Below are 57671 nucleotides of genomic sequence, written 5' to 3'. Positions count from 1 at the left end.
TGTCAGGATAACTGTCGCGGCCTTTTCTTCGTCCAATTCTGCAGGCATATCAGAAACGATACTTTTCGCATTCAACCCTTGCAGTATTTCTGTAACGACTGCTTTTAAATTGACATTTTCAATATGCAACACAAAAGTCACGTGAGAGAAGTGAAATCTCCCAAAGACTGAGCCTTCTCTGCAAGCCTCCACTGGAATATCAAAAGCAAACTGACTTCCGACCCCATGTTCACTCTCAACATCCAGAGAGCCATCCATTAACTCAATGAACGACTTAGTAATACAAAGCCCTAGTCCAGTTCCACCATACTTTCTGGTCGTTGAACTGTCAGCTTGGGTGAAAGGTCTAAACAACCTGCTCTGCTGTTCATCTGTCATCCCCACGCCATTATCTTCAACTGCAATCCGTAGTGACTGCTGAATAGAATCGTAAGCTACCGTTACCTTAACCATACCTAGTTTGTTGTCATTTTGACTGAACTTGACTGCGTTACCGAGTAAATTAAGAAGAATTTGTCGGGTACGAACAGGATCAATAAGAAGAAACTCCGGTGTTTTTGTGTCATACACCAAATATAAGCCTACGCCTTTTTGGTTGGCACTAAGCCATAAAGCTTCAAGGGTTTTTTCAATCAAATCGAGTGGATTTGTCTCGGTCAAGTCCAACTCTACCTGACCAGATTCAATTTTAGAGAAATCAAGGATATCGTTGATTATGCCAAGTAATGAAAACGATGACTCCCTAATTGTGCTAATCATTTTACGTTGTTCATGATCCAATGGCGTTTCTTTTAGCAAGTCAACCATACCAATCACACCATTCATTGGTGTTCGTATTTCATGGCTCATTGTTGCAAGAAAACGCGATTTGGCTTCGTTGGCTTGCCTTGCTGCTACACTTTCGCTTTCTAGTGCATCTCGGATTGTTCGCTCTTCTGTAATGTCTAAGTTAATGCCGAATACAAAATGTCTACCCGTCTCCTTATCTGTCACTACATCACCAGCAACTTTTATCCAGTGAACAGCCTGTGTCGTTTTATTTATAATGCGGTACTCGGCATTGAATGGGCTACTCGTTTCTATTGCTTTGTGTAGCACGGCGATAGCACCATCCATATCTTCAGAGTGAAGACTGGATTTCCAGTCTTCGTAATTCAAGTCGGTATCCTGAGCAATACCATATAACTGATACATTGCTTCATCCCAATGCATGGATTGAGACTCTATATCAAGAGACCAATTACATATTCCCCCAGCATCGGAGGCCAAGCGCATTCCTCTTAGTAGCTCATCTCTCGCCGCTTTCGCTGAACGCAATTCCTTCTCAATTGCTTTTCGAGATGAGATATCTTCAATCACTGCCACTAAGTGCTTAGGTACAGAGTCGTTTCCAAACACGATTGAAACCGATAATGTCGCCCAAAACTCAGCGTAGTATTGGTTGATATACAAAGTATCGATGGTAAAAGATCTTTGATCGCCTTCTGTTAACGTACTTACGAGTTGCTGGCATTGTTCTCGATAAGTAGGATGAGTAACGTCGAGATAGTTAAGTTCAAGCAATTGAGCCTCACTATAACTAAAGATCTCACACATCTTATCGTTAACTTCAATAAATTTACCATCAAGCGAAATCCGGCATATCCCCACCGCCGCTTGATTGAATGCCGCACGGTAAATAAGTTCCCGCTCTCGTAACTCGGTTTGCAGTTGCTTTTCTCTTTGTTTCGTTTCTTCTTGAACGGTTATGTCTTTAACCACGCCAACAAACACTTGTGAATCCCCCAACCAAGTTTCACCCACTGAAACTTCAATTGGAAAAATTCTCCCCGTCTTATGCAGACCTTCGACTTGGCGAGGCGTACCAATCAGCTTTTTATTACCCGTTAAAAGATAAGTAGAGATAAACCCATCATGGATGTTTGCGTAATGAGGTGGCATCAAAATACTGACATTTTCACCCACTAACTCTTCTCTGATACGTCCAAATATAAGTTCTAGCGAGCGATTCACATCAATAATGATGCCACTATTATCAATAACCACCGTACCATCTAAAGCGGTATCAAAAACGGTCCTCAGGCGGCTTTCAGAATCACGAGCCTCTTGGGTTCTACGTGCCACCTCTTCTTCAAGTTTAACTTTGGCTTGATCTTCAATACGCTTAATTTCAGTAATATCGGTCTGAACACCAATATAATGCGTTAGCTCGCTATCATCGTTAAAAACAGGATCTAGTCTTAAATTGTTGTAAAATAGTGTTCCATCCTTTTTATAATTCTTAAGAACAACAGAGCATGATTGTCGATTTTCAATCGTATATCTTATCTTATCAATTTCTGGCTGTTTTTTATCCTCTGCCTGCAAAAAGCGGCAATTACGACCAATCACTTCATTGCGTGTATATCCCGTCAACTCTTCAAAGGCTTTGTTGGTAAAAATTATCGGTGAGTCAGGTAGGCGTACATCTGCTACCGTTATGCCTGTAGTCGTTGAGTCGATTGCACGGCGTTGAATGTCTAATTGCAAGCGCTGCTCATCGGTTTCTTTTGTCAACTTCTCTCGATCAACGACTATATCTTTCAGGTTTCTGAGTTCAGACACCATTTTCGCAATTTCATCTTTACCTGATATTTCTGGTAGCGTTATATCTTTTTCACCATTGGCCAAAGCATTAATAGATATTGCCAATTCATTCAGAGGTTTAGCGACCCTTTTGCCCAAATAGAAGGCCACTAAAATAATCAATGAGAGTAATAGAGCGGCAATAAATAGCGTTTTTTGATAGATCAAGTTCGACGGAGCAAACGCCTCATCCACTTCGACACGAACTAACGCTGACCATCCCAACCCGCGATAATCATATGCTCCGCTGGTATATGAATATCCAGTGACTTGATCGACTTGTTTCCTAAAATGGCGTGATATATTTGATCCACTTAGCCCTGCAACAGCAAGCCTTGCACCTTCTACGCCGTTAGTTGCCAGATTTAAGTTGCCGAGTACATTAAAGTCTCTCTCATACACAGCTTCATTTTGCCCTACAGGATCGTAATCCACGATAATCCGGCCTTTGTTATCTAATATCGTCAACTCGGAGCTGACAAAGCCACGCTTTGAGAGCAACTCATAGGTTTCGGCGACAATATTTTCAACCACTTCAAAATCAACCACATTTACCCACAGCCCAACGGCATTTCCAGAGCTATCTTGGATCACAGAGGCAAAAATCATGTCGTAAGATGTCGATAAATCGTCAATCAAACGCTGATCTGGACCATAAACATAACTGCTACGAGGTTTATCCTGATCCAACGTCATTCCTGAAATGGCCTCAGTAAACCATTTGGTACTCCTCACTTCTGAAGCACTAATCATGGGGGTTGGTAATGTTTTTCCTTGTGCATTTTGTGTATTGCTTGCCAGAATGTTGCCTTGGTTGTCCAAAATTAAGATGCGTCGATAAACCTTGTAGTTTTGGACAAATCGATTTAGGTTGTCAGAAATATGAGGATCAGTTGCCACATAATTGAGTTTTTCTTTATTTATAACGCCTAAAGACATGGGGAAAGCTTGAGCATCGTGATAACGCTCAAAAAGATTACGCTCAATAAGCCGCATCAGGAGTACCGCTTCTCGTTCTATATTAGTGAGCGTCGTATTCTCAAGGATGTCTTTGCCTTTCCATGATACCAAGGTCACTGTACCTAACATCAACACACCAAAGACAAAGAAAAGTAGAGGCAGCTTTGACGATAACTTCATTAGCCGCTCTCAAGCATATTTTGAGTCCACCGAATGTATTTAACGATGGGTTCTATGGTATCTGGCCGAGAATATAAAAAGCCTTGGGCTATATGGCAACCGATGGATATTAAGAAGTTCTCAATGTCTCTGTTTTCTACTCCTTCGGCGACAACACTGATCCCCATCGCTTTCGCCATGCAAATACTCTGCTCCAGAATAGCTCTAGATTTGAGGTTACTGATACAATCCAGAACGAAACGCTTATCAACTTTTATTTCATCAAATGGGATTGAATGCAGCTGTGCAATCGACGAATAGCCTGTGCCAAAATCATCAATTGAAATCTTAAATCTAAGAATCTTGAGCCTGAGTAACTGCGTATCAACGGTTGTTTGTTCGTGAGTTAGGGCCGTCTCGGTTAGCTCACAAATAATGTTTTCTTGAGGAATCTTATAGTCGACAACAACTTCATTGAGCCAATAGGGAAACTGCGGATCTTCCAATACTTTTGCAGAAATATTGAGCGCAAAAGTTATTCCTTGCAAAAATTGATAGTTCTGAGAAATTTCAGACAAGGCTTCTTTGATAATTACCTTTGTCAACGATTGGATTAAATCCAAACTTTTTTCCGCAGCAGGGATAAAACTGTCGGGATAAATAACTTCTGAGTCTGAGACGACGATTCTAGCTAAAACCTCTAGTCCACTGACTCTTCGAGTTGCCAGATCCATCTGGGGTTGAAAAAAGGCTTTAACATTACCCACATCCATATGATGAAGAATATCGTTGGCACTTAATACTGGGACAGGTGGTGCGTTCAACCTCGTTAGCCTTGAGGTTTCAATTTGAGCAATGAGTTTTTTTACCACGCCAGCGGATACTGGCTTTTGCACACTACCTAAAATGTCAAGCTGATACAGGCGGGCCAAATTGGAAGAGGAAGATAACAATTCTTCCTCTTCTCCACTAATCAGGATAACGCTGCCCTTAAAGCCAATCTCCCCCAGATAGCGTAAAACTTCAAACCCATCTTCTACAGGCATGTTGAGATCACAAAATATGATATCCACATCATTTTCAGCAATGACTTTTTTCGCTTCTCTTCCGTCGCGGGCCTCCACGACATTTTCATACTCGATATTTTTGAGGCAGAGTTTGAGTGTATGTCGTACGACATCTTGATCATCAACTATGAGCAATAACCGGTTGCCATCAGCCATTTCCAAACGGGCCCCCTTGTCGAAGTTTGATCCATTAACAGCATTGATTGCTTGTCGACAGAGCTAAAAATTCTAAGTCCGTATTAGTAGGGTAGACTATATGTGCAACAATTCTAGTATAATCTACAGCCGGTGACGCTCCTTCAACTTATTAACGATGTCATTGATTGACAGTCCTTGATCTTGCAGCAATACCATGAGGTGATAGATCAAATCTGCAGACTCACACACTAATTCCGCCTTGTCGCCCGACGTCGCCGCCAAGGCAACTTCAACCCCTTCTTCCCCCACTTTTTGGGAGATACGCTTGGTACCACGAGCATAAAGACTTGCCGTGTAAGAAGACTCTGGATCTGCATTTTTTCGATCAGCAATCAACTTTTCTAGTTGGCTAAGCCATACCATTTGTGACTCATCTTGAGAGTCAAGATCCCAACAGGTGGCATTTCCTAAATGGCAAGTGGGGCCAACAGGGTTAACGTTAACAAGTAGCGTATCATTGTCACAATCCAGCGACATATTGACTAGCTGCAATATATTGCCCGACGTTTCACCTTTCGTCCAAAGGCGCTGTTTTGTGCGAGAGAAAAAGGTCACGTTGTTTGTTTCAAATGTTTTATTCAGTGCGTCTTGGTTCATGTATCCCATCATCAAGACTTGGCTCGATTGAAAATCTTGTACAATGGCGGGTACCAATCCATCTACTTTTTCCCAGTTGATTCGCTCTATTAATGCGTTGGCTTTTTCGATGTTAAAACTCATAGACGCACCTCAATACCTTGTTGTTTCAAATACTGTTTTAATTCACCAATATTGATTATTTGTTTGTGGAAGACGGACGCAGCCAGTGCTCCATCAACCTTCGCAATTTGATAAGCCTGTGCAAAGTGCTCCATTTCTCCGGCACCTCCTGAGGCAATAAGCGGTAGCCGACAGACATCACGTACCCTATTGAGCTGCTCGATATCATACCCATTTCGTACGCCATCTTGGTTCATCATATTGAGCACAATCTCTCCCGCGCCTCGCCGCTGTACTTCTTCAACCCAATCACAGGTTTCCCATTGCGTTGCCTTGGTCCGTTTTTCATCGCCTGTAAACTGATAAACCTGATATTTACCCGTTACTTCATCAAAGTACGAATCAATGCCGACAACAATACATTGCACACCAAATCTGTCGGCAAGCTCAGTAATCAACTCAGGTTGTGCTAACGCCGGTGAATTGATAGAGACTTTATCCGCCCCAAACTCAAGCACCCGTGCCGCGTCTTGAGCTGATTTAATACCACCTGCAACACAAAAGGGAATATCAATGACTTCAGCAACTCTCGCCACCCATGTCTTGTCCACTACACGGCCATCACTTGAAGCGGTAATATCGTAAAATACCAGTTCGTCTGCCCCTTCTTCGGCATATCGCTGTGCTAAAGGTACGATGTCACCAATTATCTCATGATTACGAAACTGAACACCTTTGACAACTTGCCCATCACGAACATCAAGACAAGGAATTATTCGCTTTGCCAACATGCTAAGGCCTCCTGTGCTGTAAACTTACCATCCAGTAACGCCCGACCAACGATAACACCCGCAACACCACTGCCTTTCAAAGCTTGGATATCCGCTAATGAACCAATGCCTCCTGAAGACTGGAATTGTACCTGTGGATACCGCTTGCATAGGTCGACATACAGCTCAACATTTGAACCTTCCAAGGTCCCGTCACGGGAGATATCAGTACACAATACATGCTTTAAACCAACCGTTAAGAAGTCGTTGATTAGCTCTTCAATAGTGGTACCTGAGTCTTCTTGCCAGCCCGAAATTGCAACGTTACGCGTTCCATTGTGATCAATGTTGATATCGAGCGCTAAAACGATCTTTTCTGCGCCGTAGTTTTCCATCCAACTTTTTACCATTTCAGGCTGTTTGACGGCGGTTGAACCAACCACAACACGCTGAGCCCCAGCCTTGAGCAAATCTATTACATCTTGCTCAGTTCGAACGCCACCACCAATTTGGATATTGGCTGGAGTGCTCGAAAGCAGTTTCGCAATCAAATCAAGTTGACGTGCTGTGGTGTCTTTTGCGCCAGTGAGATCCACTAAGTGAAGCCAGTTGGCACCAGCTTGGTGGTACAAATTAAATTGCTCCACTGGGTCAACTTTGTATTCAGTTACTTGGCCATAATTGCCTTGGTATAGGCGCACGACTTGGCCTTCAATTAAATCAAGAGCGGGAATAATCACAATCAATGCCTTTATAATTCTAAGAAGTTTTGAATAAGCTTGGCGCCTGCTTTCGAAGAGCGCTCAGGATGAAACTGGACACCATAATAGTTACCGCTTTGAACTGCAGCAGTAAACGAGTGACCATAATCACATTGGGCAATAGTGTCACCGCCAACAGGCATTGCAAAGCTATGCACAAAATAGAAATACTCGCCTGCTTCAATATCTTTAAACAGCGGATTATCCGCTTTAGCTGATACCGTATTCCAGCCCATGTGCGGCAACGGTAAATCTCCGGATTCAAGCTTTATTACTTCAGCGTCACAGAGGCCTAGGCATTCAACGACATCATCTGCTTTTTGACCTTTTTCTTGCGATATTTTGCCCAATAACTGCATACCCAAACAAATACCAAGCAGTGGCTTATCGACTTGTTTTATTAAGCGTATTAGATCACGCTCTTTAAGGTTTTTCATCGCCTCGCTCGCAGTGCCGACTCCGGGAAGAAACAGCTTATCCGCCGACAACACCACCTGAGGATCACTTGAAATAGTCACTTTGTAACCCAAACGCTCAATAGCGAATTTCACTGAAGATACATTGGCGCAGCCTGTATCAATAATGACAACTTTCTGTTCTGTCACTGCATAATTCTCCCTTAAAGAACGCCTTTACTGCTTGGCAATTCCGTCCCTTCAACTTTAATGGCTTGACGTAGTGTACGGCCAAAGGCCTTAAAGAGACTTTCAATAATGTGATGATCATTGTCACCGCAAGAAGACAGGTGTAACGTACAAGCAAGCGTATCCGTTAACGATCTAAAAAAGTGCCCGACCATTTCCGTCGATAAATCGCCGACTTGATCGCGGCTAAACTTTGCATCGAACTTTAAGTAAGGGCGGCCAGATAAATCTAGAGCACATTGCGCTAGACACTCATCCATAGGCAAACTAAAACCAAAACGGCCAATCCCACGTTTAGAGCCCAACGCTTCTTTCAATGCCTGCCCTAATGCTAACGCTGTATCTTCTATGGTGTGGTGATCATCAATGTGCAGGTCGCCCTGTACTTTACACACCATTTTAAAGCCACCGTGCGTGGCGATTTGATCCAGCATGTGATCGAAAAATCCTAAACCGGTTGAGATATCATTACCGCCTTGCTCATCAAGATTGACCGTAACATTAATATCCGTTTCTTTGGTGGTGCGAATCACTTCAGCAACACGCGCTTTTACCGTCAAATCTTTTAAAATCTGCTTCCAACCCATTGTTTCAGGATGATATTGGATTCCTCGAATGGCCATGTTTTGCGCCAACTGCAAATCCGTTTGTCGGTCCCCAATAACAACTGAGTGTTGAAAATCCACTTTTCCCGCTTGAAGGTATTCTTTAACCAGCCCCAGTTTAGGCTTGCGACATGAACAGTTATCGCGTTCAAAATGGGGACAAATCAGCACATCATCAAATGTCACTCCCTGAGATTCGAAAATATCCATCATCATATTATGGGGAGCATCAAAGTCTTCTTGTGGGTAACTCTCGGTACCCAAACCGTCTTGATTAGTGACCATAACAAGTCGATAGCCCGCCTCCTGCAAAGCTAGTAGGCTGGGAATAACAAATGGCTCTAGCGTCAATTTGTCCAATCGATCGACTTGAAAATCGATGGGTGGCTCGACGATTAAGGTGCCATCACGGTCAATGAAAAGGATTTTTTGTTGTTTGCTCACTCGAACTTCCTTATTGTAATTTCTCGCACTCACATTTGGTCAGCGCTACGCATTCTTTCTCTGGTTACGAATAATAGTTTCTGATAAAACCAAGTGTTTTCTCACATTCATCACGATTTCCAACGCTGATACGTACACAGTTCTCTATCGGTGAATTACGCAAGATAATGCCTGAGTCCCAAGCGGCTTTAAACAAGGCATCACCGTCAGGAAATTTCACTAATAAATAGTTACCCCACCCTTCAAAAACGTCGACACCTGAAATCATAGAAAGACCGACTTGTAGGTAAGCTCGATTCGCGTTTAGATCGAGAAGTTGAAACTTCGTTCGCGCTAAACCCGCTTGAGATAACGCTTGGATCGCAATGTCTGCAACAGGGACTGGCACTGGATACGGCGCAATAACCTTCAGCAGCACCTTAATAAGCTCCTCGTTAGCTAACGTAAATCCACAGCGCAAGCCAGCAAGAGAAAAAGCTTTCGACAAGGTACGTAAAATGGCCAAGTTTGAATACTGCTCTAGTAAATCGACCGTTGAAGCCTCAGGGCAAAAATCAATGTATGCTTCATCCATCACCACAATTGCTCTCTCTTTCGTCATTTCAAGTAGAGAAACAATATCCTCACGCTTAACGAGGTTTCCTGTTGGATTGTTAGGTGAACAAACAAACACTAACTTCACTTTATCAAGATTCGATTCAATACTGGCAAGATCCAATTGCCAATCAGAGGTTAGAGGTACGGTTTTGCGCTCAATACCGAAAGTTTCTGCGCTAATAGCGTACATACCGTAAGTCGGAGGGCAGTACAAAATGGCATCTTCATTTGGCTCACAGAAAGCACGTATCAGCAGTTCAATACCTTCATCAGCACCACGAGAAGTTAAAGTTTGCTCTGGTTTAACACCGGCATAAGCTGCATATGCCGAAAGAAGCTCGTTTGGTTGACACTCACTATATCGGTTAAGGCGTGCAAAGTCGGTTTTATACTCATTGTCAAATGGGGACTCATTGGCATTCAACCAAACATCGCCACTTCCTCCAATTCTGCGAGCAGACATATATGGCGTAAGAGTTTGGACTTGTTTTCTTGCTAACTTTTCCATTTTCATCATCTCTCGGATTTCAATTTGTCGATTCGAATAGTCACTGCACGTTTATGTGCATCTAAACCTTCTGCTTCTGCCATTGTCACGACTGTTGGTGCTAGATTTTTTAACCCTTCAGCTGATAGCTCCTGTATTGTCATACGTTTAGAGAAATCTGATAAGCCGAGGCTTGAGTGTGTGCGAGTGTAGCCATAAGTTGGAAGAACGTGGTTGGTTCCCGAGGCATAATCACCGGCTGATTCGGGGGACCAAGGACCAAGGAAAATCGATCCCGCATTATCAAGCAGAGGAAGGAGCTCTCGGGGAGCCTTAGTCTGAACAATTAAGTGTTCAGGACCATAGTAATTGGAAATAGACACCGCTTGAGTCAGCGACTCGGAAACAATCACTAAACTCGAGGCCAGCGCTTGCTCTGCGATGTCGGCTCGAGAAAGTGCTTTGAGCTGACGTTTCACAGCATCGGCTACTTGATCAGCAATAATTGGTGACGGCGTCACGAGTACCACTTGAGAATCCGGTCCATGTTCGGCCTGACTTAGTAAGTCTGCCGCGATAAAGTCTGCATCTGCCGTTTCATCTGCAATGACAAGAACTTCAGAAGGTCCAGCTGGCATATCAATCGCAGCCCCAGCAAAGTCATTACTCACCTGACGTTTTGCTTCCGTAACGTAGGCATTCCCAGGGCCAAAAATTTTATCCACTTTAGAGACGGTCTCTGTTCCATAAGCCATAGCCGCTATCGCTTGACCACCACCAATATTGTATACCTCATCTATTTCACACAATTTGGCGACATAAAGAATCTCATCTGCAATTGGGGGCGGTGAGCAAAGCACAACTTTGCGACAACCCGCAATTTTTGCCGGAACTCCCAACATTAAGACCGTAGAAGGCAATGGAGCACTGCCACCTGGAATGTACAGGCCTACTTTCTGTATTGGGCGTGTCACTTGTTCACACACAACACCTTGTTGAGTTTCGACTTTAATTGGCTGCGGCTTTTGCGCAGTGTGAAACTTAGAAATGTTAGAATATGCCTGCTCAAGTGCCGTCTTCATTTCAGGAGAGAGACGCTGTGACGCTTGCTCTATCTCTTGGTCAGACACCTTTATGGCATCAGGTCTAATACCATCGAATTGCTCCGTAAGAGCGAGCAAGGCAGCATCACCTTGTGACTTGACCATCCCTATAACCTCAGATACTGAGGCAGCAATTGTTTCTCCGTCGCGCATTGCAGGGCGCTTCAATATGGCGCTTTTCTGGCATTCACTCAAAGATTCCCAAACCACTGTTTTCATTATTACTACCCCATCATTTTTTCGATTGGTAAAACAAGGATTGAGCTTGCCCCTAACTCTTTTAGCTGCTCCATCGTCTCCCAGAACAGGTTTTCAGTACTCACAAGATGAATAGCCACTTTTTCTTTATCTGATGAAAGAGGAAGCACCGTCGGGTCTTCAGCACCGGGAAGCAACGCTTTTACTTGCTCTAACTGACAAACTGGGGCATGTAACATGATGTACTTTGACTCTTTGGCTTGCTGAACGCCTTGCATTCGAGTGAGAAGTTTCTCAATTAATGCCACTTTGTCTGAATCAAACTCACCGGTACGTTGAATCAATGTCGCTTTGGACTCAAAAATCACTGCGGCTTCTTTGAGTCCATTAGCCTCTAATGTCGCACCAGTGGATACAAGATCTGCAATCGCATCGGCTAAGCCAGCGCGAGGGGCCACTTCCACTGATCCTGTCAACATACAGGTAGAAAATGGAACGCCCTGTTTATCCATATAGGCCTTGAGAAGCTGAGGATACGTCGTCGCAATGCGCTTGCCTGCCAGATCTTGCGGGCCTTGGTACTGCGCATCTTTATCGACTGCAATAGATAAGCGACAACCGCCAAAATCAAGTCGGCGAAGTGAAATAAAATCACACGGTTCGCCAAGTGCCAGTCGGTCTAAACGCACCTCTTCCAGTTCGTTCTCACCGATAAAACCAAGATCGACAACACCATCCATAATCAACCCCGGGATATCATCATCGCGAACGAGGAGGAGGTCTATCGGCATATTCAACGAGTGAACAACCAAACGCTCTCCCATAATATTAAATTTGACACCGCACTTTTTAAGTAGATCTTGGCATTCTTTACTTAAACGGCCTTTTTTCTGGATCGCTATTCTCAAACGTTGTGTTGTCATTACTTGTGTCCCTGTATAAAACTAATTTCAATACGTAAAAATTAAAAAACCCTCGGAAGAGTGTTCTCCCGAGGGTTGAAATCTTGTGTTATTGATTTTTCCTCCGGGAGCTTTTGTTGCCTCCCGGGTATGCGTACATCTCCCGAAAGACTAGTCTGGGTGATGATGGTGATGAATGTTCATTAAAGAATTACGCATACTTATATAATGTTCAGTTGGCTTGCTTGGTAACCACACTAACTAAGGATTAATTTTTTTTCAACCAAAAATTAAAGATTTTTTAAATTTGTCTTATACAAATAAAAAAGGGAGCACTCGCTCCCTGTTATTCTTGCTCAAATTTATGTATCGGGGCAACTTGCCATCTTAGCTTTAGAAAGCGATGACAACACCACACACACTGCAACAAAGGCTACCGAAGAAGCCACAAATGAGAGACCAATCGATTCTGTCATCCCAAGGGCAATAAAACCAATGCATGATACACCCGCCACAGATAATGCATAAGGCAATTGCGTAGAGACATGATCGATATGGTCACAACGAGCCCCTGTCGATGACAAAATGGTGGTATCCGATATCGGCGAACAATGGTCACCAAATACTGAACCAGCAAGAACAGCGGCCAACATAGGTAACATCAGGCTAATTTCTGTCGCTGCGGCCATATCTCCTGCAATAGGTAGCATGATACCGAAGGTTCCCCATGATGTACCTGTCGAAAAGGCCATAAGCCCCGCAAGAAGGAATAGAATAACGGGTAACCAGTGAGTCCCTATATTTCCTTGGGCAAGGGTAGACAGGTATTTCCCTGTATTCATATCACCAATAATGGAGCCGATAGTCCAAGCGAAGATTAAAATAAGAATTGCACCAAACATAGATTTAGCGCCAATCCAAAGTGTACGGGAGACTTCGCCTAGCTTTATACCTTGCTTTAAAACCGTGATAAGAGCAGACACCAAACCAACAAGCCCACCGTATACGAGCGACGTGCCAACATCTGTGTTTTCAAAGGCTCCAAGAATTGTGAATGCTTTATTATCAGCGCTTAAAGACTGCCCACCAGTGTAGAGCATCGATGCAACAGTGGCGACTATCAGCAAAATGATGGGCAAGACTAAATCCGAAACCTTACCTTGTTCACTTTGTCTTATGTCTAATTCTTCATTGATATCGTGAGCCTGCTTGGAGTCTTCTGCTTCTTGGGGATCAAAACCAAGTCCCTGCGATGCCGCAATTTCATGCTTACGCATCTTGCCAACATCCAAACCAAACCATGCAACGGCAAAGACCATCAGCAAAGCAAAGACTGCATAAAAATTCATTGGTATGAGGCGAACATATGCCCCCAATGCAGAATACTCAGTAATACCATGTGACACTAAAATACCACCAATAATTGTGATTATGTACGCCCCCCAACTGGATGCGGGCATAACCACACACATAGGTGCCGCTGTAGAATCGAGAATATAAGCTAGCTTTGCTCGGGATACATAAAATCTATCGGTAACGGGACGAGAAATTGCGCCTACGGCGAGACTGTTGAAATAGTCATCGACAAAAATGAACACGCCCAAAAACGCGGCAAGCAACTTAGAACCACGCTTGCTTTTGACCCTTGACTGAGCCCACTCAGCAAAAGCAAGTGTCCCCCCAGACAAAGTAAGTAGTGCTGTCATCATGCCCAACAAAACCAAAAAAGCAAGAATACTCATATTCCAAGTATTAATGCCTCCATCCTCTATAAAAACACCCGAAACGGTCGTGCCGATGTAGCTCATTGCATTACTTATCGAGTAGTCGTTTAAAAGAGTCGCTCCCAACAGGATGCCCACTCCCAATGATAGGAGTACACGTCGAGAGATGATAGCCAAGCTTAAAGCCACCAAAGGAGGCAATAGCGATATAGGAGATGATGCAAAATCAATTAAATTCATGATCTTCAAAAACCAGTAATTAATGGTTAGAGATCTACTGCAGACAAATTGGAGGAATAATTCCAAAACAATAAGTGGTAAATAAAGCAAAAGGTATGTATATACAACACCTTAGCCCTACAGTAGCGCTCCATAGTGTTAAAAAATATAGACTATGGCAGTGTTACCCCTTTCGGGCGTAACCCCAGCAAGCTTCTTTTGATCTAAAAGCCCACTTCGGCAAAATAACCTTTCACACCCGTTCATTGGCATCACCCCAACAAGTGCTACTGATTTATTTTGCGCCTCTACCGCGATGATTCATGGCCTGATCTAAAGTTAACACCAGCTAACAATAATTTGACCAAAACATCGCATTAGGTGTCGGCTATTGTACTTATCTTAACCTTGATTTCAACATATTCAGTCAACGAATACTCGAGACAAACAATAAGACAAGAGTAAATTTGCGATATACCTTGCACTTCAAAAATAGCTGCTATAATAACTAGTTTGCGTAATTGATTAGGAAAACATCTTTGTTAATTATGCAATTCGTCCCTATTTCATATTTTTTCAGAGAAAAATATGAATAATAAGGTGATAAAAAGCAATTTACTGAAGAACTCTTAGTACGACGATTATGTTTGACAAGCTGGTAGCACTAATAAAGTGATTGTATAAATGAATATCACTTTATTATGAAACTTATTGGCAATAAGTATTGTCATAATCACAAAAGCTTCGATATTTTATGTAACAAATTTTAATCAGTTAATAAGAAAGGTCTCATTATTCTAATGTTAAGACATCAAATAATAACTTTTTATAAGAATTTAACTAGAAAATATTGTATTGCAGATAATACGGGTTTAATATTTATTCCATCGACTCCTTAATTAAGTGAGAAACTATATGTCGGAACTAACAAAAACTTTATTAAACATTCGCAGCCTACGTGCATTTGCTCGTGAGCTAACACTGGAACAACTAGAGGAAGCACTAGACAAATTATCAACGGTTGTCTCAGAGCGCAAAGAAGTTGAAGAAGCTGAACTAGCAGCAAAAGCAGCGCAAGAAGCCAAACTCGCGGATATCGCAGAGCAAATTAAACAGCTTGGACTAGATAAGAATATGGTTATATCCGCTCTAGCTGGTGAATCTGTAGGTAAACAAAAATCTAAGCGCGCACCTCGCCCAGCAAAATATAAGTATGTCGATAACAATGGCGATAAAAAGACTTGGACAGGTCAAGGCCGTACACCATCTGCAATTCAAGAGCAATTGGATGCTGGTAAATCTTTAGATGATTTCCTAATCTAGTTATATGTATATATGTTTTTTAAACATATAACGTTATAATATTAAAAGCCTCATAATATTGAGGCTTTTTTATTTGCATCAATAAGTTAACGCTCCCAGTAAGCTTCCTCTAAGCTATCTTCACGCTCTGGTAATCCTCTAGATAGGCGTGGCGAATGTTGCACTAACACTTCATAGCTCGCACGGTTAGAATATTTACATACCTGTGAAAATGACGAGTAAGTCAGAAAAGCATGTGCGTGTTTGCTAGAATTAGGCACATTTTTTTTATGGTGTTTATTTGCAGCCATATCATGTAATAAAGCAGAAAGTGCAGCATCCCCTGCACCATTAGTATTTTTAATTTTTTCTGGGCCTCCCATATAAGGAGATATATGAGAATAAACCTTAATTGGATTATCACAGGCGGCTTTTTCCGCTGGGCGGCTAAACTCAAAACGATTAAATTCCGCTATGCTGCCCGGAAGTAAAGGAAGGGAGGTTTCACGTTTCGCAGCATCTTCGGTATAACCGGCCATAAACAACCCTAATGGTCCCGCTGTACACAAAACTAAATCAACCCATTCTAATGTTTTATCTGAAGCCATTAAAGGGTCCGACTCTCCCGTCAGTGCTTCTGCTTCATCTTCATTCATGGCAACAACACTAACATGGTCATTCAAGAATTCCTGCCAAAATATGGGGTCACTTTGAATAACGAATTTTGTTCCTAAGGTTAATACGACTGGTACATTGTATTTTTTGGCGTACTCAATGGCTTGCATCGTTGCACTAGGCATAGGATCACCCTCTTTACAACGAACCAAATAAGCCGTGAGCACCAGTGCCGAAGCATTTTTAAAAATAGACTCAGGAATGCTGCTTGCGTGGAGCTGGTTCATTTGACCTTCACTGATTGCAAATGTCCGTTCGCCATCATCGGAAATTAATGCAAAACATCTTCCTATAGCACCATCAACACCTTGCAAATAGTTCAGATCCATACGACTGGAGGTATTGCATAAATAGCGATATCCATAGCTACCAATTTTGATATCTTGACTCATCACTCCCAAAAGTGTTGAACGATCGTCAGCAAGAACTGAATAGTTGTGCAAGGTATTACCTATGGTCCCACCGGCATGCTCATTAGTAATTAAATTCTTTTCTTTCAATTCGTTATATAAGCGTTCTGCTGCTTCATCATCAATTACCAGCGAGTGTCCTTTACTTAGATTATATCTATCAATCAGTTCGGAACTCACCTTAGCTTCAATATCAACTAAAGTCTGGTCAATACCTATAATATGAGTGCTCGACACCTTCTTGTTTTGTTGAGACTGACTCACCAGAGGGTCACGTGCATGGACAGGAAAATAGTGTTTAGATTTTCGTTGACCTGGGAACTTCATAGCAATTATTTCTGCGTAAGGGATGAAAAGGGTCTGGATTCTACCGTGCACACACAGATGCAGCAACTATTCAATTATAGCAAACGTTTGCATTGCTAATAAAATCAATAGCAACCCAAAATAAAGATCCTCTTATTACAATTTATATACTTTAAAGCCTCATCCTGCTTATAAATAATTCGTGATTTTTTCCTAGAAACTGTCACCTTCAAACGCTTTCTGTTAATATTTTGCCTCCGGTTAATTTGTGTGGTGTTTGAAATGTCTCAGAACTTTACTGATAACAGTAAAAAGAAAGTCATCGTTGGCATGTCTGGTGGTGTCGACTCATCGGTATCTGCTTACCTTCTTAAACAACAAGGCTTTCAAGTTGAAGGTTTGTTTATGAAAAACTGGGAAGAAGATGATAACGAAGAATATTGCACGGCAGCCGAAGATTTAGCCGATGCACAGGCAGTTTGTGACAAACTGGGCATCCATCTGCACAAAATTAACTTTGCCGCTGAGTATTGGGATAATGTGTTTGAGTACTTTCTGGAAGAATATAAAGCAGGAAGAACACCTAACCCTGATATTCTCTGCAATAAAGAGATAAAATTCAAAGCTTTTCTTGAATTTGCTGATGAAGTTCTCGATGCAGACTATATTGCCATGGGCCACTATGTACGTAGGACTTTCTCAGAGAACTTAGACGAAGTGAAAATGCTTCGCGGGTTAGATACAAATAAAGATCAAAGCTATTTCTTGTATACATTGAGTAACGAGCAGATTTCTCGTAGCCTTTTCCCTGTCGGTGACTTAGAAAAGCCAGAGGTTCGAAAAATTGCTGAAGAACAAGGCCTTATCACTGCTAAGAAGAAAGACTCGACTGGTATATGCTTTATTGGTGAGCGTAAATTTACGGATTTTCTCTCACGCTATCTCCCCGCACAACCCGGTAAAATTGAAACGCCTGAAGGTCAGGTTATTGGCGAACATCAGGGCCTTATGTACCATACACTTGGTCAAAGAAAAGGGCTGCATATAGGTGGCCAAAAAGGCGGTGGTGGGAACGAAGAGCCATGGTACGTAGCCGATAAAGATCTTAAGCGAAACGTTCTTATTGCAGTACAAGGTGCCGATCACCCCTTACTAAAATCTCAAGGATTAATTGCGTCTCAACTTCATTGGGTGAATCGCCAGGCTATTACTGCACCTTTTCAATGTACCGTGAAAACACGTTACCGTCAGGCGGATATCCCCTGCACCGTAATTCCAGTAGACGATAACACCATCAAGGTGGTTTTTGACGAACCTCAAGTGGCCGTTACACCGGGCCAATCAGCGGTTTTCTATCAAGATGATGTATGCTTAGGCGGCGGCATTATTAAAGAACGTATTTAACGCATTTGGGGAGTAACACCTGTGACTAATGCACTTTATAACCAAACTATCGCGTTTGCTGGCATTTGCCAATCGGTAGCACTCGTTCAGCAAGTGGCGAAAAATGGTTACTGCGACTCTGACGCGTTTGAAACATCACTGAAAGCCATCTTAAATACCAATCCGGCGAATACTCTAGATGTGTATGGCAACGAATTGAATTTGAAAGTAGGTTTAGAATGCCTTGTAAAAAGAATTGATAGCACCCCCTCTGGAAGCGAAGTAACCCGGTATATTATCAGTCTATTGGCCCTTGAAAGAAAACTAAGTGCCCGCAAAGATGCGATGTCCCAACTGGGAGATCGCATACAAATGATTGAAAGACAGTTGGATCACTTTGAGCTACTCGACGAGCAGATGTTGAGTAACTTAGCGAGCGTATACTTAGATGTCATCAGCCCTATAGGACCAAGGATACAAGTCACGGGGACGCCATCGGTATTACAACAAACCAGCAATCAATACAAAGTAAGAGCTCTGCTACTTTCCGGTATTCGAAGCGCTGTTTTATGGCGGCAAGTTGGGGGGAAAAGGCGGCACCTTATCTTTGGAAGAAAGAAAATGGTTGAGCAGGCCCAAATCCTACTAGCAAGAATATGAAAATCACGGCCTTTTTACGACAAGTTAAGTAGGCCAGCACACCCAAAGCCCATAAAAAGCAAACGTTTGCGCAATGTGCGTGACAATTGCATTGGTTATTGGTATAAAGCTCACGACATTTAGACACTCAATTCAGGAGAACATCATGGAACTGTCAGCACTGACTGCTGTTTCACCAGTAGACGGCCGTTACGGAAGCAAGACTACAGCATTACGCGAAATATTTAGTGAATATGGTCTACTTAAATACCGTACAATCGTCGAAATTCGTTGGCTACAGAAGCTTGCAGCAACGACTGATATTGCAGAGGTCCCAGCTTTCAGCGTAGAAGCAAATAATTTTTTGAACGACCTCGCTGACAACTTCTCTGAGCAAGATGCTCGTAGAATAAAAGAAATCGAGCGCACAACCAACCATGATGTTAAAGCTGTTGAGTACTTCCTAAAAGAAAAAGTGGCTGATATTCCTGAATTGAATGCAGTTAATGAATTTCTTCATTTCGCATGTACCTCTGAAGATATCAATAACACCTCTCATGCACTGATGCTAAAGGAAGCTCGTGAAAGCGTTATTTTGCCAGAAATTCGTAACATCATAGATGCAATCAAAGCATTAGCCATTGAATATCGAGATATCCCTCTATTGTCGCGCACCCATGGTCAACCGGCATCTCCGTCGACTATGGGTAAAGAAATGGCCAATGTGGCTTACCGTATGGAACGTCAGTTCAAACAGATCGCTAATATTGAGATTCTGGCAAAAATCAACGGTGCCGTAGGCAACTACAACGCACATTTGTCAGCGTACCCTGAACTGGATTGGCATCAATTTTCTGAAGAGTTTGTTATTGAATCACTGGGGGTCACTTGGAATCCGTATACCACTCAAATTGAGCCACATGACTATATCGCAGAACTGTTTGATGCCATTGCGAGATTCAACACGATATTGATAGATTTTGATCGCGATATTTGGGGTTACATTGCGCTTGGTCACTTCAAACAAAAAACAATTGCTGGTGAAATAGGCTCATCTACTATGCCTCACAAAGTCAATCCAATTGATTTTGAAAACTCTGAAGGTAACTTAGGCCTCGCTAACGCTATGTTTGCTCACCTAGCACAAAAACTTCCTATTTCTCGTTGGCAACGTGATCTGACTGACTCGACTGTATTGCGTAACCTAGGTGTTGGTGTTGGCTATTCCATCATAGCTTACACATCAACTTTGAAGGGTATCAGCAAACTTGAAGTCAATCGAGAGGCACTGCTTTCTGAGCTTGATAACAATTGGGAAGTGCTTGCAGAACCAGTACAAACGGTAATGCGCCGCTATGGGATAGAGAAACCCTATGAAAAGCTTAAAGAGTTGACTCGTGGTAAACGTGTTGATGGCAATGCAATGCGACAGTTTATCGATGGATTAGCCTTACCAGATAGCGAGAAAGATCGTCTAAAACAAATGACGCCTGCTAACTATATCGGGCAAGCCATTGAGTTAACCGATAAGCTATAATAGTAAGCTATTGAACCCAAAGGGCCACTTTTAAAAGCGGCCCTTTTTGTTGATCAATGACCCCGCTTTTTATTGAGAGATTTTTTGAAAAAATAACGTTATCTGCCCTACTTCAAGACCAAATTTCTTAATTTTGGTTAAATTAAACACACGACGTTTATCTTGGCGATATAACCAGTCATCAAATGACACCACCACCGCAGAGTCCTCTCGTTGAAGCTCAAAATCGTATTGCCAACGCAAAGCGTTTCCGACCTGCGTTCCTTTAGCGACTCCAATAATATCCTCTGCCTTGCCTTGATATTGCCCCTGTCCGATACGATCGATAGTCCATACTCGACTAGACCTCTCTCCATCATCAAACACAAAGTTCTCAACAAGCGTTAATGTATTGCCATCAACCGAGCCAGTAATCGCCACTTCAAAACGGCGTGTTTGAAGCTGACTATAGTCTTGCACCATACCCCATGCCGTTGATGTCCCCTCAAAGTATTCAAACAAGTCAAATTCTGGTTTAGTGTCTCTATAATCTTCTATATCCCCGCTACAGGCAATCACAGCAAAACAGAGAGCAGCGACGACTAGGCATTTTATCCACTTAAACATTATTTGTTACCAATAAGGCTTTGTCTTAAAAGAGGAAATTCTGTCTTAGGAGAAAGCCAGATGGCAAGAAATGCGTCATTGAAATCTTCTTCCTCAATATACCCAATCAGCTCTGTACCAGTCTCAGGGCGAGAATGATAAAATTTCCCCTGAACCCCGTCAGTGACATAAGTAAGCTGATGTCCCTTTTCAATGTCCGGAAATATCGCTTCCAAGCTTTGAGCCCATTTGGTGGTGGTATTATGCTGATAACCTAGCTTGTTCCACTGTGTGACCGTTGCCTTTACTAGCTGATTGTGGGATATATCTCTTTGATATGTTATCGACAAAGCCAAAGGATGTGGGGTGATGTCATCACCAACAATATAGTGTCCAGTTGGGGTAAGCAGCTGTGATTTATAGATATCGAAGAAAAACATCGTAAGTTGAGCCTGACCCACACTCGACCATTCGCCCCAGTTGCTTGTTACTTTTTCCGACACCACCGATGCATTAGTGCTCACTGTTAGAGTGAGGCAAGCTACCATCATTACTGCGTATCTCATAGCCTATAAACCCTCACTATCACCGATACAATAAGGAACCACTCAACCAGTAATATTCCCATCGTGGGGAAGAGCGGCACACCAAATGCGACTGCTCCAAGCTTCTCTCCCGCCAAATAGCTTAATGCTCCAGTGATCCCGCCTACAATTGATACGACCGACTGAGGGTATCGGGTCAAAAATGGGAGCAAAAAATGTGCATACCACGCAAATAACATCCAGAGCGCAGTAAGCCACAGAGGGAAAGTGTGTTTTTCGAATTGAAACAGGCCTAAAGATAGGTTGGCGAAATCAACTATGACACCCATGACTAAAATACAGGTCCAGAGTCGCCAGTGCACCCACCCTTTAAAAGCTGATATAACCAAAGTAGCGATCACCAAGCCTAGAGTGCCACTCTGCCAATCATAGTTACCGACAACGGCACATAGCCATATCACTTGAAACCATGTTGACGCTATCAATAACTGTTTCACCTACTTTTCTCCGACTACTAAGGTTTACGGACGCTGCAATGTCATGTGCACTGTACTAATTGACCTTGCTTTAAATCCTCCTTCACAATAGCAAAAGTAGTAATTCCACATCCGAATAAACCGTTCATCAAACCCTAGCTTCAGCACCTGCTTTTCTGCATGATTAAAACGCGTTTGCCAGTCTTTAAGAGTGCGAGCATAATCTTGCCCGAGGTCGAATAGATCTCTTAACACAAAATCCGTATGCTTAGTGGTTGATTGAGTAAGTGCGGTGATAGAGGGTAAAAAGCCACCGGGAAAAATGTACTTTTGGATAAAATCGACGCTATTGCTGTAACTTACGTAACGCTGATCCGCAATCGTAATAGCCTGAATCGCCATTAAGCCACCGGATTTAAGCAATGATTGACACTTTGCCAAATACGACTGCAAAAATTGCTTACCAACCGCCTCTATCATTTCAATTGAGACTAGCTTGTCATACTTGCCTTCAAGTAATCGATAATCTTTCTGAAGCAGAGTGATCTTATCTTCGAGTCCTTTTTGCTCAATCTGCTGCTTGGCATATTGATACTGCTGGTTTGAAATGGTCGTAGTGGTCACATGACAACCATAGTGCTCTGCAATATATATGGCCATCGCCCCCCAGCCCGTTCCTATTTCAATGACAGAGTCAGTTTCACTAAGTTTAAGCTGCTGACATAAACGCTCCATTTTATTGATTTGCGCTTGTTCTAAAGTGTCGGAATCTGTGTGGTAATACCCCGATGAATAAAGCATTCTCTTGTCTAAAAACGTCTGGTATAACTCGTTGCTTAGGTCATAATGAGCTTGTATGTTTTTGGCGGAGTTAAGTACAGTGTTACGATTTAACCAGTGTCCAAACTTATAGGCGAGCTTCGACAATATACTGCTTTTGTTTTCAATCACATCTATGGTCGATAAGTTCAGTGCCATCAGCTGCATCAAGGCCGTCAGATCTGGGCTATCCCACCATCCATCCATATACGCCTCACCTGCTGAGATACTGCCACCTTTCAAGAGTCGAGAGTAAAAATCTGGATGCTTAATCTTAATAACAGCACTACCCTTTTTATCAATCGCATTTCCAAATTGCATATGTGTCTCTTTTGACACTTGGGAATCAAACGACTCAACAATAGTTAAAGATCCATGCTGAAGTTTACTTAGACAACTAAACGCGATACTACGTGCTGCTTTCTGCATCGAGGTCAGTGGGTTTGGCATAGGTAGCGTCTGTGAATGAATCATTGCTTCAGCTCCTTGTTATTTTTCGATATTTGCACTGCGAGTAGGTTGTTTTTCATCTTGCTGCTCGTACTTTGGATGAGAGTAGAAAGGTGCACCTTTAAGCCAAAGTTTTAAAGCGTGCCAGTAAATCCCAGCAAGCATTTTGACCGCTAGAGCTGGGGTTAACACTAAGAGCTTAAGTAATGTGTGTGAATTAAAGGCTTTCTGTTTCATTTTCATCGTCGCGTCAAATTGTTTGTTGCCCTGATGACATTCAAGGTGGATAGATAAATGCGAGGATAAAGGTTTAATTTTCCAATGATATTCTTGGTCTATCGGGTTAAATGGTGAGACATGAAATGCCTTTGGATGCACCCAAGATTTGGAGTTTCGTGCGTCGAGTAAATAGTAGTGTCGTTCATTCCAAGGTGTGTTGCTCACTTCTGCCAGCAAGTAACGCCAACAACCTTCTCGATCATAGATGTAGTAAAAATTTACAGGGCTGAAATAAATACCAAAATATCTGAGATGAATAACCGCTTTGACACTCCCCTCAAGTCGCTCTCCTCCAAGCTCATATACTTTATCACATACCGACTGTTTCAAGTCTCCAGAGCCTAGATAATCACTACGCTTAAACCTTGCCCAATGCCACCATCTACGGCCAAAGCCCCACACTTGGTTTTCTAACGCTTCAAGTTCATCAAGATCTAAACACGGCATAAAAAGTGTATAGTTCAATGAATGCTCGATAGGGCTAAAGCGTCTATGCCTAACATCACCAACAAATAAACAACTTTTTTTCTGCAACAGCATATTATGCAGCCCCTTTAGCACCAAGGTTTGAGCTGTAAGCCCTAATACCTGTCACTACATCTAACGCACTTTTTACTCCATCTTCATGAAAACCGTTGTACCAATATGCTCCGCAAAACCAAGTATTATTGACACCGTTAATTTCCCCTTTTCTCGACTGTGCATTGATGGACTGGCGACTAAATACAGGATGATGATAGACAAAACGGCGCAATACTTTCTCTTGGCTTATTTTTTCGCTGCTATTTAGTGATACACAAAATGTTTCTCGCGCCTTGATATGTTGCAATATGTTCATGTTATAGGTCAGCATTGGGGCCCGATCATGCTCCTTAGTACCACCAGTTAATCGATAGTTCCAAGAAGCCCATGCAGCCTTTCGCTTGGGCAGTAAACTCTCATCGGTATGTAAAACCACCTCATTTGCTTGATACGTTAATTTTGACAGTATTGACTGTTCACTTGTGCTTGAATCTTTAATTAAACTCAATGCTTGATCACTATGGCAGGCAAAAATAACATGATCAAAACGCTCACTTTTCCCGTTAGAGTGAATCGTAACGCCAGCCTGATCTCTGCTTACCGCATCGACTGGAGTATTGAGCCTTATTCGGTCGACGAACCCTTGCGTCAAAGGCTTGATATATTCTTTCGAACCGCCCTTTATCACATACCATTGAGGTCTATCGACGATATCAAGAAGCCCATGATTTAAGAAAAACCTTGCAAAAAATCCCAGAGGGAAAGCTCTCATATCTGCCAATGTCGAAGACCATATCGCCGCTCCCATAGGCAATATGTAGTTGTCACAAAAGAAAAGACTAAATTTTCGAGATGCCAGAAACTCTCCCAGAGTCACCTCAAGGCCAATATCTTGTTGCGCAATCTCTTTGACTTTTTTGTTAAAGCGCAGTATTTCAAAAATAAACGAGTAAAACTTAGGATTCAGCCAGTTGCGTTTTTGCGCAAATAAACTCAACAAGGTGTGCCCATTATATTCAAGTCCGTTAGCATCATTTCTTACACTGAAGCTCATTTGACTCGGAACTCGTTCAACCCCAATCTCTCGCAAAAGTTCAATGAAATTGGGATAGGTTCTATCGTTAAAAACAATAAAACCTGTATCGATGGCATAATGTCGTCCATCAAGATCGATATCCACCGTAGCTGTATGCCCTCCAACATAATTGTTGGCTTCAAATACAGTCACATCATGATCACGATGTAAATAATAACCACATGTTAAGCCTGAAATCCCTGAACCTATAATTGCTATATTCATGGCATTGTTCCTATTATTGGGCAAGCAACTTCGAGGTAAGAACATTTTGCCAACGATATGGCAGTGCTCCTATCAAACGCAGCATTGATGTAAATGTCTTGGGAAAATAGATGTGACTATGGCCCTTAGCCAAACCTCGCCGAATTTCCTTTGAAGCCTGTTCACAAGAGATGACCATAGGCATGTCGAAGGTATTTTTATCCGTAAGGGGCGTTTTCACAAAGCCTGGGTAAATTATCGATACTTCAACACCTTGAGGCTTTAAATCCAGCTGCAGTGCTCTTGCTAAATAACTCACTGCCGCCTTAGAAGCACCATAAGCTTCGGCGCGAGGCAAAGCGACTTCGCTCGCTATAGAGCCGACAATCGCAATTCTTTGACCCTTTCGAAAATAAGGCTGACAAGCCTCAATGGCATTCGTTAACCCAAGGACATTGATGTCAAAAATACGCTTTACTAGCTTAGAATCAAGATGTCCATTATTGATGTACTCACAATCACCAGCATTCAAAATCCATAAATCAGGGATGTATTCTAAGTTGTTCAACGCAACCTTGGTGGCTTCAAGATCGGTGAGATCAAAGGCTAAACTGTGAAGATTACCAAACTGTCGTTTCAGATCACACAAACGTTCTTGGTTACGACCACATGCATAAACAATTGCGCCACTGTTGGCATAATCCATAGCGAGTTGTAAGCCAATTCCGGAGGTAGCACCGGTAATTAATACGGTATTCATTTCCCCAGCCTCACTTTGATAGCCTTTATGACGGCCCCAAGCAATGGCAGATTTTCATATAGCATCTCTCCCAAATCGAAATAATCTCTATGGTATATCACTTTACCTTGAGAAAATTTCAAGTGACTTACCCCATTGACATAGACGGTAGCCCCCCCTGATAACTTTGGATGTACCAGCGCCATCTTCCAAGTCAAAAATCCACTGTCACCGGATTGCTGATGTTCGATAATATCGAAGTCACAGCGGTGTACGTTGCTGTATAGGGTTTGGAAGTAACTTTCTAATTTACACCAGCCTTCTAACTTATGGGCTGCATCTTCAAACACTACTTCTTCATGATAAATATCTGATAGTAGATGAAGGTTTGACTTATTGAGCTGCTGATAAACCTCACCAACTGTTTGCACATCCATTCAAGTACCTCGCAAATTGTTATACATAAAATTTTGTTGTACAACACAGAAACTCTAGGTGACTTCGAAAACTTGTACAACTTTTAATTTGTATAACTTATACGGCTCACAAACTAAAGAGATCAAAAAAGGCTTGGTTATAAGCCAAGCCTTTTCAATTTATTAGGACATCTGGTGGTCGGTAATTTCACTATAAGTTACGTAATGCTGAAATACGCTTGTCTAGTGGAGGGTGACTCATTAGCAGCTCGGTCATTGAGCGCTTACCATTAATTCCAAATGCCATCATTGAACCTTCTAACTGAGATTCATGACTCAGTTTCAAACGTTCCAAAGCCGCAATCATTTTATGTTTACCAACAAGATTGGCCGCACCAGCATCAGCATGAAATTCTCTATGCCGGCTGTACCACATAGTAATAAAACTGGCAAGGAAGCCAAACACGAGTTCTAGTACCATAGACACACCAAAGTAAACCAGCATGTTACTGCCTCCCTCTTCTTCATCGCTATTAGAAGAGACAATATTTGCGATAAAGCGCGACAGGAAAATAACAAATGTATTTACAACGCCTTGCATAAGTGTCATGGTCACCATATCGCCATTCGCAATATGGCTAACTTCATGAGCGAGTACCGCTTCTGCTTCATCTCGCGTCATATTGTGAAGCAGCCCCGTTGATACGGCCACTAAGGAATCATCGCGCTTTGCACCAGTCGCAAACGCATTGATGTCTGCTGAGTCATAAATGGCTACCGTTGGCATCCCTATTCCTACTTGCTGTGACTGGCGACGAACGGTTTCAAGTAACCAATGTTCCGTCTCATTGCGTGGACTCTCAATCACCCTTCCACCCACAGAACGAAGTGCCATCCCCTTGGACATCATTAAAGAAATAAACGCACCACCAAAACCAAATACCGCGGCCATAACGAGCAAACCAGATAGGCTACCCGGTTGCATACCCGTCACAGAGTAGACAATATTTAACACCACACTCAAGACCAATACTACGGCCAAGTTGGTTGCCAAAAATAACATTACACGTTTCATTACTTTTCTCCGACACTGAACTCTTTCTGATGTCCCAATACTTAGCCGCATTGACCTATGCTAAGTAACCCTATCAGGGATGGACAAGGCGGCTTGGGAACTGATTATCTCTCTATTAGATATAGTCTATTGCTTTTAATTACAAGTGGTAGGAACAAATTGAAACATTTGGTTTCAGCAAAAATTTGTTACTGAAATACGTTCATTGAAATGTATAAGTGAGTATTTACGAGATTAGACTTTTGTCTTATTGCTCCGAATTACACACATGTTAGATTGTGCCTGAATAAAATATCCATGTGAAAAAGGACAACATCATGGCTGAAACACATAACTACCAGATGGCAATTGATTTACTGTGTTGCCATCTTGGTATTTCAGAGGAAGAGGCAAAGCAACAACTTGGTATATGCGCTCAGCAACAAGTAAAAAAGCATGTTGCTGAGGCCCATCAAACTATAGCCAGTGCCAATCAGGACAACTAAAAACCTCTGTTTAGAATTAGAAAAGGCTGCATCACAAAGCAGCCTTTTTTATTTCTAGAGCAAAAATCATGACAAGCTTAAAAGCGAAGAAATATCTATATATTTGGCGAGATTTTTCTGCTTAATACTTGGCACATAAGGAATTTCTCCCAGTTTAGGTGCACCAATTTTGTTCTCTAGCATCGCTATAATATCAGCATAGTGTTCCGTACCTGGATTTATTCTGTTGGCAATCCAACCGACAATTTTCAAACCATCAGCTTCGATCGCATCGACCGTCAACATGGCATGACTTAAGCAGCCAAGCTTTATACCGACAACTAAAATCACCGGAAGCTTCTCTTGCTGAACCCAGCTAGAAAGACATTGCTTATCATTAACCGGTACTCGCCACCCACCAGCACCTTCAACTAAGACAATGTCTGCTTTCTTTTTGTGGTTGAGAAGCTTATCGCTAAGCACCGAGTATTCAATATTCACCCCTTCACGTTGAGCGGCAATATGCGGTGACGTAGGAAGTTCAAGTGGATACGGGTTAATGTCCTCATAACTCACTTCGAGCGTCGCAGCCTTTTGCAGATATAACGCATCAGAGTTGCGATATCCCTCTTCTGTTTTTTCACTGCCCGCTGCAACTGGTTTATAACCAATCGTTTTAATTTCCTTTAGCGCAAGTGCATTGAGAATTGCAGTAGAAGCCACTGTTTTGCCGACATCAGTATCCGTGCCCGCAACAAAAAATGCGTTAGTCATATATGAATCACTCCCAAACAAACCTGATACGTGGCAGGCACCAGTCCTTGATGATTTCTAAAACCTCGATAAGCCTGCTCGACTTTTAGCAACATACTACGGTTAGTAAGTCCATTGGAGCGTCCACTAACATAATTCGCACCAATCCCTTTTAGGTCCCTCATTAATGAAAATGCGGAGTCATACCAGACCGTAATAGTAGGCAAGTCTAACTGATGGCAGTGACAACCAGCTTGCGCTAACGCAATTTTTATCTGATCTAAAGTATGAAAATCATTAACATGTTGATATTTATCTGCCACATTCCATGATTGTTTGAGTTCATGCAGTGAGCCATCAAGTAAAGTAGAGAAATAAATCGTTCCGTCAGGCTTTAGTACTCTGCGCATTTCACGTAGGGGTCCTGAAAGGTCATTACACCATTGCAGTGCCAGACTTGAAAACACCACATCAATGCTTCGATCGCCAAAAGGCAAAGATTCAGCATCGCCTTGGTGGTATTGCATGTTTGTTAGTCCGCACCTTTGCCTAGCCTTGTCCAGCATTTTTTCAGACAAATCACAACAAACAACACGGGCCCCGCGATCCCGTAGCAGCGCCGCGAAATACCCTGTACCGCAACCTAAATCCAGAACTGTTTTGCCGCGCATGTCCTCAGGCAATAGTTTAAGTAGCCTAGCCCCAACTTCTCTTTGGAAAGCAGCATGGGAATCATAAGTGTCTGCTGCTTTACCAAATGCTACAGCAATGGCTGATTTGTCCACCAGTAATGAGGGATAATCCAAAATCATTTGTTCCATTAAACCACCTTATCCATTGCTATTTCGATTGATTTGGCTAGTTTCCTGACCTGCTCAATCGTGTGATTGGCTGTCAATGTGACTCTCAGGCGAGCACTCCCCTTCGCTACCGTCGGCGGTCTGATGGCTGTCAACCAGAATCCACGTTCAGCGAGCTCCTTCGAAATATGTAAAATATCAATATTATCGCCAAATAGTAGAGGTTTAATTGGTGTTCTGGTATCAACATACCCATTAAGAAAGGAAAAACACTGGTGATATTCGCATTGCAACTCATTGAGCTTATCACGCCGCCACTCTTGGATTCGTACTCTCTCTATACTTTGGGTAATGGCGTAAGCAAGTGATGGAGGCATAGCCGTCGAATACATATGATGTTTGGCAAATTGGGCTAAATAATCGCCCAAATTTTCACAGCACATAATGGCTGCGCCCGATAAACCAAGTGCTTTACCAAAAGTCACCACGAGTATATCGGGTTTAACCTCGGCAAAATCACAACTTCCCCGACCTTCACTGCCCAAAACGCCAAGGCCATGTGCATCATCAACCATCAGCCAAGAATGCAAGGTGGTTAACTTCTGGATATCCGCCAATGGTGATATGTCACCATCCATGCTAAACACGCCTTCAGTAACAACCAGTGCGCTTTTCGTGAGGATACGTTTAAGATGTTCAACATCGTTATGACGAAAGCGTTTCATTGTTGCCGGACAAAACATACCCGCTTCCATCAAAGAAGCGTGATTGAGCTTATCTTGCACCAACAAATCACCTTCTTTAAGCAGGCTGAATAGTAAAGCCTGATTGGCCGAAAAACCTGAACCAAACAAAATGGCGCGCTCAAACCCCAGCCAATCGCATAGAGATGACTCTAGATTCGCATGAGCCTTCGAAAAACCAGTCACTAAAGGCGAGGCACCACTGCCATTACCGTATAGGTCAATACCACGCTGCCATTCCAGTGAAAGCTGCTTGTCTGCTGCAAGCCCCAAGTAGTCGTTACTCGAGAAATTCGTCAATGTCTTTGCTTGATACGACAAACTTGGGGTATTGCCCGCTTCTATCGTGCGTATTGATCTTGTCAGTCCTTGGCGCTCACGTTTGGCAACCGCGTCTAAAATTCGAGAGTCAAATGGCAGCGTCATAAAATAAGTCGCCTTTTGCTGGGCGTGACGCCACTCGTTCTGCCACGCGATCAAGTAACGCATTCTCCTCAATTTCATCGGGCCGTTGTGAAACTTCTTGCCGATTGATTCCCAGTTTTTCAAACAACTGCATATCTTTGTCTTCGGAAGGATTTGGCGTGGTCAGGAGCTTACACCCATAGAAAATCGAATTAGCCCCAGCCAAAAAGCACAAAGCCTGCATCTGCTCATTCATATTCTCTCGGCCAGCAGATAACCTCACCGCTGCCTTGGGCATAAGAATACGAGCGACAGCAATCAAACGGATAAAGTCAAAGGGCTCAACGTCATCAACCTCTTCAAGTGGCGTACCTTTGACTTTCACTAGCATATTAATAGGGACACTTTCAGGGTGTGTTGGCAAATTCGCCAATTCGACCAGCAATCCAGCACGATCACTGGCACTCTCTCCCATGCCAATAATACCACCTGAACATATCTTCATTCCGGCCTCTCTGACATGTGACAATGTATCCAATCTGTCCTGGTAGGTTCGCGTAGTAATAATATTGCCGTAAAACTCTGGAGAGGTATCAAGATTGTGGTTGTAATAATCAAGCCCCGCATCGGCCAATTCCTTGGCTTGATCGGGCGTAAGCATACCAAGTGTCATACAGGTTTCTAAACCCATATCTTTGACACCTTTGATCATCTCTGTCAGATGTGGCATGTCGCGCGCTTTAGGGTTTTTCCAAGCGGCTCCCATACAAAATCGAGTTGAGCCGGCACTCTTTGCCTTTTGTGCAGCGTCAAGTACGCGCTCTACTTCCATCAAACGTTCCTTTTCAATGTCCGTTTGGTAACGTGCGCTTTGCGGGCAATATTTGCAATCTTCCGGACAAGCGCCCGTTTTAATCGAAAGCAATGTGCTGACTTGAACATAGTTGTGCTGCTGGTACTGACGGTGAACCATCTGTGCTTCAAACAAGAGATCCATAAATGGCTTGGCCATTAGCGCTCGGACTTCTTCGACAGTCCAGTTATGACGAGCTTCCACATGACTTCCTTATACGTTAGTTGTTAAAAATGGCTTGGCTAGTCTAACTTGACAATATACACTGTCAACAATTTTAAAAATCAAAAGTTTACATCTGATTAAATATCAATCAAATGGTTATTTATGGATCTCGAATTTGATCGTCGCCACATTTGGCACCCTTACACTTCAACATTGAACCCTCTCACTTGCTATCCTGTAGCTTCCGCTAATGGTGTCCACATTGAGCTAGACAATGGCCGGCAGCTTATCGATGGCATGTCTTCTTGGTGGGCCGCCATTCATGGCTACAATCATCCGCAGCTCAATCAAGCCGCTCACGAGCAAATCGGTAAAATGTCACATGTCATGTTTGGTGGCATTACCCACAACCCTGCGATTAGCTTGTGCAAAACACTGCTGTCTATCGTACCAGACAATCTAGAACAGGTATTTCTGGCAGATTCGGGATCTGTCGCCGTCGAAGTCAGTTTAAAAATGGCGCTTCAATACTGGCATAGCAAAGGTCAAAGGCGGCCTAAGTTTTTGACACTCAGAGATGGCTATCATGGTGATACATTTGCGGCCATGTCTGTCACTGACCCCGATAACTCTATGCACTCTCTGTATAAAGGCTTTTTGCCTGAACATATCTTTGCCGCGTCACCCAAGGTCGGCTTCCATCAGACATGGGATGAGAGTGACTTAGAGGACTTTACGGCAAAAATAACTGAGCACCATCAAGACATAGCGGCAGTGATTTTGGAGCCTATCGTCCAAGGGGCTGGAGGGATGCGAATCTATCACCCAAAGTTTTTGCAGGGAGTGCGCCGCTTATGTGATGAGTTTGGTGTGTTGCTTATTCTTGATGAGATTGCAACTGGCTTTGGCCGGACTGGGAAACTGTTTGCTTGTGAACACGCCAACATCAAACCAGACATCCTGTGTGTGGGTAAAGCATTAACAGGCGGCTATATGACACTCTCTGCAACACTCACCTCAAAAAATGTCGCCGACACGGTATGCGCAGGACAAGCTGGCTGCTTTATGCACGGTCCTACTTTTATGGCTAATCCACTCGCTTGCGCTGTCGCGGGAACAAGCCTTGAGCTTTTGGCGCAAAACCATTGGCAGGCTCAAGTGAAAGTGATTGAGTCAATCTTTGCAGAATACTTACCTAATCTGCTTGAGTATGAGCTTGTGAGCGATGTGCGGTGGCTCGGTGCGATTGGCGTGGTGGAAACCAAACGTGCAGTCAATATGGAAGTGATTCAAGCTCTATTTGTTGAGCAAGGCGTGTGGATAAGACCGTTTGGCAGACTTATCTATATGATGCCACCTTTTATCAGCCAAAGTGACCATATCAAAGCACTTATCACGGCAATAGAAAAAGCGCTGCAACAATCGAATTGTTTCGAAGCGTAGAGTTGAGCCATTTTTGTTAAAAAGGCCTCGTTTTGAGGCCTCTTTAGCAATTAATCTTGCTCAATCATCCAGCGTTTAAAGTTTTTGCGCTCTTCACTGCTGGCTTTTAGATACCAAAGCTTTAGCTGCAAAGTGCTTTCCGTTTCCGTCACACCAGCAATGGTGGTTGTTTTGCGCTCACCAGAGGCCACAGCCTCGCCTTGCTCAAGTTTGGCAAGCTCGGCTTTAAGCTCGATCACTTTCCCTGAATCAAATACCAGCCCACGCTCTTTGTTGAAGTTTTCAACCAGCAACGGAACATTTGAATAAGGAAATGCGCCCTCAGCTGGCGGCAGCATTTGCTGCGAATCTTGTACTTGCTTGCCATCAACAGTGAATTCAAAAATAGGCTGCTTTTTATTAACGTTGCGCTCAATCTTGCTCAGTTTATTTGAGATAAGGCCCACTTCTAAGGTCTTAGCGCCCGTCAGATCCAAAGTGACAATATAAGGGCGAGCAGAATAATATTTGCGTCTGTTATTGTCTCTTAGTTCACCTGCAAATTCAAACACAAACTGGTTTTCGCCTGCCACCAGCTCAAAGTTATCATCTTTGACTTTTTTGCCGTTTAATACTGGTGCTGAAATACCACTAGCAAGGTCCAATTCAACAGCCTGAGCAGAATAAGACATAGCAGATGCTAATACAGCGAGAAGAAGCGTGTTAATCGTTTTCAATGTGGTATTCCTATATAAATAACAAAAGCCAACGCACAAGCGTTGGCTTAAATAATACTCTAATTACCCGTTAATTAGAATGTGTAGTATGCACCTAGAATGAATGAGTCACCATCTTGGTTTGCGCCAGCACTAAAGTCATCAGATGTGTCAGCAGCTTGGTATTCAGCAAAAACTTTCACGTTTGCTAGTAGAGCGTAGTCAACACCAACCACTAGGTTAGTTAGATCGCCTTTAGCATTAAGGTTACTTCCGCCAGCAACTTGTACTTCGTCAAGTTCCATTACATCGTAAGTAGCGTACAAACGCGTTTTTTCGATAGTGTACTGAGCCGCAACACCGTACGCATCACCGTCAAAGTAAGAAGTTGTTGTGCCGAATAGGCCCCAATCGTTTACACCTTCAAACTGACCGTATGATGCAGCAAACAAAAATCCTTTATATTCAGCAGAAGCCGCAACACCTGCTAAAGAGTAATCGACATTTTCTGCTGATTCACCGCTTACAAAAGAACCACCTAGAGTGAACATATCGTTAATAGACCAATCTAGAGACGCACCGTAAGTGTTGTCAACTTTGTCGTTAGCCTCTGTATTTAAGTCAGCCACAAATACTAAGCTATCACCTAGCTTAGACTTAAATACGATGCCTTGGCCATCAGATTCTGAGCGATGACCGCCAGCTGCGCCAAAGAAGTTACCTTCGTTAGTGATATCGCCTTTTTCAATCGCATCTGTTGAAGCAGCCACATCACCAACTTCACCCACAGCAACGCCCCATACATCAGTTTTTACGCCAACGTAAAGATCATCAAATTTTGCATTGTTGTCGCTGTCACCAACGTAAACATCGCTAGCAGACTCAATTTCGAACGATGCAAAAGCCGTTAGCGCATCATTAACCTTATGTTCTGCATCAAGTTGGATTTTACCCCAAACTACAACATACGGGTCTTGCTTTGTGTTGACGTTAGATGCATTAGTAACGTCGGTTGTTGCAACGTATGCATCAACTTCACCAGATAGAGATACTTTAGACGCATCAGTTGCGTAAATTTCGCCTGCGTTAACGTTTGCTGCTGCTGCTAGCACTGAAAGAGCTACTAGAGTCTTTTTCATAATAATCCACTGCCTTTTCTATAGAATGAGGGAAATCCTTTTTTGGTTCCCTTTATGTTTTTTGATGACAACTCCGAACTCTTATCGGTCAGATGTTGCCGCCATTAAATTGCGGGACTAGATTGCAAAAGAATTACTTCGGTGTCAAATACTATAAATAAAACGGGTAAAAAAACATAAAGTACAATAAAAACAGATACATAAATTGATATGCAACCCTTATTAGGGTGGTTTCCAAACAAAAAAGGCAAATTATCATCATTGAGAAAAACGATGAAAATTAAAATTTAAATCCAATTTGTGTTTTAATAATGTTAATAAACAGAACATATAACTAGTAAGAAAACACTTATAAAGATATATCTTTTTAACTAGGTGCCGTGAGCTAAGTTTCTGAAGGTTCAGTTTTTTTTGTGAAGGAGATCTATTTTTGGAACGAAAGCGAGTTATTTAACCCACTACTTACCCACAAACCAAATGTGATAACATCGCCTTTCCTAATCTAAGGCTCCTTTATGACGACCAGTAAAATTCAAAAAACCATTCGTACTAGCTACCAAAACTTGCAGTCACAACTGGATAACTTCATTCCTCGCCGCGCGCAAAATTACCTCACAGCGGAAATCACAAAATCCTTATGTGGGGAATACCATAAAACCACTCGTATGATCGTTGCTGAAGCAGGCACGGGGATTGGCAAATCGCTATCCTATTTAATGGCAACCATTCCTGTCGCTCTGTTTAACCGTCGCAAGGTAGTAATATCGACCGCCACTGTCGCACTGCAAGAGCAATTAATTGATAAAGATCTCCCTTTGTATCGCAGACTGATCGACAAAGAATTTTCATTCATTCTTGCAAAAGGCAGACAACGGTATTGCTGCGCTGAAAAATTGGCTGTCGCGAGCGCAGCGAATGGAGAGCAAATCGCCATGTTCGACGCTAAACCAAAAGCCAAAGACATTGAACAACTGCAATTGATGCATCAAAAGCTGGCGGAAAATAAATGGGATGGCGATAGAGATTCTTGGCCAAAGCCTATTGATGATGGAATATGGCAATCCATAGTGAGTGACAAACATAGCTGTAATCTCAGCATGTCAGCCCACAGAAGCTGTCCGTTTCAAAAGGCGCGCTCTGAGCTGGATAAAACCGATATCATCATTGCCAATCATAGCTTGGTTATGGCAGATGCCGATCTTGGCGGTGGTGTGATACTTCCCGAGCCAGAAAATACCATCTATGTCTTCGATGAAGCACATCATCTGCCGAATGTCGCCAGAGATCATGCCTCGGCCGCCGCCAGTTTAAAAGGTGCTGCCAGTTGGCTCGAAAAACTCAACCAATCGGTGACAAAGCTTGCAAATCTTGCCGATGAAAAACGAGTCGCTCGGTTTCGGAATGAACTGCAAGCGTCGATTCAAGAACTGATTCCCTCGCTAACCCAACTTGCCAGCCGATTTGATGCGACACAATTTAAAGATGGCAGCTACCGCTTTGAACATGGTGAGCTACCCGATTGGCTACAACAAGAATCAAAACAGTTAAAGACACTCAGCCAAAAAGGCGCTCAATCGGTGGCAAAAGTGGCCGATCTTATCGCAGAGCGTGTTAAAGATGGGGAACTGGCCAGCCGACTAGCAGAACCTGCATTAGCAGAACTGGGCTTTTTTATAACGCGTATGGATAACCTTGCTCAAGTCTGGCATCTCATGGCACAGCCTCAGAGAGAAAAAGGTGCTCCTCTTGCTCGGTGGTTAGAGTTAGCACCGGAAAGAGAGGGAGACTTTGTAGTCAATGTTTCGCCGTTAGAAATCGGTTGGCAATTAGACCAGCAAATTTGGAGTCGCTGCATGGGTGCCGTGCTTGTTTCCGCCACTTTGCGCGCATTAAACTCGTTTCGTTTTTTTTGTCGTCAAGCTGGCATCAGCGAAAACCCCCAAGATGGGGTTAAATTCTTAGCCTTAGCTTCCCCTTTTGACTACCAAAATCAAGCACAACTCATCATACCGACAATGCCTTGTGAGCCACAAGAAGAGCAGTTTACGCAAGCGTTAATCGATACACTGCCCAAACTTATCGAAGAAAATAAAGCGAATCTTGTCCTGTTTTCTTCTTATTGGCAAATGAATCAGGTCTATGATTCAATCGCCACCTTATTTGAAAAAAGTGGCTGGTCAGTGCAGGTTCAGGGTAAAAATTCTCGCTCAGAAATTCTAAAAAAGCATAAAACCTTAGTTCAATGCCAAAAAACTAGCGTATTATTTGGCACAGGTAGTTTTTCAGAAGGTCTAGATTTACCGGGTGAATTACTGGAAAATCTGATTATTACCAAAATACCCTTTGCCGTACCGACGTCGCCTGTCGAACAAGCTCACGCAGAATATATAGAAAGTAAAGGGGGGAACCCTTTTATGCAGATAGCTGTCCCAGAAGCGAGCAAAAAATTGATTCAATCTGTTGGCCGACTGCTGCGAAAAGAACGCGATTCTGGTAAAGTGCTCATCCTCGACCGACGTCTTATAACAAAGCGTTACGGGCAAGCGCTGATCAACTCACTGCCACCGTTTAAACTAATCATCGAGTAATTAAGTTAAGATATTGTATGGAATTTTTTGAACCAACGGTGCTGTTGGTATTAGCGTTAGTTGCCTTTGCTGCCGGATTTATTGACGCGGTTGCCGGTGGCGGTGGTATGCTTACAGTTCCAGCCCTGCTTTCGCTAGGGTTGCCACCGCATATTGCTCTTGGTACGAATAAGTTGGCCGCGAGCTTTGCTTCCTCAACAGCCGCGTTTACCTATTATAGAAAGCGCCTATTTAGGCCCAAATGTTGGAAGCGTGCTTTCGTTGCCACCCTCTTAGGTGCCACAATCGGTACGCTAGTGGTTGACCTTATCAGCACCGAATGGTTAGAAAAAATTCTGCCACTTATTATCTTATTAGCGGCTTTATATACTGTTTGGCACAAAACCCCAGCGAACATAACCAATGAGATACCTGTGTCGTGCCCGAAGTTTAAAAGAAAGCAGTATATACAAGGCTTTAGCATAGGGTTTTATGATGGCCTAGCAGGGCCAGGGACTGGCGCGTTTTGGACAGTGAGCTCAATGGCTTTGTATCGCTTGAATATATTGCTCGCCTCTGGTCTATCTAAAGCCATGAATTTTACGAGTAACTTCACCTCTCTGGTAACCTTTGCAATACTTGGTCATATCGATTGGGTCTTGGGGCTGACGATGGGAGTCTGTTTGATGGCGGGTGCTCTTGTCGGTGCTCATTCGGCGATTCGTTTTGGCGCGACGTTTATTCGTCCTGTGTTCATCACAGTAGTCAGTATCCTAGCAATAAAACTTGCCTACGAAGCTTGGTTTATCCCTGTATGACGCCAATAAATGTTCTGTCTGATCTATTGGTTCAAATTGAATCTGAGGCCAACCACAGAGATCAGCAATATGGTGAGCATCATCAGCCACTGTTTGACCAAACTCTATTTCACTGCCAATCTAAGCGGCTACTTCCCTATACTGAAGAAGCAAAACAAACCTTTGCGATGCTGGAAGCTCAGCTCAAAATAAAGCCTTACTCATCAAGCAAAGTACAATACTTATCTGACAAACTGATTTGTCAGCTTGATGCACTGAAAAAGGAGCTAAGTTCGTTCCAAGTGAGACAACGAGATACTACTGGTAAAGGGTCAAAACGGAACAGTCTCGATACGCTATATCAAGACCTAGCTCAACATCAAAAATGGGAACAGCAACTGAAAGCCATGGTTTCTCAATCTGAACAAGAATACTCCCAAACAACAGAAAATGATAAAGCATTGGCTTTTCAAAAGCTTGAAGCAACACAAAGGCGTTTACAACGCTGCCAGCAAGCTAAACTCAGAATAGAAAAACACCTCACCTACAAAGAGCGAAATCAGTAATATGTCATCTCCCGACTTGGAACAAGCACCAGACGAAATCAAACTCGCCGTTGACCTAATTTATCTTATCGAAAGCCACAATATTGATCCCAAAGTGGCGCTTGAAGCGATTAAAATCGTCAAGTCTGATCTAGAGAAGAAATTGGAGGTCAATCAGTGAGCTATTCACTAACCATCAATGTCGACCAATTCCTCACTCATTATTGGCATAAAAAGCCCACCATAATCAAAGCTGGGTTTGCCCACTTTGTTGATCCCATATCGCCTGATGAGCTGGCAGGGTTATCCATGGAAGAGGAGATAGACTCACGCTTTATTAGTCATCAGCAAGGGCAATGGTCCGTAGAGCATGGACCATTTGACGATTCTCTGTTTGCAAACTTACCCCAATCCCATTGGCAATTAGTAGTTCAGGCCTGTAACCATTGGCATCTGGGTGCAGCAGAATTAGTGAAGCCATTTCAATTTCTTCCTCAGTGGCTGTTTGACGATTTAATGGTCTGCTACTGTGCACCAAATGGGGGGGTTGGCCCACACATAGATCAATATGATGTATTTATTGTACAGGGCAGCGGTCAACGCCATTGGCAAGTCGGGGCTAAAGATGAAGGTCAATACCAAGAATCCATCCAAGCAGGCGCTCTGCGCCAAATTACAGGCTTTGATGCCATCATAGACCAAGTTTTACTACCAGGAGACATTCTTTATATTCCCGCGGGCTTTCCGCATCAAGGAAATACGCTCGAAGCCGGTATGAGCTATTCCATAGGCTTCAGGTCGCCCAAAGAAAGAGAGTTACTGAGTCATTTCGCTGATTATGTTATCGCCAATGATAACGGCGATGCCCATCTTCACAACCCAGAGATGGCTTCTCAAACTCACCATGGTGAAATACAAACAAGCGATTTAGATAAACTGACTGCAATGCTCCGCTCAGCACTACAGTCTGAAAAAGACATCCATGATAGTCTTGGCGGATTGCTCAGTCAGCCGCGCCATCAACTTGATATTGTCGAGCTTGACTCTCCCGTCACTGCCACCGAAATCCAAAGCCATCTCCGCAACTCTGGTATATTACATAAGGTCTCTGGGCTCAAAACGCTCTATCGACAAGATCATATGTCTTGTATCTATATCAATGGTGACGTTTTCCCAGCCGAGTCTGAACATTTAGTTCATTTATTGTGCAACCAAACTTCGATAAGCCACCAAGATATAGATGATAAGCTATCACAAACCGATGTTGAACTGATTGTTTGTTTAGTTAATGCTGGGTTTTGGTATTTGAGTTAGAACCAAAACCGCAATACTTCACTACAGACTTTATTATCTGTTCTAGCATGGTAGATTAGACAAAATCGCTATACCTCTATCCTCAGCAGAAAAGTGAACACGTTCCCAAGGACAAAAATTCAATGAAAGTCATATCTTTTAATATCAATGGCCTAAGAGCCAGACTTCATCAACTTAAGGCTGTTATTGATAAACATCAGCCTGATGTCATCGGCCTACAAGAAATCAAGGTGCACGATGAAGCTTTCCCACTCCAAGAAGTGGAGGCCATGGGCTATCACGTTTATTTTCATGGTCAAAAAGCCCATTACGGGGTCGCTATCTTGTGTAAAAAAGAACCTATATCGATTCGTAAGGGATTCCCAACCGACAGCGAAAATCATCAAAAGCGTATGATTATGGCCACCCTAGAAGATGCTAACGGCTCGAAAGTGACCATCTTAAATGGCTACTTCCCCCAAGGGGAAAACATTGACCACGAAACTAAGTTTCCGTACAAGCGTCAATTTTACCAAGACCTCATGACCTACTTGAATGAATATCATGACAACAATGAACAGCTAATTGTCATGGGTGATATCAACATTAGTCCACTAGACTCAGATATCGGGATTGGTGAGCCAAACCGAAAACGTTGGTTAAAAACTGGCAAATGTTCGTTCCAACCGGTTGAGCGAGAATGGCTACAAACCCTTTTAAATTGGGGATTAGTCGATACATTCCGCAAGATTCATCCCGATGTGAATGATCGTTTCTCATGGTTTGACTATCGTTCAAAAGGGTTTGATGACAATCGTGGTTTACGTATCGATGTTATTTTGGCAACCCCCGCTCTGGCAGAGAAATGCATTGAGTCCGACATCGATTACCCATTGCGCGGTATCGAAAAACCGTCTGATCATGCGCCAATATGGGCAAGCTTTAAATAACCCCAAATCATAGCGCTACGGCCGTGAATAGTAAAAAGGCTGGTACAACCAAATGTGCCAGCCTTTTTTATTATTTCGTTATGAGTCAATTAGATCGCGATAAAGTCCGCATCAACTTCAGGGTTAACGTCAGCATCATAATCAACACCAGCGACACCAAAGCCAAATAGTTTCAAGAACTCTTCTTTGTATTCAACGTAATCGGTCAGGTCTTTGAGGTTTTCACTGGTGATTTGAGGCCACAACTCGCGACAATGCTGCTGGATATCATCACGTAGTTCCCAGTCATCTAAACGAAGACGGTTTTGGTCATCGATTTCCGCAGCACTGCCATCAACCTTGTATAAGCGCTCATTGAACATACGGAAAATCTGTTCCATACATCCTTCATGTACGCCTTCTTCACGCATTTTCTTAAAGACCATAGCGATATAAAGAGGCATCACTGGAATGGCAGAACTGGCTTGTGTCACCACTGACTTGAGAACCGCAACATTGGCACTTCCACCTTGAACAGCAAGCTTTTCATTCAAAGCGCTAGCTGCACGGTCTAAATCCATCTTAGCTTTACCTAAAGCGCCATCCCAATAGATAGGCCAAGTCAGCTCTGTACCAATATAACTATAAGCAACTGTCTTACAACCGTCTGCAAGCACACCAGCGTCGGACAAGGCATTGATCCATAGTTCCCAATCTTCACCGCCCATAACTGTGACAGTATCTTTTATCTCTTGCTCGGTTGCAGGCTCAACACTTGCTTCAATAATAATATCTTTATTGGTATCGACTGCGGTGGCTGTGTAGGTTTCACCGATAGGTTTCAGTGAAGAACGGACAAGTTCTCCAGTTTCTGGCATTTTACGCACAGGCGATGCCAATGAATACACCACCATATCAATCTGACCTAAGTCTTGTTTGATCAGCTCAATGGTTTTTTGCTTCGCTTCATTTGAAAAAGCATCACCATTTAGGCTTTTTGCATATAAACCTTCTTCACGAGCCAGCTTTTCAAATGCTGCTGCATTGTAAAAACCCGCTGTACCTGGTTTTTTCTCTGTCCCTTCTTTTTCAAAGAAAACACCAATAGTCGAGGCGCCACCACCAAATGCTGCCGCGATACGAGAAGATAGGCCATAACCACTAGAAGCTCCGACAACCAACACGCGCTTAGGAGCGTTCGCAATTGGGCCTTGCGCTTTTGTGTAAGCGATTTGTTCTTTTACGTTGGCTTCACAACCCACAGGGTGTGTCGTTGTACAGATAAATCCACGAATTCTAGGTTTGATGATCATATTCGGCTTCCTTTAAAAAACCCCGCTAGGATAAAAGGTTCAGCGCTTATTCGCATCTAATTTCTGTAAAAATGTTACCAAAATGCAAGTGGTTGGAGGTCTTTCATCCAAGTTTTAGATTTCGAGCAAAAACAAAGGCACCACTTGGGTGCCTTCAATCGCATTTTCAGCAACGCTTAGGCTGCACTATCGAGTTTTGCTTTACCTTTTTTGGGCTGGCCTTCAGTCAGAACTTGGCTTAAATCATGGCTAAAGTCGTCAACTTGAATTGCTCTATAGCGCAATGCTTCTGCAGCGACAATTTGTTCCACCTCGTCCTCAGTAAAGACGTCGGCTTCTACGGCTTGAACTAGGCGATCTTTCAGTAACCCCTTACGCTCGACTTTCCCTTCTTGAGCGGCCCGCATAAGCTTTCTCTCTAACCCTTTAATACCATACATGGCTAAGAAGGCCTCATCCATCAGGCCAACGGCATCATCTTGCTGTTTTCCTACGTAGCAAAGATGGGTGAGCCTGTCACGATGAGCTCCGGGGGTCATCAGGCTTTCAGCTAATTTGACGGTCAAATCATCACTGGGTTTGTTGAAATGATTCCCAAGCGGGAAGACCAGCCCTTTTAGTAACATACCGACCATTTTTTGCGGGTAATTCGTGAATACTTCCACGAGCGCTTGAGCCGCATGGTGCAGGCAGTGCTGAAGCGAGTAATGGACATAATCCAAGTCTTGCTGCTGTCGGCCTTCATCTTCATATTTCTTCAATGCTGCAGACCCCATATAAAGGTATGCGAGCACGTCACCAAGACGCGCTGAGATCATTTCCTTACGTTTCAGATCCCCACCCAAAGTTGCCATTGCAATATCTGCGCTTACGGCAAGCGCGCGGCTAAGACGAGTTAAATCCTTGTAGTACACTTGTGTGGGGCCACTCATATCTGCCTTGACGAAATAAGAACCTGTAAGCGCGGCACCAAATGCGCCAAACGTATTTTTGGCGGCATGCGCAATATGTTTAAACAACAACTTATCAAAGTCTTTTGCAGCCTGCTCTTGATCTTCATTTGCCGCCGCTTCCATTTCTTTGAGTACAAATGGATGACAGCGAGTTGCGCCTTGACCAAAGATCATCAAGTTACGAGTTAAAATATTCGCCCCTTCCACCGTTATCGCAACGGGAATACCAAGATAATGAGTCGCAAGGTAGTTCATTGGGCCATCTTGAATCGCTCTACCTGCATGAATATCCATTGAATCGTTCAAGATGGTACGTGCCATTTCAGTCATATGGTACTTGGCAATGGCCGTGACGATGCCGGGCTTCTCTTTCAAATCGAGAGAAGTCGTGGTCAGTGTGCGACTCGCCTCTAGAAGATAGGTTAATCCACCGATACGTCCTAGCGCTTCGGCCACCCCTTCAAACTTACCAATGGACATGCCAAACTGCTTACGAACATAGGCATAAGCCCCTGTCGTACGAGCGGTTAGATGACCAATCGCGGTACCCAGTGCTGGTAAAGAAATGCCACGTCCAGCGGATAAACACTCAACCAACATACGCCAACCTTTACCGGCGTATTCTTGCCCACCGATGAGCCAATCCATGGGGATGAAAACATCTTTACCTCGAGTCGGACCATTCATAAAGGCAAGCCCCATGGGATCATGACGCTCACCAATTTCGACCCCTTTATGATCAGCTGGAATGAGAGCGCAGGTGATACCAAGATCTTTTTTGTCACCCATTAAACCTTCCGGATCATACATTTTAAATGCTAGACCCAATACGGTCGCAACTGGCGCTAATGTAATGTAGCGCTTGTTCCAATTGAGACGAATACCCAGTACCTTTTTATTCTTGTACTTACCATAGCAAACCACGCCTTCATCAGGGATACCGCCAGCATCCGATCCCGCTTCTGGTCCAGTCAGCGCAAAACACGGAATATCCGTACCATCCGCCAAGCGTGGCAACCAATAGTCTTTTTGTTCTTGGGTTCCATAGTGCGACAATAACTCACCGGGACCAAGAGAGTTGGGTACCATTACCGACACTGCCGTACTGATGCTACGGGTTGCAATTTTGGTCACAATCGTTGAGTTAGCAAGCGCTGAAAACTCTCGTCCGCCATATTCTTTGGAAATAATTAACGAAAAAAAGCGCTCTTTACGTAAGTATTCCCATACGTCTGATGGCAGGTCACGATCGTGTTTCACTATTTTGTGATCATCTAACATTGCGAGCAGGGTTTCCAGCTCATTATCAATAAACGATTGCTCCTCAGTAGAAAGACTTGGTCTAGGGTATTTATGCAACTTTGAAAAGTCTGGGCGCCCAGAAAACAATTCACCGTCCCACCAAACACTACCCGCTTCCATTGCTTCCTTCTCAGTGCTAGAAAGGGGTGGCAGTACTTTTTTAAACATTTTAAAAGCGGGGTCACTGACCCATTTTCTACGTAAAGAGCACATAATCAATTCCTTTTGTTCATAGTTGGTGGTCCAACTTATAATTGTATGTTCTAGTTTTTACTACGCTGCTACACCCGCAGCTAAGTAAGGAATAAGCTGATCGACGATATACTTCGCATCCATCTGCTTTTCATAATCATTTTCTGCAATTTCCATCAATGCCTGACTGGACGCCATAGTGAAAACACAGGTTCCGAGCGTAAAATGAAGTCGCCAAAACAACGTTTCTTGTGTCAGGTTCGGGTTGGCTTTAAGTACAGATTGAGTGAACAAAGATAACGTCTCTTGATAACGAGTCGTGATGAACCAACGTAAATGGCCTTGAACGTCCGTATAGCCGCGCCCAATCAATAACATGAAGCGGCTGGTTCCATTTGGCCTGATGTCACCCAGCGCACGAAGTGGTTCTCTCAATGACTCGAACACATCTGACATAGTGTAAGTGTGATTAAGGTTTAGGGTAATCAAGGCATCTTGCACTGCTGGCATGAACGCTTCCAGATATCGGTTCAGCACCGCCCTAACTAAGGTCTTTTTGTCGCCAAAATGATAGTTGACCGATGCAAGGTTAACCCCAGCCTTACTCGTAATTGTGCGCAGAGAAGTGTCATTAAAGCCATGTTCTGCAAACAAAGCTTCCGCGACATCAAGTATTTTGTCTTTAGTCGTTAGTCTCATCGATATTTCAATCGCTCGTATTAAACATCTGTTTGAAATATACAACCGAAACATATATCCAACAAGTTATTAACATCACATTTTTTCAAATATGGTCTGACCAGATTAAAAGGAATACAGAGTCACTCAAAAAAAATTTGAATAAATTTTGCAAAATGATGGAACCGATTGGAAAGAGCAGAGTCTGACTCTATGTAGTTAGCCAATCTTTATTGAGTTTGCAGACCGATAATCCTGCCCACTTAACTTACGTGACTAATTTACTCTGCTTTTTCTTATATAACTCCTATGTTTTTGTATCAGCCCAGAGCCACATTGCCCTGGGCTTTTTTTATCCATGACACTAGAATAAATTGAGCGCAAACTCATGCAGGAAGAAGGTATACTCTTTAGTCTGTTGTCAAAGTAAGAAACTAATGAAACTCAGTCATTCACCAATCACTAAGCACACATTTGCGCACATTGAGTTTTACTTAAAACGGGATGATCTACTCCATCCTCAATTCAGTGGCAATAAAGCCCGTAAATTCATGTTCTTGCTGCAAAGCGAACTCCCTAAGATTAACACTATAATCAGTTATGGCAGCCCACAAGCTAACTCTCTTTATTCACTTGCAGCCCTTTGTAAACTGAAAGGTTGGACGCTTGAGTACTACGTTGAGCGTATCCCTGACTGGTTACGCGACAAACCCATCGGCAATTTTGGTGGCGCTCTCAAGCTTGGGGCTAAGGTGATTGCAGTGCATGACAAATCCCCTCATCCACTAGACTTTATTCAAACTGTCCGCAACCCAGATTCGAGCTGTTTAGTCATAGAAGAAGGAGGAAGGGAGCGAGATGCTCAACATGGTATTAAAGGATTAGCAGACGAAATTGTTGGCTGGGGCCAGTCGCAAAAATCTAATGATTTTGTTGTCGTTCTTCCCTCTGGAACGGGAACAACAAGCGCTTATCTGCAACACTTTCTTAAGCCTTATGGAATTGAGGTCATCACCTGCCCATGTGTGGGCGGTAAAGATTACTTAATTAACCAGATCCAATCACTCAATATTCAAACCCTACCTCAAATTCTGCAACTCAATAACAAACATCATTTTGGTAAGCTATACCATAATGACTATCAAACATGGAAAGCACTACTCGAACAGACCCAAGTGGAGTTTGATCTCTTATATGATCCTATGATGTGGCAATGTTTAGTGGATTGGCATTCACATAATCGAGATAAAACCATCCTATATATTCATCAAGGAGGTCTACTTGGCAATGAAAGTATGCTGCCCAGATACCAAAGAAAATTTGATTGATGGTGTCTATTTCTGGCATACGGTTTACTTTTGTGGTCGGTACTGTCGCCTTTAAAAGTAAACTTGATTACCCTTTAAAAGTAGGATCTCATCACTAAGGAGAACACATGCGTTTGTCTCTGTTAGCACTATTGTTTGTTGTATCAGGCTCTGTATCGTCCAATATCATCACAACCCCAGGTAAACCAGTGGTCATTGGAATCGATGGAAGTCATGCTGGAAAAAGAGTGTGTTACTACCAAGATCAAGCCTATTCACTCGGTGCTGTTTTGCAGGTGGGAGACCACTATATAACCTGTGATCGCGCTAATGATTTTGAAACTAATGGCGCGCTGAAATGGATTCCTCTAGAGCAAGCTAATCAAGTAAAACCTTCAACACAAACTCCTGACCCCAATGTTAAAACCTATTCAATAAAATAAGCGGCATGAGATACTTGGCAAATACTCAGTACCTAAAGTTAGGGACAAATAATGATTGAGCCTATTGTAATAAGATTGACCAAAGGGCAAGACTTGAAAACACAAATCCAGTCTCTAGTGACCAAACATGCCGTACAAGCTGGGTCCATTGCATCCTGTGTCGGGAGTTTAGAGCAAGTCAGCCTGCGCCTTGCTGGTGCAACACACTCAATCACGTTGACTCAACCCTTTGAAATTGTCTCTGTGATGGGAACACTCACGCCGACTCATCAACATATTCATCTATCGGTTGCCGACGAAACGGGAAAGGTCATTGGTGGGCATTTACTGGACAATACCATCATTGATACCACTGCCGAGCTGATCATTCATCACTACCCAAACCTGAGTTTTTTAAGGCAGCAAGATAACACAACCGGATACAGTGAATTGGTTGTGGGTATAAACAAGTAAAAAAATAGGAGCCAGTTAGGCTCCTAGTGGATGAGTGATAACTAAAGCTATCTATGGCAGATATTTTGTCCGATACGCCGAGAAATTGGCAATAACGTCTTCTATATAATTCCCAAGTATATCCACTTCAAAAGGCGTCATGGTTCCTTTAGCAATATGCTCCGGAACGCTTTCAAATAAAGTATCCGCGCCCTGCGATGCTATGTCGCGTAACCAAAGCCGAAGTAATTGCATATCCGCAGGATTCTGCGCCGCATAAAGACCCACGTAGTTTTCAAGATTTTCTCTTATAAAGTAAGGTAACCCACCCAAGCCGTCACCTTCATTAACAACACGGTGGGGAGCCGAAAAAGAGGCATCTAGCTGATACGCTTTTATCGACTCTTCGAGCTGAGCCACCTCTGCTTCCAAAGTCAGCTTGTTAGCTTCAAGCTTTTCAATGTTTTTTTCGATACCAGCAATACCGCGTTGGTTGTTTGAGTCCTTTGCTCGTATTGTCGATAACTTGCTTTTGTTCTTCAAAATATCATCATTAAACTTTTGTATTTGCTTTGTCTTTTGAGCTATTTTAAGGGCATCATCTTTTACTCGTTGGCTTTCATCAGCTTCTCTTGCAACTTCACCACCTCTGGTAACGGGTAGTAAACGCGCACTACCTTTGGCTGCATTATGTTCTTCAAGATAGAGAGTCGGGATCCCCATATAGGCCCCTTTTTCCATCTCACCAGAGCGTAATCCTACCTGTTGCAGTGGTATGCCATCTTCACTTAATTTTTTGAAAAGCTGCTGCAAGAATACACCTTGATTAAACTTTCCATGGTTTGCGTCCCTTAGCTCACTCGATTTGTTCCAATACTGGATTAGATTTAATGCATCAGAGACATCACTATTTAAATAGTATTGCTTAGTTGCCCCTGTAAGCGCTGAATGATACGGAGAATATTCAATAGGATCTCCAATAGGGATAGTGAGCATTTTTTTCTTGGTATTGACCTCCTTCAGCGTTTCGTATAACTGTGGCGTCATTAAGTGGTGAGGGTTTCTCTTTTGCTCATCAAGCAATTTAAAGGATTTAACTTCTTCAACCTGCTCCATTGGTGAAGAAACCGATAGACTGTTCCTGTCGCCCAAGCTTCTTAATTTACTAAACTCTTCGCCATTCAATCCTCTTGACCATACTAGAGAGACACCTTTCCACCCTTCTCGAGTTATACTGTCCTTGATCTGTCTGTAAACCTCATCAACTTGTTGAGTAACCTCAGCATTCACTGCTTGGTTTTGATAAGCATTCCAAGTTCGCGTAAAGAAGTTTTTGGTAGCCTGTGACTTACCACCCGCAATATCTTGAGCAATGTGTCTAGTACTTTGACCAACATCACTTGGTTCATCGACACCAAACGCCTTAAGCTCTTGTTCAAACTCTGTATAACCCTCCAGTTTGCCTATAAATTGGGACTTATTTTTCCCCAAAGAACCCGTAAGTGCATGATAAACTTGGTTGGGCTCAACTTCTATACCAGGCTGGCTGTTTAGGATTATTACCTTACCCAGAGCTTGTATATCATCTGGGAGTTGTTCGTCCCTTGGGTTGATATTGATAACACAGATTTGCTCACGTTCGACGCCCATGTCAAGGTAATAACGCAACGTCTTATGTCCCCTGTGATCACGAGGGCTTGTCAGATATAAGAGTTTTCTTTCTCGATTGTCACGTAAAGCAAGTGCAACACCATTAGAGTCACCACTTTGATTCGAATTTTGTGCAATGACATTCTTTGCTCTTCCGCGCTGCTCCAACCCAATGATGTTCCATTCTTCTCGAGTTCGATCCAGCGGGAATTTTAGCTTTCCATCTCTTACCCGAGTATGTGAGTAGCCCGCATTTTCCATCGCAGTTGCCAATGCTTCCGATGGTGTTGCCTTGATGTCTGTGCCACCAACAATGACCAAGTTTTCGCTGCTGAATTGGCGAGTACGATGATTCACCGACATAGAATCGTTTGCTGCACGGCGCGCATCAAGGTAGCGAATATCGATGTACCCTTTTGGTAGCGCGCTGAGATCAGTAACAATATTCGATGCAGGTACATCACTTTGTCCAACCACAGTAAGGGCACTATTTTCTATTGATAAGGCTGACAATCGATTAGGCTGTAACTCTTCGATTTCAAGGCTATCAAGCAAAGGCTTTAGCTCTGGTTTCGTAGCGGCTAGTGTTACGAGATCAGCTTGCAGCGCTGCTTTTTCTGCTGGACCCTTGACCATAATCGGTTGAATGAGCCTACCTTGTGAAACATCCAAATCAAGCTGGTTAACGGCAGCCATCAATGACTCCATTCCAGCTTTGGGTACATATATGTGACGAGACTCAGGACTCTTGGTTAACACAGTCAATAACAGTGGATTATCGCCAAGTTGTCTTGATACACCCTTATCATAATTGGACGCAATATAATTGAGTATATCAGCGACATTTTGCTTTTCATTGCCAAGTGGCCACTCAAAAAGCTGGTCTGCCGCTGAGTCAAATAAAGTCAGTTTGGCATTCGCTCCTATTCCAGATTTAGAAAGGGACACTGTATGAGTACGAGTGCCTATGACCATACTCAACTCATCATGCTTAGCTAATTGAACCAAGATCTCCGCATTCGCTCGTGAAAATGTCATTTCTTCATCTAGGCTAACAGAGTTACCTCCCCTCTCGGATGCTCCCACAGCCTTTCTTGTTGCAAGTCTTGCTTCTCGACTACTCAGTACTTGCGAACGATTTAACACCACAGGTTGAGTGCAATGTAAGACTTGAACATCATCTGCTAAGGATAAGTTTTGAGAAAACTCTGTGGTTAGGTTATCAATAGGCGAACCATTTAATCGGCTGATTGCATCCTTGAATGCTAACCCTCGACACATCCCATTTGAAGGGACATTTGGAGTCCGTGTCGCGGTCGCAAAACTTGGATAATCAGAGTTATCACCAATTCGACCTACGATACCCACTATCTTATCGTTCACTCTCTTAGGCTGTTTTATCAACTCAACTTGCGCAAGCTCTATAAGCTTTCGAGTAAAGGCTGGAGAGTTTGCTCCGGAAGTCTGCGCAATATCAGTCAACATTTTCGTTGCTTTCGTGGACAAAGTTAAGATGTCTCCAACTGCACCAAGTGGTTCCAAGACTAAGTCAGCAATAGCCCAAGCCCTATCTCCTGTACTTGAGGTGCGATCGGCAAGCGTGACAATAGCTATGGTGATGTTGCCTGCAATCAACGCAAGACCAAGATAAGGGAAAGGTATCGCAGCGATATTTAAAATGCTGACAGCTAACATCAAGTGATCTCTTATCTCATCCCATCTATCTTGTAATGACACATGAGAAGCTGAGAACACCTCATCAAAGTACTCTGAAATAGAATTGGTGAGATAGAGGGGCGTTGTATTGTAATTAAACGTCAAATGTTCGCTATCCACTTGAGCGTCAAAATACCGTAAAGGCCCTACTGAAATGGGAGGGATCTGAACATATCCCCCCATCCCCATATAGCCCGGATATATCAAGCCTGTTGAGGGTAGGCTTTTTACCTCCATAGCGGCATCAAGCTCGGTCTTTCCTTGTATGCTCAATCCATTTCTCATTGCCACATATTGAGTATCGGTAAAACGGTCGGTTTCAAGCCAAACAAAACCATTGTATGGCGAATACAGAAGGCCGTTTTTACTCAAATCCGAACCGTATTCCGTTTGACCGTCGTCATCTGAATATGGAATAAATACTGACCCATAAACCGTGTGGCCTTTAAAGGCACATTTATAGGCTGGCTTGTTACCTTTTTTAAATTTTTCAACCAACTCTCTTTGATGTGCTGGATTCGCTTCATTATTCACAAACTGGTTGGCATGCAGCTCTAACGCACTTCCCAGCACACGAGTATAGTCTGCTTGTTTTGAACGAAGAACTTGGTCAAAGCGAAATGGAATTTCTGTGTCCATGTCATATCTGGTTTTGGTGATCTCATCCACGATGCAAGCCTTGTCCCTATTGGAAACTGACCGTCCATCTGGGTAATACCATTCGCCTCTTGGTATTGGCTTCATCAACATGTCAGAAAGTGACATCGTCTCCGTTGTATATGGATTTGAGCCAATTGGGTAAGACACTGCCCCCATTGGCCCCACCGGAGCTATGAGGGGAACCGACACGCTTCGAATCAAAAACGTCGAACCTTCGGTAAGAGGGATGCGGGGATACTTAGCTGAAAATCTAGCGACGAACTTTCTTACTTCTTCATCTAGCAAGTTTTTCATATTGGCATTAACAGTATCTAATAGACTGCCCGCGGTTAACGCTTGGGCTTTGACTTCCGACATATTTGATTTTGATGTCGCCAAATATCGCCTCAAACCTGCCAACAAAGCGGTAAACATCTTACGCAGATTCATGTATCCCACATAGCCCTCTCCTGCGGGATCTAGCTGAGGGTTGCTACCCGTGAGCACAGCATGATCATAAGCTAGGTATGCTACCGCACCTTGTAACCGAATTAGAGTGCTCAATATTTCTGGGTCTTGTGGTGTACGCTCAAATTCTCCCTGTGAGAAACCAAAGCGAGTTTGCATATCTCGCTCCAATTGGTCATAGCGATCTGAAGCAGTAATACTGCGTATCGCTTTGTCCGTACCCTCTGATCGTATTTGGTTATATGCCCACAGTAATGAGCTTTTTATAGCGTCAACCTCTGACGGTAAACCAGTTGAACCTGACGCATACCCTCGACGATAATCGTCCGATTTTTGATAGAGAGGTCGACAAGTAGCTCGTCCCCATGCGGCTTCAAGCCTCATTCCATCTGACGCTCCAAATATCTTTCCTAAAGGGAGTACATGGAATGCATCCCATGTTCCTGCTCCACCGTCATTGATCCGACTCACTAGGATCGCAGGGCTTGCCGCATTCACACCATTTGTCAATCCGGGGAATCCAACTGCCAACAGATCATTGAGTAAAACAGAATCTGTGTCATTGTGTAGGTTCCATTGCAGACATAAACTTCGAGTTCTCAAGTCACCATCTATATACCTCAATGCCTCGGGGTTAGAACTAAAATAACAACGAAGCCAGTTTAGCTGATCCATCATAAAGACGTCAGATGACAAGGAATTAAGATCTGACGTTGACATACTCGCTAGCCTACGACTTAGCCTACCATGAACTTGAGCTACTATATCAAGCTGAACGGGGCTCGATGCTGGATTAAATGCATACGTATCTCGACGTGTTCTCTTTGAACGGCTTGAAGTCTCATCCTCTGAAATACCATTCCAAGGCAATATAAGCGGTGTTTTTAAATGGTCAACATCAGGGTCAATGGACAAATTAGTATTACTGACTTCCCCGAAAACATAAGGGGGTTGTGAATGAAGGGGATTTATTTCTTCGGTCATAAACTGAAGCTCCTCATTATATTGGTTAATGTGAACTCTCAGCCTATCGAAAATACAAATATCTAGATTGTAAATAGCAATGGACAATACATTCAATTGCTATTAAAGCACTCCCATATTATTAATTTAAACTTCAATATAGTTTATATCCCTCCCCTAGATTTAGTCCCCTCTACCGTTTTGCCATTATTTAAAAACATCAAAGGCATGTTTCAAAGAATCAAAACTACTCTCGATTCGCTCATCCAATTGATAGTCATCCACTTTCTCTTTCATTTCATCAAACCAACTTGCCGATTTTTCTCTGGCATCCGTAATGGCCGAATCCACCTGTCTAGATATCTCTTGTGGAATAGTTTCTATGGTTTGCTTAACCTGTTCGAGTTCCGTTTCTACTTGGTCATGAATCTGATGGTATTGCTGGTTTACTTCCTTTTGGACCAAATCGACAGATTGTTCAAACGTGTCTTGCAATGATTGCCATAAATTTTCTCCTAGCGCTTTCATACGATTACTATCAATCGATGTCAGCCCTGATTCGGCCAAGACCAATGGCGTTGCAAGAGAAGTAAACGATTCGAATGGGTTGGATACTTTAGGTTCTAGAGCGTCATTCGACATGGTAATTTATCCTTAAACAATTAATTTGAAAAACGAGTGATAAGATAACCCAAAGAACGATGAATAGAGCGTATAAAATGCGTAAAAAAACACCGCCAATTGGCGGTGTCAATCTGATGACAAAGGTCTAGCTATATCTAAGCCTTTTATTTAGAGTAATATTAAACTTCGGCTCTATCTGCAAGTGGGTGTTGCTCTTCTTGCATTCGATTCCCATCTTTCCTTTGACGTTTTGGGATAGAACCCATCTCTTTTGGCGTAAGATCTTCACCTACAGCAAGCGTTGCTTCACTGATATCTGGGTCGAAGTCAACCAACTCCCTATTATCTATATCGAAATCACCTTCTAGCCACTTATCAAGCAACTCCCTATTATCTATATCGAAATCACTTTCTAGAAGCCACTTATTAAGCCTCATTAAGCGGTTTGCTTCATCGTTCCAATTATCTTCGGGATAATGATTTGAATCTTGATTATCTCTTCCAACTGGCCCATTAGACTCTTGTACAGAACTTTCAACAGGATCTGTAGAATCCATAGCTGCCCTCGCTCTTTTGACTTGAGGGTCGTCCAATAACTTTTGTTTGTCTATTCTAGCTTTACGAAGAAGCTCAAGCCGCTTCTGTTGCGGAATGTTTAGCTTTGTCATTGCCTCATCAAGCAGATCATCTGCACTTTTTAAACTTAACGCTTCAGTCGTGGCACCAGCAAGAGAGTATACAAACAACATCTTAGTTATTTGAAAAAGACCGTGCCCAGAAATTTCAGGGTCAAAGGCTTTTTCAACTTGAAGCATCAACTCATTAGTCAATCCGAGTATCGTAGCCGCCTTCAAGATGTCTCTAGGAGTCACTGTTTCTGACCAAATTGATTCGAACATACTGTAGGTCCTAAATTTGTGAGACAGTTGATTCTCAAATAGTTCAGTTTGCTGCTCTTCAGTCAAATCTCGAGTGATTGGAGCTTTTCTAGTTCTGACTTCAGGTTTCGCAGCTTTTGTTCGAGTTCTTATCCGCCCCCAACGGGTCTTGATAACCTGTCGAGATGACATTCCCCTTTCAATATCAATTCTTTCCTGCAGAGCACGAAGGTCCATATTGTCTATCAGTTCTGAAATTCCTTCAGCGGATTCACCTAGTATCTTGCTTGATACTGTCTTTGTCATCCACTTGACCAGTTTAGCCGCAGCTGGGCCAAGAACAGCACCTCCTAATTCGGCACCAAGAGAAATATAACACTTCCCTATAATTCCCTCGAGTAACTCCTGTCTCTTTTCAAGGTTATCTTCTGTTCCAAGCTGAACAATATCCAACACTGTATCGGTGAGAAAAGTCGTCACCATTCCTCCAATAACGGCAGCTCCCACACCAGGAAATGCAAAGCCAAGTCCAACAGCCAGACCGTAACTAACAATTCGAAGCGGCACTCGCAAGCTTTCAATAACACGCTGGGTTCTTTCCTCTGATGCTGATGTAACATGGTAATCGAAATCACTCTCTAGGTTCGCTTTCAAGTTTTGGGATATGTCATAAGACATGAGGTTCTTCTCAATTGAGACACCTTCTTCTACTACATTTACCGTATCAGAAATCCTAGTTAGGCGACCTCCATTGTCTTCAGCTAGTTGAGTCAACACCTCTTCTTTACTCATTCCATACAATCGTGCAAGGTGCTCAAGAGCGGTTTGGTAGTCACTCGGGTTAGGTTCTATGATTCCCAAAGCCGTCAACTCAACATATTGGAGAACAGTTTCCCTAACCCTTTGCTTGAGACCATTTTTATGGACTTCACCATAGCACTCTTTCTTGGGGCCTTTTGTCCTAGCTTGATCTAATGTCTGGTAACGAGAAGCTGGTGGCATCTCCTCATCTCTTTTAATGACTTCGTCCAAGTAATAAATCGAACCAGTGTACGCGCTGAAATTGTTTATCATGTTGTAAACAGATATATTACCAATATGGCGCCCATATTCATTCTTAGGGTTACTCGCGCTTGCATACCAGTTACTATTTATAGCCGCTTTCTCAGCCTCATCCCTTACTTGTTTTGAAATACCCTCACCAAAACATCTCCTAAACCGGCGCGTTTTATAGAGATCTATTTGTAATGCTGGGTCCCTTGGAACTGGGATCACTTCGCCTCTTTCCCAGTTGACCATTAAACCATCAAACTGTTCAGAATCATTCTGAGCAAGCGGTATATAAAAAACATTTGGGTTATCTTGTGGTGAAATCATATTTCCAAGCAAGGGTAAACTCGATAGTTTAGCTTGTCGTTCGCCGCGTGAGAATTCACTCAACCATAGCTGTATAGCCGTATGCTCTCCCTCCTCTGCGAGGATGTTCATAAGTGGTAAATAGCGCAATCTCTCTTTTATATTGTTTTCTACACTGGGGTTATTAAAAGATTCGTTTAGTTTCGACGTAAAGGCTGGAGTCGGATCCGAAGAGTCTATTTTATTGAACTGCGACTGATTTTCTAATTCATAAGGATAGAAAGCTTCATCTCGACGTTTCATTATTTCAAGAACCGTCGATTGAGTCTTGACTGGCAAGAAAAAGTCAAACTCATGTACCCGATCATCAGCCCCGATTCCTAGTGTTAGCTCTCTTATGTCGGTGGAATTTATAGTGCTTGTAGATTGGCCTTCCCCACCAGTCCAGACTTTTACTCTTGAGGTAGGTTCATCGCCAGTACGAGCAAAATAATACAGTTTCCCCGTATGCCTCGAATAGATAATATCTTGTCCATCTAGCCCCCGATAAACATATAGACCATCTGCTTTTTTTATTTCATCGCCAATACGCCGAACCGCACGCCCTGCTCCCGTCATGCCGTCACTGGTGAAAAATACTTCATCGAAATTCAGCTCCTTAAACGGCTTTTCAAGTCCTTGTCTTTCAAGAAGTAATTCAAAGTTTGCAATATCTCTAGACCAATTGCTATTGGTTGTTAATGAGCCATTCTCCAAATTATCAGGATTAAAGTCGGAATCGATTTTATATCCTATAAAAGTGTCTTTGGGTTTAAGTTCAATGCCGTTATCTAGCATAAATTGTGTAACGAATTCATCTGGTCGATTATTTTTGACAAGCTCACGTATTGGGTGGGATTTCCCCACACGAATATCATCAATTCGCTGAGCCACCGCACCCACGATCCGAGCCTCTTTCTTCCCTTTCCAAGAATCAATATTATCATCAGCAAATTTCTCTGGACCACCATATAGTTCAAGATAGAGTTGTATATCTTCAGACTCGATGACATGTCCATTGTCTAACGTTACATCAGATAATCTCTGATAAAAGTCACGTTCTAAGTCTTCGGTATTGTCATACCACGGCGTTAAGTTGTTACGGTAGAAATATTCAATAGTTTGTGCCAACTTTTCAGCTGAATATAGGTCAGAATAGTCTCTAATAAATCGACTCTCCGATAGAGAAAAACTAACCCAACCACTAGCTTTTGTAGGTACCTCATGAGAAAGTTTGCGCCAAACCTCTCGTTCTTTATTGCTGAAATCCCCCATTCGGGTTGAGCTTCGAGAGCCAGGATAGCTCGTTACTGCTTCTGGTAAAGGCTTAAGTTTAGGCCCCTGTGTAAATGGATCATGGTTTAAACCATCTGGATCATTAAAGTCTCGCTCAGAACCAAACCCATTGTTATAAAACCGAGCTTGATTCGCCCCCGTATTGCGCGCATCAAAATAATAGTCTTCACGTATTGGCTGGTTTAAAGCCCTGCGAAGGTCATTCTCATTCACATAGTTACCCATCTTAAGG

Annotated in this window: 48 protein-coding genes, 1 riboswitch and 1 other annotated feature (1 of these 50 running past the window's edge); of the genes, 15 read left to right on the top strand and 33 right to left on the bottom strand. The window is 43.0% G+C overall.

The genetic code is table 11. The annotated features are described in order from the left end of the window. The 11 genes from QQK21_RS16050 to QQK21_RS16000 form a co-directional block, all read right to left on the bottom strand. Window positions 1-3765 carry the 5' portion of a PAS domain S-box protein gene (locus QQK21_RS16050; RefSeq protein ID WP_284193196.1) on the bottom strand. 1023 nt of this gene lie to the left of the window's left edge, so 3765 of the gene's 4788 nt are visible here — the first part of the coding sequence; its start codon is at window positions 3763-3765; its stop codon lies off the left edge, out of view. Further along, window positions 3765-4967: an EAL domain-containing response regulator gene (locus tag QQK21_RS16045; protein WP_284193195.1), complete on the bottom strand. Its 1203-nt coding sequence runs from the start codon at window positions 4965-4967 to the stop codon at window positions 3765-3767. Before QQK21_RS16045 ends, QQK21_RS16050 begins: the two co-directional genes overlap by 1 nt. Window positions 4968-5090: 123 nt before the next feature. Next, window positions 5091-5729, bottom strand: coding sequence for a bifunctional phosphoribosyl-AMP cyclohydrolase/phosphoribosyl-ATP diphosphatase HisIE (gene hisIE / locus QQK21_RS16040; RefSeq protein WP_284193194.1), 639 nt, complete (start codon window positions 5727-5729; stop codon window positions 5091-5093). Continuing rightward, window positions 5726-6499, bottom strand: a complete 774-nt coding sequence (hisF, locus tag QQK21_RS16035; protein ID WP_284193193.1) for an imidazole glycerol phosphate synthase subunit HisF — start codon at window positions 6497-6499, stop codon at window positions 5726-5728. Before hisF ends, hisIE begins: the two co-directional genes overlap by 4 nt. Beyond that, entirely contained in the window at window positions 6481-7218 is a 738-nt protein-coding gene (gene hisA, locus QQK21_RS16030; protein WP_284193192.1) for a 1-(5-phosphoribosyl)-5-[(5-phosphoribosylamino)methylideneamino]imidazole-4-carboxamide isomerase, read from the bottom strand. The genes hisF and hisA overlap by 19 nt, the downstream gene beginning before the upstream one ends. An 11-nt stretch (window positions 7219-7229) precedes the next feature. Beyond that, window positions 7230-7844 carry an imidazole glycerol phosphate synthase subunit HisH gene (gene hisH / locus QQK21_RS16025; RefSeq protein WP_284193191.1) on the bottom strand — a complete coding sequence of 205 codons (615 nt, stop codon included), beginning with the start codon at window positions 7842-7844 and terminating at the stop codon, window positions 7230-7232. A 14-nt stretch (window positions 7845-7858) separates the two neighbouring features. Further along, window positions 7859-8932 (bottom strand): bifunctional histidinol-phosphatase/imidazoleglycerol-phosphate dehydratase HisB, encoded by a 1074-nt coding sequence (gene hisB / locus QQK21_RS16020; protein WP_284193190.1) that lies wholly within the window; start codon window positions 8930-8932, stop codon window positions 7859-7861. 64 nt (window positions 8933-8996) lie between these two features. Then, window positions 8997-10037: a histidinol-phosphate transaminase gene (hisC, locus tag QQK21_RS16015; RefSeq protein WP_284193189.1), complete on the bottom strand. Its 1041-nt coding sequence runs from the start codon at window positions 10035-10037 to the stop codon at window positions 8997-8999. A gap of 5 nt (window positions 10038-10042) precedes the next feature. After that, window positions 10043-11338 carry a histidinol dehydrogenase gene (gene hisD, locus QQK21_RS16010; RefSeq protein ID WP_431313129.1) on the bottom strand — a complete coding sequence of 432 codons (1296 nt, stop codon included), beginning with the start codon at window positions 11336-11338 and terminating at the stop codon, window positions 10043-10045. Window positions 11339-11343: 5 nt separating this feature from the next. Further along, window positions 11344-12240 (bottom strand): ATP phosphoribosyltransferase, encoded by an 897-nt coding sequence (gene hisG / locus QQK21_RS16005; RefSeq protein WP_284193188.1) that lies wholly within the window; start codon window positions 12238-12240, stop codon window positions 11344-11346. Window positions 12241-12280: 40 nt separating this feature from the next. After that, window positions 12281-12415, bottom strand: a sequence feature (His leader region). 166 nt (window positions 12416-12581) lie between these two features. Continuing rightward, window positions 12582-14183, bottom strand: coding sequence for a Na+/H+ antiporter NhaC family protein (locus tag QQK21_RS16000; protein WP_284193187.1), 1602 nt, complete (start codon window positions 14181-14183; stop codon window positions 12582-12584). Between the two features lie 115 nt (window positions 14184-14298). Further along, window positions 14299-14481, bottom strand: a riboswitch (Lysine riboswitch). A gap of 596 nt (window positions 14482-15077) precedes the next feature. Between QQK21_RS16000 and QQK21_RS15995 the strand changes: the two genes are divergently transcribed. After that, on the top strand, window positions 15078-15485 hold the full coding sequence (locus QQK21_RS15995; RefSeq protein ID WP_284193186.1) for an H-NS family histone-like protein: 408 nt from the start codon (window positions 15078-15080) through the stop codon (window positions 15483-15485). Between the two features lie 86 nt (window positions 15486-15571). Here the strand turns inward: QQK21_RS15995 and QQK21_RS15990 are convergent, their stop codons facing one another. Then, entirely contained in the window at window positions 15572-16876 is a 1305-nt protein-coding gene (locus tag QQK21_RS15990) for an inosine/guanosine kinase (RefSeq protein WP_284193229.1), read from the bottom strand. 261 nt (window positions 16877-17137) lie between these two features. On the opposite strand from QQK21_RS15990, the gene mnmA reads away from it, so the two are divergent. From mnmA to purB, 3 genes are all read left to right on the top strand, one after another. After that, window positions 17138-18259, top strand: coding sequence for a tRNA 2-thiouridine(34) synthase MnmA (gene mnmA, locus QQK21_RS15985; RefSeq protein WP_284193185.1), 1122 nt, complete (start codon window positions 17138-17140; stop codon window positions 18257-18259). Between the two features lie 21 nt (window positions 18260-18280). Next, window positions 18281-18898 (top strand): high frequency lysogenization protein HflD, encoded by a 618-nt coding sequence (gene hflD, locus QQK21_RS15980; protein WP_284193184.1) that lies wholly within the window; start codon window positions 18281-18283, stop codon window positions 18896-18898. Between the two features lie 145 nt (window positions 18899-19043). After that, the gene (gene purB, locus QQK21_RS15975) at window positions 19044-20414 is read left to right on the top strand and encodes an adenylosuccinate lyase (protein WP_284193183.1); all 1371 of its coding nucleotides are present in this window, start codon (window positions 19044-19046) and stop codon (window positions 20412-20414) included. 69 nt (window positions 20415-20483) lie between these two features. Here purB and QQK21_RS15970 read toward each other — a convergent pair whose 3' ends face one another. The 9 genes from QQK21_RS15970 to htpX form a co-directional block, all read right to left on the bottom strand. After that, entirely contained in the window at window positions 20484-21020 is a 537-nt protein-coding gene (locus tag QQK21_RS15970) for a DUF3833 domain-containing protein (protein WP_284193182.1), read from the bottom strand. Next, window positions 21020-21565 (bottom strand): chalcone isomerase family protein, encoded by a 546-nt coding sequence (locus QQK21_RS15965; RefSeq protein WP_284193181.1) that lies wholly within the window; start codon window positions 21563-21565, stop codon window positions 21020-21022. Before QQK21_RS15965 ends, QQK21_RS15970 begins: the two co-directional genes overlap by 1 nt. Continuing rightward, on the bottom strand, window positions 21562-22041 hold the full coding sequence (locus QQK21_RS15960; RefSeq protein ID WP_284193180.1) for a DUF2878 domain-containing protein: 480 nt from the start codon (window positions 22039-22041) through the stop codon (window positions 21562-21564). Before QQK21_RS15960 ends, QQK21_RS15965 begins: the two co-directional genes overlap by 4 nt. Before the next feature lie 24 nt (window positions 22042-22065). Next, window positions 22066-23313 carry an SAM-dependent methyltransferase gene (locus QQK21_RS15955; RefSeq protein WP_284193179.1) on the bottom strand — a complete coding sequence of 416 codons (1248 nt, stop codon included), beginning with the start codon at window positions 23311-23313 and terminating at the stop codon, window positions 22066-22068. Between the two features lie 15 nt (window positions 23314-23328). Then, a complete protein-coding gene (locus QQK21_RS15950; protein ID WP_284193178.1) occupies window positions 23329-24108 on the bottom strand; it encodes a DUF1365 domain-containing protein in 780 nt (259 codons plus the stop codon). Window position 24109: 1 nt separating this feature from the next. Continuing rightward, window positions 24110-25390, bottom strand: a complete 1281-nt coding sequence (locus QQK21_RS15945) for an NAD(P)/FAD-dependent oxidoreductase (protein WP_284193177.1) — start codon at window positions 25388-25390, stop codon at window positions 24110-24112. A 13-nt stretch (window positions 25391-25403) separates the two neighbouring features. Further along, complete coding sequence (locus QQK21_RS15940; protein ID WP_284193176.1) at window positions 25404-26129, bottom strand: SDR family NAD(P)-dependent oxidoreductase; 726 nt, start codon at window positions 26127-26129, stop codon at window positions 25404-25406. Next, window positions 26126-26545: a nuclear transport factor 2 family protein gene (locus QQK21_RS15935; protein ID WP_284193175.1), complete on the bottom strand. Its 420-nt coding sequence runs from the start codon at window positions 26543-26545 to the stop codon at window positions 26126-26128. The genes QQK21_RS15940 and QQK21_RS15935 overlap by 4 nt, the downstream gene beginning before the upstream one ends. A 190-nt stretch (window positions 26546-26735) precedes the next feature. After that, window positions 26736-27599 (bottom strand): protease HtpX, encoded by an 864-nt coding sequence (htpX, locus tag QQK21_RS15930; RefSeq protein ID WP_284193174.1) that lies wholly within the window; start codon window positions 27597-27599, stop codon window positions 26736-26738. 317 nt (window positions 27600-27916) lie between these two features. Between htpX and QQK21_RS15925 the strand changes: the two genes are divergently transcribed. Then, a complete protein-coding gene (locus tag QQK21_RS15925) occupies window positions 27917-28084 on the top strand; it encodes a hypothetical protein (protein ID WP_284193173.1) in 168 nt (55 codons plus the stop codon). Between the two features lie 66 nt (window positions 28085-28150). Here the strand turns inward: QQK21_RS15925 and bioD are convergent, their stop codons facing one another. Genes bioD through bioB form a run of 4 tightly spaced genes read right to left on the bottom strand, consistent with a single transcriptional unit; the run spans window position 28151 to window position 31821 of the window. After that, on the bottom strand, window positions 28151-28837 hold the full coding sequence (bioD, locus tag QQK21_RS15920) for a dethiobiotin synthase (RefSeq protein ID WP_284193172.1): 687 nt from the start codon (window positions 28835-28837) through the stop codon (window positions 28151-28153). Next, a complete protein-coding gene (bioC, locus tag QQK21_RS15915; protein WP_284193171.1) occupies window positions 28834-29637 on the bottom strand; it encodes a malonyl-ACP O-methyltransferase BioC in 804 nt (267 codons plus the stop codon). Before bioC ends, bioD begins: the two co-directional genes overlap by 4 nt. Further along, a complete protein-coding gene (locus QQK21_RS15910; RefSeq protein WP_431313128.1) occupies window positions 29637-30785 on the bottom strand; it encodes an 8-amino-7-oxononanoate synthase in 1149 nt (382 codons plus the stop codon). Before QQK21_RS15910 ends, bioC begins: the two co-directional genes overlap by 1 nt. Continuing rightward, window positions 30769-31821, bottom strand: coding sequence for a biotin synthase BioB (gene bioB, locus QQK21_RS15905; protein WP_284193170.1), 1053 nt, complete (start codon window positions 31819-31821; stop codon window positions 30769-30771). The genes QQK21_RS15910 and bioB overlap by 17 nt, the downstream gene beginning before the upstream one ends. Window positions 31822-31944: 123 nt before the next feature. Between bioB and bioA the strand changes: the two genes are divergently transcribed. After that, the gene (gene bioA / locus QQK21_RS15900) at window positions 31945-33225 is read left to right on the top strand and encodes an adenosylmethionine--8-amino-7-oxononanoate transaminase (RefSeq protein WP_284193169.1); all 1281 of its coding nucleotides are present in this window, start codon (window positions 31945-31947) and stop codon (window positions 33223-33225) included. A gap of 50 nt (window positions 33226-33275) precedes the next feature. Here bioA and QQK21_RS15895 read toward each other — a convergent pair whose 3' ends face one another. Together QQK21_RS15895 and QQK21_RS15890 are read right to left on the bottom strand one after the other, a co-directional pair. After that, on the bottom strand, window positions 33276-33941 hold the full coding sequence (locus QQK21_RS15895) for a DUF2057 family protein (protein ID WP_284193168.1): 666 nt from the start codon (window positions 33939-33941) through the stop codon (window positions 33276-33278). 74 nt (window positions 33942-34015) lie between these two features. Next, window positions 34016-35059 carry a porin gene (locus tag QQK21_RS15890; RefSeq protein WP_284193167.1) on the bottom strand — a complete coding sequence of 348 codons (1044 nt, stop codon included), beginning with the start codon at window positions 35057-35059 and terminating at the stop codon, window positions 34016-34018. 515 nt (window positions 35060-35574) lie between these two features. Between QQK21_RS15890 and dinG the strand changes: the two genes are divergently transcribed. From dinG to xthA, 6 genes are all read left to right on the top strand, one after another. Beyond that, window positions 35575-37647 (top strand): ATP-dependent DNA helicase DinG, encoded by a 2073-nt coding sequence (dinG, locus tag QQK21_RS15885; protein ID WP_284193166.1) that lies wholly within the window; start codon window positions 35575-35577, stop codon window positions 37645-37647. Between the two features lie 17 nt (window positions 37648-37664). Next, window positions 37665-38444, top strand: a complete 780-nt coding sequence (locus QQK21_RS15880) for a sulfite exporter TauE/SafE family protein (protein ID WP_284193165.1) — start codon at window positions 37665-37667, stop codon at window positions 38442-38444. Continuing rightward, the gene (locus tag QQK21_RS15875; RefSeq protein ID WP_284193164.1) at window positions 38441-38989 is read left to right on the top strand and encodes a primosomal replication protein; all 549 of its coding nucleotides are present in this window, start codon (window positions 38441-38443) and stop codon (window positions 38987-38989) included. The genes QQK21_RS15880 and QQK21_RS15875 overlap by 4 nt, the downstream gene beginning before the upstream one ends. 1 nt (window position 38990) lies before the next feature. Then, window positions 38991-39149 carry a pleiotropic regulatory protein RsmS gene (rsmS, locus tag QQK21_RS15870; protein WP_284193163.1) on the top strand — a complete coding sequence of 53 codons (159 nt, stop codon included), beginning with the start codon at window positions 38991-38993 and terminating at the stop codon, window positions 39147-39149. Further along, window positions 39146-40282 carry a cupin domain-containing protein gene (locus QQK21_RS15865; RefSeq protein ID WP_284193162.1) on the top strand — a complete coding sequence of 379 codons (1137 nt, stop codon included), beginning with the start codon at window positions 39146-39148 and terminating at the stop codon, window positions 40280-40282. The genes rsmS and QQK21_RS15865 overlap by 4 nt, the downstream gene beginning before the upstream one ends. A 122-nt stretch (window positions 40283-40404) precedes the next feature. Further along, on the top strand, window positions 40405-41211 hold the full coding sequence (gene xthA, locus QQK21_RS15860; protein WP_284193161.1) for an exodeoxyribonuclease III: 807 nt from the start codon (window positions 40405-40407) through the stop codon (window positions 41209-41211). Window positions 41212-41300: 89 nt separating this feature from the next. Here the strand turns inward: xthA and fabV are convergent, their stop codons facing one another. The 3 genes from fabV to psrA form a co-directional block, all read right to left on the bottom strand. After that, window positions 41301-42503, bottom strand: a complete 1203-nt coding sequence (gene fabV / locus QQK21_RS15855; RefSeq protein WP_284193160.1) for an enoyl-ACP reductase FabV — start codon at window positions 42501-42503, stop codon at window positions 41301-41303. A gap of 176 nt (window positions 42504-42679) precedes the next feature. Then, window positions 42680-44971: an acyl-CoA dehydrogenase gene (locus QQK21_RS15850; RefSeq protein WP_284193159.1), complete on the bottom strand. Its 2292-nt coding sequence runs from the start codon at window positions 44969-44971 to the stop codon at window positions 42680-42682. A gap of 60 nt (window positions 44972-45031) precedes the next feature. After that, window positions 45032-45655 (bottom strand): TetR family transcriptional repressor PsrA, encoded by a 624-nt coding sequence (gene psrA, locus QQK21_RS15845; protein WP_284193227.1) that lies wholly within the window; start codon window positions 45653-45655, stop codon window positions 45032-45034. Window positions 45656-46065: 410 nt separating this feature from the next. Here psrA and QQK21_RS15840 point away from each other — a divergent pair, with 410 nt between their 5' ends. The 3 genes from QQK21_RS15840 to QQK21_RS15830 all read left to right on the top strand — a co-directional run bounded on the left by QQK21_RS15840 (window position 46066) and on the right by QQK21_RS15830 (window position 47831). Next, window positions 46066-46956, top strand: coding sequence for a pyridoxal-phosphate dependent enzyme (locus tag QQK21_RS15840; RefSeq protein ID WP_284193158.1), 891 nt, complete (start codon window positions 46066-46068; stop codon window positions 46954-46956). A gap of 107 nt (window positions 46957-47063) precedes the next feature. Then, the gene (locus tag QQK21_RS15835; RefSeq protein WP_284193157.1) at window positions 47064-47378 is read left to right on the top strand and encodes a DUF1496 domain-containing protein; all 315 of its coding nucleotides are present in this window, start codon (window positions 47064-47066) and stop codon (window positions 47376-47378) included. Between the two features lie 51 nt (window positions 47379-47429). Then, window positions 47430-47831 carry a PPC domain-containing DNA-binding protein gene (locus QQK21_RS15830; RefSeq protein ID WP_284193156.1) on the top strand — a complete coding sequence of 134 codons (402 nt, stop codon included), beginning with the start codon at window positions 47430-47432 and terminating at the stop codon, window positions 47829-47831. Window positions 47832-47882: 51 nt separating this feature from the next. Here QQK21_RS15830 and QQK21_RS15825 read toward each other — a convergent pair whose 3' ends face one another. From QQK21_RS15825 to QQK21_RS15815, 3 genes are all read right to left on the bottom strand, one after another. Continuing rightward, window positions 47883-53267, bottom strand: a complete 5385-nt coding sequence (locus QQK21_RS15825) for a hypothetical protein (protein WP_284193155.1) — start codon at window positions 53265-53267, stop codon at window positions 47883-47885. Window positions 53268-53453: 186 nt separating this feature from the next. Beyond that, window positions 53454-53888 carry a hypothetical protein gene (locus QQK21_RS15820; protein ID WP_284193154.1) on the bottom strand — a complete coding sequence of 145 codons (435 nt, stop codon included), beginning with the start codon at window positions 53886-53888 and terminating at the stop codon, window positions 53454-53456. Between the two features lie 161 nt (window positions 53889-54049). Next, window positions 54050-57671, bottom strand: a 3622-nt coding sequence (locus tag QQK21_RS15815; RefSeq protein WP_284193153.1) for a hypothetical protein, incomplete at its 5' end; no start/stop codon positions are given.

Source organism: Vibrio zhanjiangensis (genome assembly GCF_030161235.1).
Taxonomy (GTDB): domain Bacteria; phylum Pseudomonadota; class Gammaproteobacteria; order Enterobacterales; family Vibrionaceae; genus Vibrio; species Vibrio zhanjiangensis.
This window is presented reverse-complemented; position numbering and strand designations above follow the sequence as displayed.

Bases quoted from the DNA above. Each gene is read 5' to 3' on its own strand.
- dinG (WP_284193166.1), top strand. From the start codon at position 35,575: ATGACGACCAGTAAAATTCAAAAAACCATTCGTACTAGCTACCAAAAC.
- QQK21_RS15970 (WP_284193182.1), bottom strand. From the start codon at position 21,020: ATGTTTAAGTGGATAAAATGCCTAGTCGTCGCTGCTCTCTGTTTTGCT.
- rsmS (WP_284193163.1), top strand. From the start codon at position 38,991: ATGTCATCTCCCGACTTGGAACAAGCACCAGACGAAATCAAACTCGCC.
- mnmA (WP_284193185.1), top strand. From the start codon at position 17,138: ATGTCTCAGAACTTTACTGATAACAGTAAAAAGAAAGTCATCGTTGGC.
- hisIE (WP_284193194.1), bottom strand. From the start codon at position 5,729: ATGAGTTTTAACATCGAAAAAGCCAACGCATTAATAGAGCGAATCAAC.
- bioD (WP_284193172.1), bottom strand. From the start codon at position 28,837: ATGACTAACGCATTTTTTGTTGCGGGCACGGATACTGATGTCGGCAAA.
- xthA (WP_284193161.1), top strand. From the start codon at position 40,405: ATGAAAGTCATATCTTTTAATATCAATGGCCTAAGAGCCAGACTTCAT.
- QQK21_RS15880 (WP_284193165.1), top strand. From the start codon at position 37,665: ATGGAATTTTTTGAACCAACGGTGCTGTTGGTATTAGCGTTAGTTGCC.
- QQK21_RS15835 (WP_284193157.1), top strand. From the start codon at position 47,064: ATGCGTTTGTCTCTGTTAGCACTATTGTTTGTTGTATCAGGCTCTGTA.
- QQK21_RS16045 (WP_284193195.1), bottom strand. From the start codon at position 4,967: ATGGCTGATGGCAACCGGTTATTGCTCATAGTTGATGATCAAGATGTC.
- QQK21_RS15935 (WP_284193175.1), bottom strand. From the start codon at position 26,545: ATGGATGTGCAAACAGTTGGTGAGGTTTATCAGCAGCTCAATAAGTCA.
- QQK21_RS15890 (WP_284193167.1), bottom strand. From the start codon at position 35,059: ATGAAAAAGACTCTAGTAGCTCTTTCAGTGCTAGCAGCAGCAGCAAAC.
- fabV (WP_284193160.1), bottom strand. From the start codon at position 42,503: ATGATCATCAAACCTAGAATTCGTGGATTTATCTGTACAACGACACAC.
- purB (WP_284193183.1), top strand. From the start codon at position 19,044: ATGGAACTGTCAGCACTGACTGCTGTTTCACCAGTAGACGGCCGTTAC.
- QQK21_RS15820 (WP_284193154.1), bottom strand. From the start codon at position 53,888: ATGTCGAATGACGCTCTAGAACCTAAAGTATCCAACCCATTCGAATCG.
- hisC (WP_284193189.1), bottom strand. From the start codon at position 10,037: ATGGAAAAGTTAGCAAGAAAACAAGTCCAAACTCTTACGCCATATATG.
- bioC (WP_284193171.1), bottom strand. From the start codon at position 29,637: ATGGAACAAATGATTTTGGATTATCCCTCATTACTGGTGGACAAATCA.
- QQK21_RS15830 (WP_284193156.1), top strand. From the start codon at position 47,430: ATGATTGAGCCTATTGTAATAAGATTGACCAAAGGGCAAGACTTGAAA.
- htpX (WP_284193174.1), bottom strand. From the start codon at position 27,599: ATGAAACGTGTAATGTTATTTTTGGCAACCAACTTGGCCGTAGTATTG.
- hisG (WP_284193188.1), bottom strand. From the start codon at position 12,240: ATGACAACACAACGTTTGAGAATAGCGATCCAGAAAAAAGGCCGTTTA.
- QQK21_RS15955 (WP_284193179.1), bottom strand. From the start codon at position 23,313: ATGATTCATTCACAGACGCTACCTATGCCAAACCCACTGACCTCGATG.
- hisD (WP_431313129.1), bottom strand. From the start codon at position 11,338: ATGAAAACAGTGGTTTGGGAATCTTTGAGTGAATGCCAGAAAAGCGCC.
- QQK21_RS15995 (WP_284193186.1), top strand. From the start codon at position 15,078: ATGTCGGAACTAACAAAAACTTTATTAAACATTCGCAGCCTACGTGCA.
- QQK21_RS15875 (WP_284193164.1), top strand. From the start codon at position 38,441: ATGACGCCAATAAATGTTCTGTCTGATCTATTGGTTCAAATTGAATCT.
- QQK21_RS15825 (WP_284193155.1), bottom strand. From the start codon at position 53,267: ATGACCGAAGAAATAAATCCCCTTCATTCACAACCCCCTTATGTTTTC.
- bioA (WP_284193169.1), top strand. From the start codon at position 31,945: ATGGATCTCGAATTTGATCGTCGCCACATTTGGCACCCTTACACTTCA.
- QQK21_RS15945 (WP_284193177.1), bottom strand. From the start codon at position 25,390: ATGAATATAGCAATTATAGGTTCAGGGATTTCAGGCTTAACATGTGGT.
- QQK21_RS15965 (WP_284193181.1), bottom strand. From the start codon at position 21,565: ATGAGATACGCAGTAATGATGGTAGCTTGCCTCACTCTAACAGTGAGC.
- hisF (WP_284193193.1), bottom strand. From the start codon at position 6,499: ATGTTGGCAAAGCGAATAATTCCTTGTCTTGATGTTCGTGATGGGCAA.
- QQK21_RS15910 (WP_431313128.1), bottom strand. From the start codon at position 30,785: ATGACGCTGCCATTTGACTCTCGAATTTTAGACGCGGTTGCCAAACGT.
- QQK21_RS15840 (WP_284193158.1), top strand. From the start codon at position 46,066: ATGAAACTCAGTCATTCACCAATCACTAAGCACACATTTGCGCACATT.
- QQK21_RS15925 (WP_284193173.1), top strand. From the start codon at position 27,917: ATGGCTGAAACACATAACTACCAGATGGCAATTGATTTACTGTGTTGC.
- QQK21_RS16000 (WP_284193187.1), bottom strand. From the start codon at position 14,183: ATGAATTTAATTGATTTTGCATCATCTCCTATATCGCTATTGCCTCCT.
- QQK21_RS15990 (WP_284193229.1), bottom strand. From the start codon at position 16,876: ATGAAGTTCCCAGGTCAACGAAAATCTAAACACTATTTTCCTGTCCAT.
- QQK21_RS15850 (WP_284193159.1), bottom strand. From the start codon at position 44,971: ATGTGCTCTTTACGTAGAAAATGGGTCAGTGACCCCGCTTTTAAAATG.
- QQK21_RS15940 (WP_284193176.1), bottom strand. From the start codon at position 26,129: ATGAATACCGTATTAATTACCGGTGCTACCTCCGGAATTGGCTTACAA.
- QQK21_RS15950 (WP_284193178.1), bottom strand. From the start codon at position 24,108: ATGCTGTTGCAGAAAAAAAGTTGTTTATTTGTTGGTGATGTTAGGCAT.